This window comes from Paenibacillus sp. MAH-35 (assembly GCF_058135425.1).
This window is the reverse complement of the sequence record NZ_JBYUPU010000012.1, coordinates 57,672-115,342: the sequence shown is the minus strand read 5'-3', so window position 1 is coordinate 115,342 and position 57,671 is coordinate 57,672. Positions and strand designations below refer to the sequence as shown.

Here is a 57,671-nt window from a genome sequence, read left to right as displayed (position 1 = left end):
ATGATTATAGCCCACACGGTAGCAAATATCGCTTACCGCATGCTCGCAGGCATGCTCGTGCAGCAGCCACTTCGCTTGTTCGATGCGTTTATGGCACAAATATTCGAATATGCTTAAGCCCGTCACTTCCCGGAAAATACGGCTTAAATGATATTTGCTCGTATAAAAATCGGCCTCCATATTTTCCAGACGCAAATCATCGGCAAAATGCCGCTCAATAAATTCAATCACTTCTCGGGCCAGACGCTCCTTCTCCTTCGAGGGGGACGACCGTTCCAGCTCCGCTACTCCGCACTGCGCCCCGATAAACAGCAGCAGATCAAAAAAAGCGACCAGCATCCGGTTGAACTGCGTCTGATCTTGACGATGCAGCCGGTGAAACCGGTCGATTTGCGCCAATATCCGTTCAAACTCTTCCCGGTCCTCAGCACCGAGCCGAATCCGGGCGTTGTTGACGGTTTTGAAAGGCTCCAGCGGGCTATAGCTCAGCAGGGATGAACTAAAAATTTGCGCCAGCTGCGCGTCGAACACGAACTTGCTGCCGATCATGTCGTGCACCCTGGCATGTACGCCATGTATGGTCAAGCCGCTCAATAAAATCAAATCGCCGCTTTCTATATCTATTTTGCGTCCACCCATCATGTAGCTGAATGATCCGGAGTGGATGTAACCGATCTCATATTGCGGGTGGGCATGAATGACAGGGGATTCATTGCAGCTGTCTTGACGGTAACTATAACGGGTAAACGAAAACATAGCGCTCCTCGCTTTCATTATCGGTCTCCCTAGTGCAACCTGCTGCCATGGCGTCATGACATCTGGCCGCCGCTTTGTACTCTCGGTTCTGCACAATAAATCACATGTGATTTCCTTTATTATTGAATAATTATTTTAGGAATGGAATCCCTTCCGTTGCTTCGGAGGCAATACTTTGTTTGATGAATTCCCTCTTCACTCGGCAAAAGGTACAAGTTCTTGTCATTCGACACAAACGAACAGGCGAATGTCGGTGGACAAGAACTTGATGTCATAAATGACAAGATGATCCCATTCCCGGCCGTTTTGTTGATTATATAGTGAAGAAGTTGAAGTGACTATAAAAAAAATAGAAGCAATGGTTAGCCCATTGTCTCCTAAAGGTTCAATCCCAACTGTTATTTTATGTTTGGGAGGGTCGGTCTGAAATTCGTCAAATTTTGAAAAAGTGTCAATAAGCTGCCAGCCGCTTACGGAAAGGTTCTCCACAAACGGAGGAGGACGACTGCCGCTTCCGCTCTTGTCGCTTCTCCATAAGGCATATACCGATCCCCTTCTCGTCCTTCGACCAATCCGCGCTGGTAAGCGACTTGTATGGACCCTTTCGCCCAATCCGGAATATCGGCATCATCGGCAAATGCGGTTGTCTGCGTACGGTCCATACCCCACTTCATGAGCCTGGCCATCATGACAGCCATCTCTGATCGGCTCACCGTCTGGTTCGGCCGGATCGTACCGTCCGGGTAGCCTTCCAGCAGGCCGAGCCCCCCTGCATCTCTTACCGTCTCAAGTGCCCACGTAGGGACCGTATCCAGATCCGTAAAAGAAAGCTTGTCCGCTTCCCACCCTGAAGGGGACCCTGCCGTGCGCAGCAGCATAGCTGCAAATTCCACTCGTGTAACGAGTCCTTGTGGACGGAATACCGTCGCGGAATCACCTTCTACAATGCCTTTTGCCGCCGCTTCACATATTTGGGGTTCAGCCCAATGGCCTTGGATGTCACGAAACGCGCATGACGGGCTTCCGGTTGTACCGGGCTGCGTGACTTTTCCTGCTTGGCGGTGCACCGTCAGGCTGTAGGTCTTGATTGCGCCGTTCTCTGCTTTAACGATAATTTCAAATTTATTATCCCCTTGGGTGAGAACAAATGTTTCTACTCCGTTAAGATGAGCTTCACCCAGGGTCACCACAGCTTTGGCATCGGATGAGAGGACCTGGATATCCACCCGTTCCGCTGTCGTTTCGACCTTGTAGCTTGTAGTTTCCGCAGCAAATGCCGGGGATAAGGTCAGTTCGATTCCCCCAGCCAGCACTTTGAGCTGCTTGATATCCGCATTTCCTGATGGATATACACTGCCGGAACTAGTCGGGGAGGAAGTATTTGCGGCTTCCACACGGACGGTCCGCGTCACTTCCGCGGCCGCATTACCAGAGCTATCCTGCGAGTTGTATCGTAGTTGATAAGTTCCCGGGGTCTGATGATCTACACTTCCTGTCACCACAACCGGTACATTCCCCTCAAATTGATCGGCGGCCGTCGCGCCAGGATCAATGTAGCTATCGCCTTCTGTGAGGACAATGGAGGCGCCGCCCAGCAGCGTAATAACCGGAGGCTGCGTATCAACAACGTAGACGGAACGGATTACGGTCGGTGCCGGAATACCCTGCTGATTCGAAACGCGGTACTCCAGGTTGTACGTTCCCAATTGATAAACGTACACCATTCCGATTACGCTCATTCGTGACGTAATATCACCCTCGACACGATCGGTGGCTGTCGCACCCGGATCGGTAAAGCTGCTGCCCGCTTCGACCTGCATCATGGAGCTGCCGAGCAGTGTAATTTGTGGAGCTGTCGTATCTACCGTAAACGTATGGAGAACCGACTCAGCGCTTATATTGCCCGCTCCGTCGGCGGCCCGCGCCTTCACCGTATGCACCCCGTCCGCCAGCCCAGAGCTGAACGTCCACGTCCAGCTTCCATCTCCTTCTGCCGTAGTCGCTCCCGCTGCGCTGTCGTCCAGCACGATCGTCACCGTAGCGCCCGGTTCCGCCGTACCGCTAACCGTCGGCGTCGCATCGTTCGTCAGTTGGTCGTCACCCGGGATCATGAGGACAGGCGCTGCCGGAGCCGTCCGATCCACTACATCGAACGTTAAGGTTTGCAACTGCTCGGGACGCGCTACCGTATGTTTCACGGTTACGGAGATGGAGTAAGTGCCCAGCGGATAACGGCTCTCATCCAATACCGTTGATAGGCTGAACGTCTGGTTATGCGCAGTGGCGATACCCGCATAAACACCCTGGGTTACGGTATGATTCGAAGCGTCCTTGATCGTATAGCTGACTTCCCAAGGTTCGCCCAAGCTGCCGTCCCGGACAAAACCGGTGATCGCAAGCTGGTTATACCCCAGTTCAGTCGCATAGATCGATGCGGCCGGAAGCGGATTAACCCTTAATACGGGAGCCAAAGTTTTCAAGTAGGGGTAGCTCGACCCTGGTTGAATTCCCCAAATGGCCGGGTCCCAGCCCACACCGGCAATGTCGATTTGTTTCAGATCTTCCCGGCTCATCGCTCCGGCGGTTCCTGACTCCCAGCCCTTGGTTTGGAGGCCGGAATTATCAACGTCGCTATTCCAGTAGGAGTTTGTGATCGTGATGTTCCCAAAGCCGACCAAATTGCCAACCAAGCCTCCTATTTTGGTGCTCGTCTGGTTGCCTGAGCCCTTTCTCACCATTCCTGCAGCATAACTGTTCACAATGGATTGATCGTACCCCGTAACACCTGCTAACCCTCCGATATTAACCGAGGTATCATCAGCACCCGTCACATTACCGGTTGCATAGTTATTAAGATGACTACTGTTTTGGTTCCAGCCAACCAATCCGCCTGCATCCCTGCGGCCGTACACATCTCCTGTCGCATAGCTTTGTTCGATATTGCCATTGGAGTTAATACCGGCTGCTCCCCCGGCATAAGTATAACCTGCGTCGATCCGAACATGCGCATCGCTGTTTGTCAAATTGGCAATTGATAAATTACCGACTATGCCGCCAGCTGAGTAACCAATATCGGCGCGTATTTCACCGGTCACTGAAATACGGTCTAAGGCTGAGTAAGGAGTAGAAGAAGAAATAAGTCCAACAAGTCCCCCAACGTTGGCACCGGAAGTATTAGATGTAATATCTACATTCTCCAGTCGTACATGTGTAATCGTTGCAGGCTGTCTCATCACACCAAATAAACCGATATTGTTGGCTGACGAATTGATTTTCATTCCGCTAATGGTATAATCGGCTCCTTCAAAATGGCCTTTGAACCAATCGCTAGCCGTACCGATCGGCTGCCAGTTGCTATAGGCTGATAAATCAATGTCTGCCTGAAGTTTGTAGCTTGCCGACAAGTTATCCCGGACATGGTCCAAATCTTCTGCTGTTGTAAGGATATAAGGATTTCCCGGGATACCGCCTCCCCCGCCGCTGAACGTATACGCCTGAGCCTTCGACGGCCACAGTCCCGTCAAAGGCCCTAGTATAAGCAAAGTAATTAAAAAAATCGTCAACCTCTGTTTCATTCCAAATCCTCCATTCCTGCTCCTGTAGCGTCTAATCCTCCGCATGTTCACCATAGATTCAACCATAATGTATAGCAGAGTTTGTCTACTGAGAAGTGTAGCAGAACCCTATGAAAGAATTCTGAAAGAATGGATTTCGGTGATGCCGGACTGCGTTAAACTGTCCGTTAAAATAGCGAAGCTGCCGATCCAAGTCAGCAGCCTCGCTATAGGTGAATATTCAGCTGTCGTACCCGTCCCTCGGAATGTGCCGCCGGGAAAAAAGGAATTCGTCCTTTATCCTTCATCGTTCAGTATATTTTCTAAAATCAAATCCGCACACTCTTCGGAAGTGTTTAAATGTGTGTTAACGGTACAATTATACTGGATATCTTTTGCCATGATTTGGTTTTGCCAGTCCGATTGGTTTTCGGTTCTATTTCCCCGTGCTATATTTCTTTGACGGCAAATGTCTAACGGGCAAAATACTTCAACCATGTATAAGGGGTACCCAGAAAATAAATTCTTCACTTTTTCATAATGTGGTCTTAATTCAGGTCTTTCCACCAGAATACCGTCAATAAGCACATTTTTACCATGGTCAGAAAATAATTTGGCAGTGTGGTACATCATCATAATTGCTTCACTTAAATACTTCCAATAATCTTCACGAAGATAACGTTCACCTATCATTTCTTCAAATAGGTCATTGGCAACAACATAATAAAATTCGTGCGATTTTAACTGTAAAGCATCTACTATTGAGGTTTTTCCAGAACTCGTAACTCCGTTTAAAAAAACGATTCTGCCTTTACTCATTTTCTTAATACCCCTTATTCGTTCAGTTCCTTCAATTTTACCAGCGAAACTGTAATTCTGGAAATAAAAAACAACTATAATTAAACTAAACTCCCGTAACTTCAAAAAAGGGCCGCACGTCTCTCGACAGCCCTTGAACAATTCAAATCATCCCCGCATCCCTCTAAACCAATTGTCCCGGTGCGAACCGCTCCATCATAGCGGCGATTTCCGTGCGTATTTGTTCCAGCTCCGCGTCGTTATCGGCCCCGCGGGTGGCACGTACGATCCAATCGCCAATTTGCCGCATTTCGGCTTCTTTCATTCCCAGCGTCGTTACGGCCGGCGTGCCTAACCGGATGCCGGACGGGTACCAAGGCTTCCGATCGCCGGGTACGGCGTTTTTGTTAGCAATAATGCCGGCCCGCTCCCAGCGAATCGAAAGCCAATGCCCATCCTTGGCAGCCAGCCCGTTAGCGGAATGAACGATATCGAGCAGCAGCAGGTGATTCTCCGTTCGTCCGCCCATCAGACGAAAGCCCTCCGCCTGCAAATGTTCGGCCAGCGTCTTCGCATTGCGGACAATCTGCCCGGCGTATTGCTTGTATTCCCCGCTCATCGCTTCCCGAAAGGCGACTGCCATAGCTGCGACCGTATTCATGTGCGGGCCTCCCTGAAGTCCCGGAAACACCGCTTGGTCAATGGCGGGGCCTAGCTCTTTTTTGCATAGGATGAGTCCGGCTCTCGGTCCGCGCAGCATTTTGTGCGTGGTCGTGGTGACGAGATCGGCATGGGGGAACGGATGAGGGTGATACCCGGTCACGCACAGTCCGCAAATGTGAGCGATATCGGCCACAAGCAACGCGCCGGCCTCTTTGGCGATTTCCCCCAAGCGCTGAAAATCGATCCGCAGCGGATAAGCAGTCGCCCCGCAGATGATCAGCTTGGGCGAATGACGGCGGGCCAGCTCGCGGATTTCGTCATAGTCCAGCTCATAATCGGCGTTCAGTCGGTATAAAACGGCTCGATAGGATACGCCCGTCACGTTCACGTGGTGCCCGTGGGTCAAATGTCCGCCGTAGTCCAACGAAAGCCCGAGAAACGTTTCTCCCGGTTTCAAAAACGCATGCAGCACCGCAAGATTGGCCGGCGAACCGCTCAAGGGCTGCACATTGGCATGATACGCCTCCGGATTCGGCGTAAACAGCTTCAGCGCCCTTTCGATGGTCAAGCGCTCCAAGGCGTTTGTGTTCGCCTGTCCGCGATAATACCTCCCGTTTTTCTGCATGCTTCGTTCGCCGTTTTCCCAAAAATACGGATAACCTTCGGCGTACTTGTTGGTGAATGAGGAGGCCAGCGCCAGCCGGACGGCCATGGAGGAATAGTTTTCAGACGGGATGAGCGCAAGCGTGCTTTTTTGACGAACGCTTTCCGCCTCCGTCATGGCTGCAACCTCGGGGTCATGCTGGTCCAAATACGTCTGAATCGTTTCCACTTCGATCAACTCTCCTTTGCGGGATTGGATGGGGAAAACAAAAAAAGAGCGCTTAATCCGAAGATTAATCACTCTCGCCCAGGCGTACGGCACATACCCCGCGTGCTTCCTCATGGTTCCCCATGCTCCGCCAGTCACACGCAGTACCTTTTAATTAGTCATATAATATCAAATATTCTGACAGTTAACAATCATTCTTTGCGAGATGATTCTACTTTATCCGGGAATGGCTGCGTTTACGCTAATCCCCCTTATACGTATCTGCTTGGAGATTGACGGTCCCCTAGCCTCCTCCCAGCCTCTGCTAACTCTCCAGACCAAGGATCAGCTCCGCAATGTAGCTTTTCTGCTCAAGCGAAGCCGCAGGGGCAATCAGCCCCTGTTGGAGCACCGACGGATCACTGATGTAGGCGGAAAAGTCTGCCAAATAAGCCGCGGCTGTCTGCACGGCCCCTTGTTCGAGCAGAAGGCCGACGATATCGATCCGGTACTGAAGCTGCGCAGCCAAGATACCCTGTATGGCCTCGGACGTAGCTGCGTCCAAGGCGATTTGTTCCAGTCCGGACAACGTATAGGCGATTGCAGCCGGATGCAGTGTTATCAACGACTGCCTCGCATTGCCTGCCTGATCGGCAGCTACGATCCGCAGCGACAGAGGCTCGGAGCGTCCGCCGATCGCAATCGGCGTCCCCGGTTCATGCTCCGTCCCGTCGAGCCACACCTGAATGCGGCCGGGGCCCGACAGCGTGTCTGCCGCATAGACGGACAAGACGACCGAAGCCGTATCATCCGGCAAGCCGGAGCCGTCCTCCACGGTAACGCCGTTAATTGCCGCAGTTATGGCCGGCGCGGTTCGGTCGATGCGCACAAGGAACGCTTTCTCGGCTTCCGCGGTTCCGTTCGCGTATACGGAACGGTAGGTGAAGCGATATTCGCCCTCGGCGGTCAGCGTGACCGGTCCGTTGTACACCCGCCATTCTCCTGTAGCTCCCGCATGTCCGGAACTGCCGCCACTGCCGGGCGCGACCGGGCCTCCGTCCGGACCGCGTTCTGCCTCCACCCGGTATTCCGTACGCTGAACCGCTGCTGCGTTTCCGTATACGTGCAGTTCTACTGTAGCGTCTCCGGTATGCCAGCCGCTCCCGCTTCCTCCCTGCACACTCGCTTCGGTGATCGGAAACGTGTCTTCCGCGACGGTCTCGGAGACAAGCGGAATCGCAAACGCTCGTCCGACGGCGACATCATACTGGTAGCCTTGGTTGAAGTTCGCGTTGTTGAGATAGCCGCGCACAACCGTCTTCTCGCCGATCGACAGCCGCAGCAGACCGCCCGCAAGCGGCACAGCGCTTTTGATTTCATAAGCCGCATTGCGCACGCCGTCATTATCGACGAAGATCCAGCGGCCGGTCAATTCGCTTGGGCCGATGCCTTGCAGATCGGTCTGCACATCAATATAGTTGTCGTCGGTCAGCGTGCGGGTGAAGTCCGCCACCGTGCCGGTCAGCCGAGCGACAGCGGCAACCGGTGTCTCGCCGATCGGGACGAAATACGAACCGTCATGGACCTTGACATAAGTCTGTACGCCGTCCTGTTCCGAATAAACCCCGAAAAACCCGCGAAACCGCAGCTTGCCGTCGATTTCGTATTCCGTGTCCGAGTCCGGCGCGTAGACGATGTAATCGGTACGGCCGTTAGCCAGCTCAACCTTGACGGCGCGCGCCTCGTTCGTCTGCACGATGCTGCCGTTCCGGCGCACTTCGGCCTGACTAATCGACTGAATATAGCGATCCCCTTTGTACGGCTCGATGACCGCCGTAAACAAGCTGTCCAGATTCGTCCCTGACCGTTTGCCGACAAAATAGCGGATCTGCTCCGGGTTGCCCGGCTTGTTGTCCGGCGGCAAACCGTCGGCCAGCGCTGCCTCGTCCAGCTCGCCCAGCATCGTCAGACGCAAGTGGGCGTCGGTCGGAGCGCTCGCCCCGTTGCCGTACATGTTCCATGTATCCCGCACGTTCCAATCGACGCTGAACTGTGCAGGCGGTGCGGCGTCGCGGTCTACATTTTTCAGCCAATGAAACCCGCTGCCCGCATAGCCCGATCCCTGCGTTATGCCGGATTCGGTGCCAAACGGCACGCCTGGACTAGCGTACGAGCCGACGTACTGTCCGCTGCCGTCCTGCTGCGGAACGAGATTCAGTCCCTCCGCGCTCACCGTCCCTTCCATCGCATGGAAGCTGTAGCGATGGTCGCTTCCGCCTTGCACGCGGAAAAAGTCCACGGCGTAGGAATGGTCCTCGTCCACCTGAATCATCGTTGTCGTCCGGCGGTAGAGCGAGGTTTGCGGATATACTTTGGGCGCTTGCGCGTCGATCAGCATCACCCGTCCGTCCCCGTCGAAATGCAGCGGCTGCGCCACATCCTGCACGTTTTGCTTCGCCTGATCGACGACAACCGTATTGTGGCTGATCGTATTGTTCATCCACTGGTGCCGGTGCGGATCGACTGCATCGGCGAATTTCGGGTAGCCGAGATCAGGCGCCAGATCGAGGCCGTAGGCGTGGATGCCCAGATTCAGCGTATCGCGATGACCGTGGATGCGCGAGGTGCCGTAATACATCCATAAGCCGCGAAGCGTATCGAGAGCGGTCTGGTCGTCCGGTTCCGGCGCGTTGTCCACATCCCACAGGCGAAGCTCGGTTACGCCCATTTTGTAATTGGAGGACTGCGGGGATTTGCCGGCGTTACGGAACGAGAGCGTATGCTCGCCCTCCGTCAGCGCAAGCTCAGCCAGCGGCTCCAGCTCCTTCGCGGAACCGAAGAAATCGATCGTTTTCACATACGCGTTGTCGATGTACACATCATAGATGCCGTAGGTGGACGCCCGGAACGGTCGCAGATCGACCCGGTACGTGCCCGCCGTCTCCACCGGAAACGCAAACGTAATCGAATGATTCGGCTCGTTCGCCTCCAGCTGGATCGTGGCGGACGCTTCGAACAGCCGGTATACCGCGCTGCTCTGTACAACATCCAGCTCGGGAAACAGCATATGGATGCCGCCGCCGGTCTGCGATTGCCGGGAAATGCCGTCGCGCAGCGCGGCAAAGCCGAAGCCGGACAAATGGCTGCTCTCCGGCTGGAACGTGCCGTAAGTGTCGATAATCTGCTCGATGTCTTCACCGATCGCGCCGGGATTGTCTGAGAAAATATCTCCATGTACAGCCGACAAGCGGTTGTTGTTCAGGAAATAGACAAGCTGCGCAAAAACCGGATCGCCATACACCTCGAACGCCCGCAGCAGCTGGTCCTTGTTCATCGTCAGCCGCGGATTGCCAGTGTACGTGGAATCGCCGATCGACGGCGTATACCGGTTCAGCATCATCAGATCATGCACCGAGCTGAACATACTGCCGAATTTCACATTCGCGTACAGATCCGCCTCAGGGTACAAATCGTAACCTCGCAGCAGATCGGCGACGACCAGATAGGTCTGAAGCCAGCCCGCATTGTACGTCGGCGAGCCTTCGTTGCCGAAGCCGTCGCGGTCCACGGTATTGACGAGACTCGCCAATATGTTGCCGCCGGTCAGACGGATCGGATCGCGCAGCAGCTCGCCCGACTGGAAATTGAAATCCAGCCACTGCCTCGTTTCCGGCAGCGAGTCCAGCACAACCGCAGCCATGGCCAGCGCGCTCTGATGAAAACCGTTATTGCCGTATATGTTCGCCTGCTGCACCGCCGGGTACACCTGCCGCACGATGCCGTCCTCGATATTTTTGCGCATGCCGACCGCCGAGTTTTTGAACGACAGCTTGAACTGCTGTCCTTTGGCCGCCAGAAACGCCAGTACGTCCTGCATGACGGCCGCATCCTGCGTCGCGGGATAAAAAGCGTCATAGGCGCTAAGCAGCACTTTCGACAGGTCCGTCTCCCAAATTGCGCCGACGGCTTTGCCTGTGCCCAAATGTCCGTCGGAGTTCCAGAAAACGCTGCGGTCCTGCTGGCGCAAATCCAGGTCCGGATACAGATCGGCGATCCGGTCCAGCATCACCAGACCAGCCTTGGCATACTGCGCGTCTCCCGTATACAGGTAAGCGTCCCGCAGCGCGGTCAAGCCGTTGAACACAATCGCTTTGCCTGCATACCAGAGATACCAATGTGCATAGTACGCAATAAACGTATAGCGGTTGCCTTGCTCATCGACCCATCCGTAGCCGTCGTCGACTCCCCAATTCGGGCCGCGTTCGGGGTACAGCTCATTGACCAGCAGATCGCGGTCGGCCAGCTCCGGACGGAAGACGCCCTGCTCATCGAGACCGCTGTTATAGTAAGCGCCGAAATCGTTGGTCGGAAACACGTAGCCGCTGCTCGGGTCTACAATTTTCCAGGGTGTGCTGAGCGGATCGCCCTCATACGGATAATTGCCGTAAGCGTCGATCGCTCTGCCCGTAACGGGACTTCCGAGCGGCTGGTTAACCGCGTAGCTGCGCGGAATCGTTTGCGGGGGGATGCTGTTCCACAGGTATTCCCAGCCTTTGTCCACATACGGCTGCGCTTTGGCGACCGCCTGGTCCCGCATGCTTTTGGCCCAATCGTACTCCAGCGCATTGGCGCGGGCGTTGGCCGTCTTTTGCGCCGTGTAGATCGTGCTTCGTGTCTTGTCGCTTGTCAGATGCAGTGGACCGACCGTGAACGTGCGGCTGTCGCTTGCCGATACTCCGTCCAGCGTAACGGTCGCGGTCAGCGTGGCGCTTCCCTGTCCGACCGCTTCAAACAGCCCGTTCGGCGATACCGGGCTCAGCACCTGCATGTTATCGCTTTCATAAATGACCGCCGCATTCGACAGATCGACCCCCGCCGTTACTCCGGCGCGCACATACTGGCTTTCCATAATCGAATCGCTGTCGATCGTCAATCGGACATTGTGCAGCCAGGCCGGATGAAGCTCCAGCCGATTCAAATATAAGTACAAATAATAGCTGTTCACCGACGGCAGCAGCACACTTTGCGTGCCGGCAAACTCCAGCGTATGCGGCCCTTTGCTCAAATGCAGCTTCTCGGCAAGCACGGTCTCCACATTATTGACCCGCTCGGGCGCATAAAAACTGAAATCCTCGGCGATCGGCTGGCTGTCGATCCGGATGTCCGCATAACCTCCGGCGTAGTTTTTAAATGACGACATCCGGATGTCGTACGGCCCCGTCTCCGGCACATAAAACGAAAGGCGGATGAACGCTCCGTTCGGATCGGCGGTCGGCGCGCCGCGAATCATCTGGTACACGCCCGTTCCCATCGTCATCGGCGTCGGATTCGTCTCCTCCACCCGCCAGTCGAGACGGTTCAAGCCGGTGTGCAGATCGTTGAACGGGTACACCGTCGCCGGCCCGCCCTCCTCCGCCGGAAGCGGGATCAGCCGGAAGCTGTCCAGATACAGGTACAAGTAGTACGTGCCGACGCTGTCCAGCAGCACAGACTTGACGCCGGCAAACTCCAGCGTATGTTCACCCGCTTCCAGGCGCATCCGTTTCACGACAATGCTTTCCGTGCCGTTCACCCGCGCCGGTGCGTAAAAGCTGTAGCCGGACGCGGCCAACTCGCCGTCGATGCGGATATCCGCGTAACCCCCGGCATAGTTTTTCATCGAATCCTTCAGCCGGACTTCGTAATATCCCGTTTCCGGCACACGGAACTTCACCCGAATCATCTCGCCGTTCGGCTGGTCAGTCGGAGCGCCGCGAATCAGTTGGAAAATCGCGGAATCCATGCGCATTGGACTGGGCAGCGTGGCGTCCAGACGCCAATCCGGATTGTTCGGATCGTTGACCAGATCCATAAACCGGTACAGCGTGTCCGAAGCCGCGCTCTGCACGACTGGCGGCTCCGTCCCGGGTTCCGCCTTGGCCGTACCCGGCTGAGGCGGCAGCAGCCCGCCGGTTGCCAGCGCCAGCACTAGCAGCCAGATGAACGGAAGCAGCCGCCTCCGGCGATCGCTTGTTATTCTCATCCTTTCCTCTCTCCTTCGCAACTGGTTTTCTTGAGCAGAGCAGCAATACGTATCCTAGCGGATTCGGCGCAGCGCTGCTTGCCAAGCTTTGTGGAAAAAAGCGGCGGCGACGGAACAGGCCCCTATATCCTTGGTGGTCCTTTTCCCTTCTGCCGCCGCTGTTCCTAATCGAATTGCCGTCTGCGGTCTCAGCGCAAAATTAGCCTTTCCTAACGGTTACTGGCCTTGTGCGTCCCGAATCGCCTTGTTCAACTGCTCGTCGGCATCGCGCAGCGCCGTATTCATATCTTTTTTGTTCGAAACAATATCGTTGAAGGCTTTCTGAAACTCCGTGCCGGCAAGATGATTATAAGATGTCATATTCATCGGAGCGGCCGGCTTCGGGAACATCGCCTGGATGTTTTTACCCCGGAATTTGTCCAGATCCTGACCGTATTCCTTGCGCAGCTCCGGATTGTTCAGGACGGTCGCCCAGCCTTTGCGGTTATGGGCGCGCTGGAACTCCTCGGACAGCAGGAAGGCGATCACGTCGAAGGCCGCCTGCTGATGCTTGCTGAGCGAGGTGACATACCAGTAGTTCGTAAGCGCCTGCGGACCTGCGCCGACGGCCCCTTCATAATACGGGACAGTAGCCACATCCCAGTTCATCGTTTCCGGCGGCGTACCGCCGCTAAAATTCGTATACATCGCGACGCGCTTCTCCTTCTCGAACAGCGCGCGCTGTCTGGAGGACGCCATCGTCGCCGTTTCCACATCGTAGCCAGGCACCATATACAAGTCCACAATGCTTTGCATAATCTGCTTCCAGCCGTCAGAGCTAAAGTTCGATTTCAGCGTTTTCGGATCGATCGGGTCCAGCGACAGCTGGTTCGAGTTGACCTGGGTGGACGGCGAGGTAATGTAGCCATAGTAGTTGTTCCCGTCCTCGCTCCGCGTCAGCCGCCGCGCCAGTGCGGCTAGCTCGCTCCATAACATGCCGTCCTTCGGATAACGAACGGAAAATTTGTCGAACAGGTCTTTATTGTAGTACAGTCCGGACGTCGCAACCCACACCGGCAAGCCGTAAATGGCTCCGTTTCCGAACTTACGCTGCGTTTCGATCAGACTGGGCTCCACCTTGTCCAGATCGAGCTTGCCAAGCCGGATCATCTCGGTCAGATCGACTTGAAGCCCGAATTCCTGCATCGTCGATAAGTAAATCCCTGTCGAGCCGAACAGCAGATCGATCGGCGTTTTTGCCGTAACGACGTCACGCAGCGACGACCCTTCCCCCGGTATGATAAAATCAAGGGTAAGGTGGGGAAATTTCTGACGGATCGGCTCTCCGTATTGGGCCTGAAGCGCTGCAGCGTCACCGCCGCTGGCGCTGAAAATGGTCAGCTTGATCGGCTCGGGCGGCTGTTGCTTTTCGGCCGCCTGCGGCTTGCCGCCGCCGTCCGTACCGGTCTGCGGGAGCTGCGCCTGGCCTCCCCCGCAAGCGCTTAGTGTCATCACCGCCGCTAGCGCACAGGCAATTCCTGCTCGTCCCCGTATGTTCCGTCTCTGTCTTCTGGTCATGAAATGAACCCCTTCCCCGACTGTTGTTCGCAGGGGCTTGACAGGCACCCCCGCGCGTTGTCATGCTTTACATGAACAATCGTAATACGGGACGGGTCGGAAGATAATGTCCGGATTTGACGGCTTTATATCCGAATTTGACCTTTAAGGGGCGTTGGCTATGACTTTTCCGCAATACGACGAACGCACGCCGTATCAGGACCCGTATTTGGGCATGTTCATTTACCGCCACTGGAAACCGTATTATCCGCGGCCGATCGGAAATTTGTGGCATTACCATAAACAATTGGAGCTGCTGTGTATTTTGGAAGGCCGCATGGAGATGCGGATCGAGGAGGAAAAACATCGGCTGGAGCAGGGCGACGTGCTGCTGATCGGCTCCTCTCAGCCTCACTGCACCTGGAGCGTGGATACGGAGCGGGTTGTTTACACGATTCTTCATTTCGAACCGGTGCCTTATCTGGATCCCGCGATGCTCGTCTATTACCGGTTTTTCGCCGAAATCGACGCGCCGCTCAGCCGGATCAATAGGCGCTTCAAAGAATCGCCCGAGCTGCGGGAGCAAGTCGGACGGATGATGCTGCAGCTGCTGGCTGAAGTGGAGCAAAAGCCGATCGGCTATGAAATCTCCGCCAGTCTGACGATCAAGCAACTGCTGCTGCTGACTCTCCGCCACGGCTCTCCGAAGGATCTGGGGGAGTTGTCGACGCATACGTATAACCTGCGTCCGGTGCTGGAATACGTGGACCGAAACCTGACTGAGAAAATCGACATGGAGCTGGTCAGCGCGATGATGGGGATGAGCTATCATTACTTCTCCCGCTACTTCAAAAGCGTGATCGGCATGACGTTTGTCGAGTATGTGCATATGCGGCGGATCAAAGAGGCGGAACGTCTGCTGCTGACCGAATCGTGCAGCATCGCCAATGTCGCCGCCCGGGTCGGCATTACGAATATGACCTACTTTTACAAATTATTCAAGCGCTTTCACCAATGCTCGCCCAAAGAATACGTACAGCGTGTTCAGGCGGGACGCACCGCCATCCCTAGTTCCGGAGAGAACGCCCCTGAGTTGGAAGGCGGCCAGGCATAATACCTCGCCGCCGGCTGAGCCGGCTTCCCCTGCAAGCCGGCTCTGGACCAGAAGCCTCCGCAATGACATCCCCGGCCTTCCAGTTACTTTGCCATAGATGTTTTAACCTTTTCCTTTTGGAACTTTACATACAAAAAGACCTGCATCCTTCGTGACTGGAATGAATCCTCTTCTATCCTTTTTACTGTTTAGATACTGCGTAAACTCAACGAGCGCCCCCTTTTCCATTAATGCGGCTTTGAATGAAGGGCTAATTGAGAAGATGAAATCGGCTAATTCCTTGGCGACGGGAATCTCCAAGCGAGAATAAATACGAAAAACTCGTTGCTGTTGGTTTTCATGGGAGACCTCCTCCTTGTTCGGAGCCGGGGGCAAAAAAACAATAGCTTTAAAATAAAAATCCGCAATAGATGCGGATTCATCAGCATGTTTGTTCCTCGCCCTCGAACGACTTTTTTGTACAGCGGCTGTGATGGCTTTAGCAGCCGGTCAATTCGTATAATCCGAGACCGGCCGGGTCGTTCCGCGGACGGTCAATTGAGAAGCCACTTTTACATGACGATACCCGCCTTCCGCCGAATGCTCATTGCCTGTCAAAATGTCCAATACCGCGTTCGCCAAATGCTCGACGTTCGGTCCAACCGTCGTCACCGCTATGTCCATCATCTCCTCAAGTTCCGGAACATCGTCGTAGGCGATGAGCGAGAGATCTTCCGGAATCCTTACATCGCACATTCTGCACAGCTTCAGCAGCTTGAACATCGCGACATAGCTGTCGACGATGAGCGCCGTCGGCCGCTGCGCTTTCGTTTTGCGGAGCATATCCGTTACCCGGTTCCACGATTCCGGAGCGTTTCTCGGAGTAAAGAGGAGGCGGTCGGGATGATCTTCCAGTTGAAAAAGCTGCGCCGCCCGGTCAAAGCCGGTGATCTTCTCCGTATTGTAGCCGATAAAACTGATTCTACGGTGGCCGAGCCCGGCAAGATGATCCACAGCTTGTTGAACCGCCTCTTGCCTGTCGATGGATACCGTATGGTAGTAAGGGCTTGGAGCACTGTTGAACATCAGCATCGTTCCCTGAAACGATTCTCTAGCCCGGATAAACTCCGGGGACGTATTCTCTCCAGTCGGCCATATCACAATGGTATCGACAAAATGTTTGACGAATGTTCGAATCGCCGCCGTCGGATTTCCCATCGCGACCATCACCGAGTATCCTGCCTTTTCGGCCTGGATTTGAAATTGCTCGAACAAGTGATAAAGGAACAGACCGGATTTGTTCGGCCAAATCAAGCCGATGCTGTCCGATTTGCGGTCGACCAGGCGACGGGCGGCAAGATTCGGAACATAATTCAATTTATTGGCGATGGCTATGATTTTGTTTCTTGTTTCCGCGCGGACTCCCGGTTCTCCGTTAAGCGCTTTAGACACCGTCGTGAAGCTGACACCCGCCATTTGAGCAATATCTTTAATCGTAACCACGGATTCACCCGATTCATGAAAGATCTGGTCTATGTTTCCATTATAAAGGAGAATCGGGGTCATTGCTATCCATGACGGCTACGGGAATAGGATCTGCACGCTTATTGTCAATGTTACAGAAATCGATTTCCACTCCACCATACCTGCATGTCTAATGAAATCAATCCAACAAATCTTGAATGAATATACGCTTTCCTTCTACAATGGAACGATTCGCGGCCACTCCGATCAAGAGGGACATGGCACCCGACATGGAACCGGCGCGCTGCCGCAGTTCGTCCCTCGATTGCGTGCAGATCATCTGTTGAAGACGGTAGTCACCGCCTCCGTGCGGGCCCGTCGCTTTTTTGGTCTGGCGGCTGATCACCTCCCCGGCGCGGTTATAGATTTGAATACGGTGCATGGGCTCATCGGCTCGCGGTCCTCTCAAATATTCGCCCGCTTCCATTCTCCCCTCCGTTCCGTTGAACGTGGCGGTCCAATTTTTATAAGGACTGTGCGCTACCAAGGTGTAGTTCAACAGAGCGCCTCTTTGGTACTGGACCTGAACAGACATCGTGTCATAGATGTCGATATCGTCGCCAAACACGCATCGGTCCCGGATATAGCCGTCTTCCTTCTCGTTCTCGTAATAATGCTCGCGGATATATTTGTTGGCTTGAATATCGATATAATGCTCGCACGATGGTTTGAAGTTGCACGTCAAGCAGCGTTGCCCTCTTTGTTCTCTTACAGGCCCGAAATATTGTCTGGTTCCCATCGCATTAACTTGCACCGGCTGATCGTCCAGCCACCAATTGACCAAGTCGAAATGATGGGTCGATTTATGAACGAGCAGCCCGCCGCTTTGGTTCATATGCCGGTGCCAACGGCGGAAATATTGCGCGCCATGAATCGTATCGACATACCAGTTAAAATCGATGCTGATGAGCCGGCCGATCGTTCCTTCCTCGATGATTGTTTTCAATTGTGCCATATAGGGCATAAACCTGCAGTTGAAGGCGACCGTCACTTGCCGCCCCGTTCGCCGTTCCGCCTCTAATATCGCTTTGCACTTCTCGCTGTCTGTCGTCATCGGCTTTTCGGTAACGACGTCAATACCTGCCTCCAGTGTCCGGATAATGTATTCGTGATGGGAATAGTCCGGCGTAGCAATGATATACAGCTCGGCGCCGCTCTGAGCCAGCAATGTATCGAAATCGGCATAAACGGGAACCCCGCCATGCTCCTGTGCGAACTTATTGGCTCGCAGTAGATTGATATCGAACACGCCTGCTAACTCGACCTCGTTCGGGAAAGCGTCCGCCATCGGTTTGCCGAATGCAGCCGCCCTGTCCCCTGTTCCGACAATTACGTACCTTTTCATTCCAGCACCTACTTTAACGTTTTCTATGAATAATTCTCCATTCAATTAAACACCTTATAATAAAGGATTTATTCTTGTTTTTATAATAGCAAACGTTTTCCATATCAACAATACCATTTTTCTCCTTTTAGAAAAACTTCTATGGTTTCCTCAGATTCACCAACATGGTGGAGTACCCGCTCAGCTGACTCCCCCGCAAATATGTGGATAAAAAAAAGAACCCTCCGCTTCCGGAGAGTTCCTTTCTATGAGCGGTCAGCTGCCGCCTGTCGGATCGCCTACTGCACCTTATTGCCCGGCTTGCCCAATAGCATTACTTCTCCAAAAGCTCGATCAGTCGACCTTCGGGATCTTCAATCCAAATAAACGTTCCAAATTCACTGCTCTCTTTGTTCTTCGCAAGAGGGACACCCATTTGTTCAAGGTGCTGGATAGTCTCGTCCAGATTATGGACTTGGAAATTTAACATCACTTGTTGTTCGGTTGGAAAATAACGGTCATCCTCGATAAAGAAAGAGAAAATAGTCTCGTTTCCTTGTTGGGGTTTGATCACGGTCCCGTTCCAACTTTCGATTTCAAGCTTTAACACTTCGCTGTACCATTTTTTCACAACTTCGGGGTTTTTCGATCTCCATAAAATTCCTCCGAAACCTTTTATCATCGTAGCTAACTCCTGAAGAAGCACAAATCGGATCACTTGTCCCTTGAAGTAGAAGGACAGCTGCATCAAGATCATCAAACTCAAACAGGGGCGAATTGGCAATATAGCGGTTATAATTGTCCCAGATCGTTTCTTGGAGTGCCAGCTGCCCCCCTTCACGATCACAGGAACAAGCTCCCCGCTATGTCCCGCTGGCAGCATCAAAATGCCTTTCCGTTTTCGATCTCCAAACTTCCACACAACTGTTCTGACTGATCCCAAGCTTTCCGGACAGATCTCGGGATTGAGATCCCCAATTTTTTGTACCTCTTTGGTATGCAAGTCCAGGCTGTATAATGTCGGGGGTTCGTTCTCGGATTCAGCTGCGTAAATAATCTTCTCTTTATACGCTGTCTTGGAATAGGCGGTCCCTCCCATATACCACGGAAAATGTTTGCGGGGCTCCTCGTGCAACAGCTCTTTCAGACCTTTTGAAAGATCTAACCGGTAGAAGCCATTCCTCTCTTTCTTAGGTTCGCGCGTTTGAACAATCACGTTGGGATGTTCGTGATTCTCTATGCCGGATCGGTCCATAGGAAGTATAGCTATGATTTGACGATCCCAGTCTTGAATTACATGAACCAGCTCACCGGTTTCTCGAATCATTCTCCATAATCCTCCCTTCGCCACCAATAAAACATCACCGTTAGCAAGAATCATTGGAGGATCTAAATACCTGTTGAACTTTACTTGTTCTGATAAAGCTATAGGATATGGCGCAGATTTTCCGTCTATGTGAACGGCCCACAGTGCTCCATCTGCTAGTGCGCCAGCTGTTGTATACGCAATGGTCCTCTCATCGTACCAAGTAAATGTCGGTCCTTCCAAATAGACGTTCTTAGCGATACATCGCGGAGTTCCATCAGATGCTGTTTGGATAGGCGCCACCCATAAGTCATAGGCCATCTGTTGATGTGCTGCGTTTTTTTGGAGACCCGCCGCATTTGCGAAAACAAGAAGTGTACCGTCTTGTGAAACCGCAACCCCTAATGGATGAAACCCTTCAGCAATGATTTGTGACTCCTCCGTTACAGAATCAATTCTGGCGAGTTCTGCACGGTATCTGCTTAACCATGTCTCAGAAGGCTGCCCGCTGCTTGAGCCATCAGCTTTGAAGGTTTTATAAACTGAAATGGGGGCCTTGACGCAAAAATTATCACCTGCAGGGAAGCCGAACCCGGAATCATCGATGCCTTCCAATGGCATTACTTTGACAATGAGGTATCGTCCATCACTTGACCAGACCGGTGATTCGAAACCGAAAAAGGGTCGCACCACGTGCCTGGTAAGCCGCATTATATCTCTATTTTCTCTCCATAACCATAATCCGGCTTCCCCGCCCAGATCGCAATAAAACGCCAATGTATCTTCTACTGGCGACCATATTCCAGACCAGCTGCTTCGTCCCGGCTCAGTGACGATCGGGATTCCTCGGTTGTTAGTTAAATCAAACAGCCACTGAACGCTTCCGGCGACGTCGGATGAAACGCCCGGGGATAATCCTGTCGGCCTGACAGCGGGAAGAGTACAGGCCATCCATCGCCCACTCGGTGAAACGGTGAACGGAAAACGGAAAGCAGGTCTTCTTAGATTCGTAATGGTTTCAAAAGCCAATTTCAAATGTTACACCTCCACAGGTAAAAGGACGCCAGATCAATCGCTTGATCTTGGCGTCCTATAAAATAAAAAGGATGGCAGGGGTTACCTGTCATTCTACTTCAAGTGTAACATATGAATTCATACTGTCAACCGTCCTCATTGCTTCATTCCGTCGTTGTTTATTTTTTCATTTGCTTGGCTTCGTCTTGGATATTTGCGGCTACAAAACCGCTCTTATTCGGTTCTTCTCTCCCCGGCCGAGCTCTTGTATCCGTTTGCTGAAGGAACTGCTCGATTCATGTATAAGATTTTTTTCATACCCTTTCGATTTGGATGATTCGTCTAAGGGAGTTAAGGCGGGTTGCCGTCCTCCAACAATCAAGTTTAATAGAACACCTCCCGCCGCCAGTTCAAGTCTGCTTATACTGGTTTACGTCTATAAGCCCTCACTGCGAAAACATACGCAACAATAAGAATCCCCAGGCACCATACGAGCGCGATCCAAATGTCATGGCCGACAGGCTGATCCGACAGCAGCGCGCGGATGGCTTCCACGATCGAGGTTACTGGCTGGTTTTCGGCGAAAGCGCGAACGACGTCCGGCATCGTTTCGGTCGGCACGAAGGCCGAGCTGATAAACGGAAGGAAGATAAGCGGATAGGAAAATGCGCTTGCACCTTCCACCGATTTGGCGGACAGTCCGGCAATCGCCGCAATCCAAGTCAGAGCCAGCCTGAACAGTACAAGTATACCGGCTACGGCAAGCCAAGACAGTACCCCCACTGACGAGCGAAAACCGATGATGAGCGCTACGAGAATGATGATGATAACAGAAACGGCGTTGGGTACCACCGAGGTCAGCACGTGGCCCCACAACACGGCGGAACGCGCAATCGGCATCGTATGGAACCGCTCAATGATGCCCCGTTGCTTATCCAAAAACAGACGGTAAGCGGTATAAGAGATTGCGCTGGCAATCGCAATCAGCAGGATGCCGGGCAACAGGTAATTCACATAGTTCTCCGCACCGGTTTGGATTGCGCCGCCAAACACATAAACAAACAGCATAAAAAGCTACATACCCACAATTGGAACAAACGGCTGCTTTCGTTTTTGCAGCGTTACAATCTTGTATCATTTCATTTTGACATTGAATACATTTCATCCTTATACCTCCATTGGTTTTTAGATACGGTACTTGCGGATCAGGGTGCAACGCACTCGGGAGACAAAAGAAATTTAACAGTTTCCATATCGCTGGAACACCGTCTAATCATATAATTTGAGTATCCGAATCCTGTCGGAATATATTTACATTGGAGGAAATCCATGAACAAGTTACGACGAAGCAGGGTTGCATTAATGTTTCTAATTGGGTCACTCGCCATCTCGCCATTGACCGCTTCGGCAGCGGAGCCGATGATTAAGCCGACGCTCCCGTCTATCCCCTCTGTACCGATCATATTGATCGATCCCGATGACGATTTCCCTGCGGGGTCCTTGGCGAACGCTCCGTTGATCGAGCGCCGTTGGGAGTTTTCCCAGCTCAAGGGAGCGTACTATGCTCCGAGCCTGGCAGCCGACGGCACCTTATACGTCGGAAGCTGGAACAAATACTCCGACGGTGACGGACTGACCGCCATCGCGCCTAACGGCAAGCTGTTGTGGAGCCTCCTCTCCGACAACGGCTATTACGACACGACCATTGGACCGGATGGCACCTTGTACGCTGCAAGAGGGGGAGGCGGACTGCAGCAAATATTCAAAGACGGACGGGTCGGATGGACGTACTCCGGTTTGATCACGGGGAAGATTTCTTTCCTGCCGGACGGAACGATTGTGCTCGCAGTATCGGATAATATCGTATGGATCGACCCCGATGACGGTTCGGTTATCCGGTCGGTCGATGTGCCTTCGGTGCTTCCGCATTCGCTCAGCGTCGCCGCCGACGGCACGGTGTACGCCGTATCCGGCAAGTCGAGTCTCTACTCGGTCAAGCCGGACGGCAGCTTGAAATGGTCACGCGACATGACCGGCGGCAGCGGCTCCAGTTACGCTAACTTTTTCGGCACCGCTCTCGGCTCCGACGGAACCGTGTACGCCGTAGCCAATAAAAACACTGTCGTCGCCTACAAGCCGGACGGGAGCGTTAAAGATCAGTATACGGCGTCCGCGGACATTTCGACGACCCCGGTTATCGGCAAAGCCGGCGAATTGTACGTCGGACTCGTCAATGGCAAGCTGATCGGATTAAACACTGCCATGGACGTAAAATGGATCACCAAATTTACCAATTCCATCACGCGAATCGTCGCCGGCCCGGGAGAGCTTGCGTATGTCTACAGCAGCGATGGTCAATATTTGTACGCGATTGCCGCCGTCGACGGCAATGCCAAGTGGAAAGCCGAAGTGCCTCATAACAGCGGCGGCGGCCATGGGAATATCGTTTTCTCCTCCGACGGCACCCTGTTTGCCAGCGGCTTCGGGCTGTTCGCACTCGGAACGCCGCCAGTTGCCAGCGTGACGCTGGATAAGCCGGCGATCGAGCTGCAAGCCGGACAGAGCACGGCGCTAACCGCTACCGTCGCTCCCTCCGTAGCGGTCAATCGCAAAGTCAATTGGAAGAGCGATAACCCAAACGTCGCCCACGTCAACGGCTCGGGTATCGTAACGGCTGTGTCGGCGGGCAAAACCAAGGTGATCGCATCGACGGACGAAGGCGGTTACATGGCGATCAGCGAAGTGAACGTCAGCGCTTCGCCGCCCCCCCTCCCCGTGTTGACGGATATCGAGGGCCATTGGGCTAAGCCTGAGATAACGAAAGCGGTCGAACTGGGAATCGTTTTCGGATACGAAGACGGGACGTTTAAACCGGAAAAGGGCGTGACAAGAGCGGAGTTCGCGGTGATGCTCATGCGTGCTTTGAAGCCGGATGTCGAAGGCATAACTCTGCCGTTTACGGACCAAAACGATATCCCCTCGTGGGCGGCCAAGGCCGTCGCTCAAGCGGCTCAGCTTAATATCGTAAGGGGCAATTCCGACGGAACGTTTCTTCCGTCGAACCACATCACGCATGAGGAAATGCTGGCGATGGTCGTACGCGCATCGGGCATAACCGCTCCGGACCCCGCGCCGGCCAGCGGTTACGCGGACGACGCCGATCTTTCGGACTGGGCCAGAGGGTCGGCGTACATCGCTTCTCGGCATTCGCTTCTCGGCGGCATGAACGATAACAAGGTTCGCCCGAAGACCTCGACTACTCGCGCGGAATCGGCTGCGGCCATCGTCCGCATGCTGGATCTATAAGTCAACTAGCCGGGGACCCTAGGGTCCCCGTGTTTGCGTGAAAGAAAAATTGCAACTTGTGCTTTGAGGCAACAGGAGTACTCACCAAGGACTTGTATAGGCTGCTGATCTATGGAAGCATCCCCGGCGCGATCGGTTTAGCCTAAAGAGTTACCGTCGTGGTCGCACTTCATTTTACCAAGAATCGGTTTCTTTTTCTTATACAGAATGAAGAAGGGGCGTACCTGATTGAAGAATACAAAAAGAGCAGGTTCACCTGGCGCCTGCTCCAAAATAACCATTTCGTTATCATGCCTTTTAACTAGATGCATTACAAATTGATTAATAAGGACGCGTGGGATCTATTATGGAATGCTGCAGCTTTTCTGTATAAGCATCAAAAGCATCTATGCCTTCTTCTAAAATTAGACGTGCTTCTTTATCACTAATGGGTATAACCCACAAGACACTAATTATTTCTTCACCTATTTGTATTTCTTCCAAATCCTCACTTTCTCCCCTTAGTTCATCAATCAACAGGGCTTTTGCAGTCCAGTTCTCTGGGGCGAGTGCGCTCTCAGTCATTACTCGTGGGACTTCCGAAGATTTTACATTTTCAATAGTATGGGCAAGTAGGTCGCAGAAATACGAGAATATGCGATCGACGCTCTCTTGTCCCAAATCGGGTGTTAAAGCTAGCATCCATTCCGTCTCGGTTGGTTTTCCAGTTTTTCGAACGGAATTCGATAGGCCGACAGTTGCGAATCTTGCAGGATTGTTTTCATTCGTTGACGGAAAATAATAGATCTCGATATATACGCCAATCTCCGGTTTTGTCATTATGACTCTGTATTCCGGCATAGACCATTCTTTCATATACAAATTAAGAATAATGGTTCGTTTGATGTCAAGCTTCAGCAGTTTTTCTTGACTCGATTCTCTGTTGATTTGCACACCCATCACCTTTCTGGTTGGTTAGCTAACAATACGCAATGGCTGCTTAGCAGCGGACGGAGTGGACAAGTGCCGTTGATGTTTATTGGCCAGATCGAGTAAAGCCGCAACGATTCCCCACCTGGACGGTTCGGGTGACCTGTCAACGATCGTCATCCTCCAGTTCGCCGCCGGAGGCTGGCCGCCGACGTTCCGATTGCTTCCGTTGCTCGTATCGCTCACGAATCTTCGTTAATGCTTCCTCACGAGCCTTCTCGACTTTTTCTCCCGCCTGGCGTTCGAGCACTTCCTTCCGGTCCGGACTGGTCTTGTACACATTCACCGTAATGATCTCGTTTGTCTCTCTAATGTTCTCGCCCTCTTTACTCACAATCCCCCGCTCTTCGTTATTTACTTGATTCAGCACAAATTTTTCAAGTGCTGCTGCAACACCATCGTTATCGTTGGATTCAGTAACGTACTTTGCACAATTTTTCAGTTCCGTTATCCCGTTCCCCATGGCAATGGGAAATCCGCACTTATGGAAAAGTCCCAAATCGTTAAAATCGTCTCCAAATACCATTACATGGTCCGGGCTCATCCCGATCTCATTTAAGACCCACTGCACGGCATCCTCTTTTGAAGCGGATTTATGCATAATTTGAACCAATACTCCTTCATCCGTTGCGATTACGTTGACTTGGTTACCGAATTGCCGGGCAAGCTCGTTCCATGAGCTGTAACCCACAACCAGAATTTTAGTCGGAGATAGGGAACAGATAAAATTAGAGTCGACTACCTCTGGTCTAGATTCACCCGAACGGGCGTCAAACTTAGCGGACTCGGAGTCGGGAATCGGTGTGCACGTATACCAGGAGTCATTAACTTCATAGTAGATGGTAGAGTGGGGTTCGCTTAGCTCAATGAGTTTAATAATCTGCTGGCTAATCTCTGTGGGGATACAAATGTGCCGCTGAACTTGTTTAGATTCGTTTGTCACTAAGGCACCATTGTAGAAAACAAGGTACTCTGCAAACGGAAGATCTTTTATAAAATGTTTAGCGACTCTAGGCGGTCGTGCTGTAGCGACAATAATATGAATTCCGGCTTCAAAACACTGCTTAACCGCACGATAATTCCGTGGAGATATGGATTTGCTGCTATCGAGCAAGGTTCCATCCAAGTCTAGCACAATTGCTTGTATTCCTGACATCGCATCCCCACACTCCTTAGTTAAATTCCTCCAATTATATCTGAATAGAGGTGCTGATGGTAGCCCCATTATTGGATTTTTGATCAGTTTGTTTACAATAAAAAAGCGTCCGGCAAAGGCGTCCGGACGGTCATTTGACGTGCAAACCCATGCGTTGGTGCGTGAGAGGGAAGGAGTGCCTTAGCTACAGCCGCCCGCCCTCAATCGGGTTGTCTAGCAAAACAACCGCCGCAGCATCAATGCCGCGGCGGTTGTTTTTGGGCTCAATCGGTTCAACAGAACCGACGCAGGTCGGTCGTTAAACCGAAATCACCTTTGTCTGCATGTTCAATTCCATCACGCTCCCTTCCTGCAGGATACTTTTAGTATACTGGACGATGTCGTTTCCCGCCATGGACCGTTTTGTTATAACGATTTTGGACCAACTCTGGGCGGGCGGATGGAATCGTTACTTGCGCGTTGCTTTCGAGAGTAAACGCTTACTTTTTCGATGCTTTGATCGTCTCTATGTCTTTATCCGCTTCTTCTGCCGCTTTCCTCAGCAGTGTATTGATATCATCGTTTCCGGTTCCTGTGATCAATTGGTTCATGTGGGTCACCCATTTTGTTTTAGCTTGAGCATCATAAGTTGTCATCGCCATAGGTTCGGCCAGCTTCTCCGGAAGCCGTGCTTTAATATTTTTACCTTTCAAGTGCTCCACTTCTTGCCCGAAAGCGTTGCGTACGGCTTGACTCTTATGAACAGGCACGTCTCCGCGCTTCGCCAGCTTCAACTGGAACTCTTCCGACGTTAAGAATGCGATCGCTTCAAACGCTTCATCTTTATGCTTGCTCATCGAAGTAATGTCGAAATAGGTCGGATAAGGTTGCGAGCCAACACCGGGAAGCTCTTTAAATTCCGGGAGTTTGACCATGTCCCAATTTTTTATGGCATCATTTTTATCAGGGATCGCCAGATGAGCCATCATAGCTACAGTCAAGTCTTTTCGGAATGCATCCACCTGCGCGAGTAGGACGCCAGTCTTGGAATCGACCTCATTTCCTGGTATTTTATAGAAACGAGAGAGATTGTCCGCGATTTTTTTCCAGTTTTCATTCGTCGCGAACAAAGACTTATCCGTTTTAGGATCCACATAACCTGCAGAGAACTGGTTCGTCTGAGCAATGTGTTCCACCGAGGCTACCAATCCGCGATAATTAACGCCACCTTCTGTCCTTGTCATCCTCTTGGCTAATTCGTAGGTGTCGTCCCATGTCATTCCATCTTTCGGATAGCTGACACCAAATTTGTCGAACAAATCTTTATTATAGGATAGTACACTTACTGTATTCGTAACCGGCAGTCCGTACATTCCGCCATTTGCGATCTTTTTCATAAGCTCAACCGTTGAAGGCTCTAATTGGTTTAAATCATAATTGTTCTTTTTGATCAGCTCGGTCATATCGTACTGCATGTTATTGGCAATCAGATGCGCATGAATATGTCCGACTGATGAAAACAATACGTCAATAGTCGTTCCGCTTGCAATCAAATCGGTCGTCTTCGCGCTTGGAATAAATTTAATATTCATGTGGGGGAATTTTGTTTTTATCGCGTCCCCATACTGTTCCATAAACATGGCTTCCGTCCAACCGCTTGAGGTTTGGAAGAAGACAAGATCGACCGGCTCTTTCTTTTTCACTTCCGGGACTTTGCCGCTATCAGTCGTCCCAGCAGCCGTCCCTGCAGTCGTACTCCCTCCGGTGTTGGCGCCAGAGCAAGCTGACGCTACTGCGGCGAGCAGTCCGAATATTGCAGCGTTTTTGGCGAACTTTGCTAATTTAACACCTGTGCGCCTATTGTTGTTTTTTGTTGCGCGACTCTCCGCAAGTTCGATTTTAGTTCTCTTGTTAACCATTCTCGACGCCTCCCTTTTTGTTTGAGCGCATATGTTGGAGTTGTAAGCGCTCTATCCATAAATCGATTATAACCCTACAACCTGAGAATATCATAAATGCGGTATATCAAAGTTGCAATTTCTTATGGTAAAATGCTAATAAAATACGTCGAATGTTATCGGAGGAATTATGTTGATTTTTGAACATTGCCCGTTTCTGATTGACGCCCCGGTTAAGCTCGATATGTTTTTTGACAACTCCCGGTATTTCAAGCAGCTATTTCATTTCCATCCCGGTATTGAAATGATATTTGTACATGAAGGTTCAGGTCAGCTCATTCTGGAGCAGAGCATATATGAAGTGAAGCCCGGTACATTGATTTTCCTCAAACCGTACCAGCCGCATTATCTGCAAATGCAGATCGGCCCCGGAAAACCTTATATCCGATCGCTGATGAAGTATGAGCATAGCTATCTCGCGGAGAATTTGAAAGCGTTTCCGCAACTGCGCGAATTTCATGACTACATATGCAGCGATACATCGACCTCCCAAGTGCAATATGTGCCGGATTGGAAAAACTTTGAGCAGTTTCTCCGGGAAAATTACGAACGGCTGCAGCGGTATCCTTTCTACAACCAGATGGAGGGCAATTCGCTGTTTCTCGTAAACGTATTTCACTACTTGTATCCGTTATGGAAAACAGGAATGGTATCGAAGCAGAAAAAACAGGCCGCCGAACCGACTGTAGCGAAAATGATCCGGTGGATTAACGAAAATTATGAGCAGGAATTTCAGCTTGAAGCGTTAGCCCAGGCGGTGCATATCTCTCCGAATTATGCGTCCTATATATTCCGCCAGACGACGGGCAAGACAATTATGGAGTTTTTGACGGACCGGCGTATCAAACAAGCGTGCATTCTGCTGAAAACGACGGCCGCATCGGTGCAGGAAATCGGTGAAAAATCGGGCTGGGTGAACTTTAACTATTTTTGCAGCATATTCAAAAAACGGTTGGGCATGACACCGAAACAATACCGTCATCATTAACTGCTTGATCCGGCAAAGGATATATGTTTTGCCCTTAGTCAAGGACAAGAACATATATCCTTCGAAATGAAAGAAACGCCCGATCGTTCCAGGTTTGCTGCTTTATTCAATCTAAAGAGCTGCCGTCTCCAAAAGCGTTACGAATACACCGCTCGAACAACGGTTTTTCAAATTCCAGTTTGTTTTTGGAAGCTTTTGTTTCTACGATCGAACCTGCTTCCAGCAGATAGTCCCGTAATAAGGTGCGAAATGTGCTCGTGTCCTCCTCGTGGTCTCCGCTCCATTCTGATGCATCGAAGCATATTGTAGTTATGAATTTTTGTTTTGCTTTATAAAAGAGCGGCTGGTATATACCCGATTTATCATAATACGTCGAAACATCTCCGTTAAAACATAAGCATACATCCATTTCCTGCAAGCAGGAAAACACGGCATCCTGCATAGAAGCTTTTATGCGTTGTCGTATGTCGCGCACCGATTGGACGACGCCGGGCGTGACCCTCTCCGCACCGCCATAAATCGTTCGTATCGTGAGCTCCAAATTCGCGATCCCCTCCCGTTGTGTACATATATCCGTGCCGGACGAGTACCCGGTTTCAGCCGGTCCTGCCCCATTAGCCAAATAATATCATAGATGACTATCGTCTGCTATTACGCATAACTGCCCATGCAAGCAGTTCCTTATCCTTGAAGGTATCCAACATGCAAAAGAAAGCAAAAACCGCATCCTCTGCGAATACAGGGGAGATGCGGTTCTTTGAGAAGTTCCTCGGTTTATCTTATTTGCCTGTTTTGGCTGCTTCCTCTTCGATTGCTTTGTTGATCGTTTCTTCCGCATAACGCAGCGCCGTATTGACGTCCTTATGGCCTTGAATGACGGCATCGAACTCCTTGCTGAGCAAGTTCGCGCCATTGGTAGCCAGCTCGGGCGCCTGCGGACTCGGGGCGACCTTGTTGTGGAAGGCGGCGCTCGTGTTTTTACCCTTTAGCAGCTCCAGGTCTGCGCCGAACGCTTTGGCGATCGTTTCATTTTGCAAGCTTGTCGTCTTACCGGACTTGCTGTTCGCCAGCTCGACCTCGTCGGAAAGCACGTGCAGCAGCACCTGGAATGCCTGTTCCTTCGACTTGCTCGTATTGGAAATGAACCAGGCTCTCGGCTCCACCTGCAGCCCCATATTTTGCTGCGCGGACGAGACCGGTACGGACACCATATCCCATGCGATATCGTTCATACCCGCTCGCGTATAAGCGGAAAGCGGTGAAATAACGGCCGCTATGTTTTTGTCCGTATAAAAGGCCGTCAGCTCTGCTGCGCCGTCGCCCGGCTTGTAGCCGGTCAGCATGCCGTTCACCTCGTAGAAGCGTTTGGCATTATCGAATATAGTTTTCCAAGGCGCCGTATTGACAGCCGCCCGTCCGGTTTTGGCGTCGATGATCGGCAGCGAAGCCGCGTTGTTGGTCAGCATGGTGCGAAAAAACATCGTGACGCCCCGGTACTGAATCCCGTCCTGGAAGTTGGTCATCTTGCGGCTCATCTCGTACGCTTCATCCCACGTCATGCCGTTTTTGGGGTACGGAACGCCGAACTTGTCGTAAATGTCTTTGTTGTAGAACATGACGTGCGGATTGGTGCTCTCCGGCAGACCGAACAGCTTGCCGTCGCCCGATACGTCGCGGAACGTCTGCAGCAGGCCCGGTTCGAATCGGTTCAGATTGACCTTGTACTTGGCGATCAGCTCGGTCAGGTCGTACTGCAAGCCGTTAGGCAGCAAATTCTTTTGCATTTCGGGTAGGGCGAACAGGAAAATGTCTGGCACGTTGTGGGTAGCGATCATATCCGGCACAGTCATACTGCCGGGCTTGACATAGTTCAGCTTGTAGTTTGGAAACTTGCTGCGGACATACCGCTCGACTCTCGACTTGAAGATGTCCTCGGTAAATGAGGAACTGCTGGCGTAGATCGTCAGCTCCGCCGCTTCATTATAATCGACTGCCGCTGGAGCCGCTTGGTCGGAAGGCGCAGCCTTCGGCTTGCTGCCGCCGCTCTCTCCCCCGCCGCAACCGGACACCATTGCTACGACTGCAACAGCAGGTCCCACAAGCTTCCAATTCATCCTTCTCATCATGGTTCGGAACTCCCCCATCGGTTCAATCTGTCCATTTCTGTATAACTGCTCATTCCCGGTTCGCCTTGTCCGGCTTTCGGCTAGAGTATCGGCTCCCGTTAAGCTGCATCTTACCTAGAGCTAGAGCGTGCCAGCAAACCCGCAATCGCCTTCATCCTTTGCGGTATGCCTTCGGGGCAAACCCCGTGTACTGCGCAAACACTCTGGAAAAATACAACGGGTCCGTATAGCCGACCTCGGCGGCAATCTCGCCGATGCTTTTGCGGCTGTCGCGAAGCAGCTCCTTTGCTTTGTCCATACGGATTTTGATCAGATATTGCACCGGCGACCAGCCGGTATACTTTTTGAACAGCAGCGACAAGTAGCTTTGCGATAACGAGACGTAATCGGCCATCGCTTTGCGGTCCAGCTTCTCGGGATACCGCACGTTAATGTAGCCGATCACTTTATTGACCAGCGCAAGCGCCGCTTCCTCGTCGCCCTTGGAACGGATTTGCTGGTTGAGCAGTTCGGACAGGAGGTTTTTGAAGGCCAGATTCACCTTCCATTCGTAACCGACCTTTTTGCTGTTCCAGCTGGCATGCATGTGCTGCAAAATGACAGTGGCTGCATTGGCGTGACGAAGCTTCGAGAACGGCTGGAGCGGCAGCTTATGCCCGCTATTCCCCGCTTCCAGCGACGGGCGGTTCCACCCTTCCCAGCGGACGAGCGCATAATGAAACATAACCGAGTAAAATTGAAGCGGGTCTTGCCTGGAGCTTATAAAATGAATGTCGTTGCCGGGAGACGAATACACGACCATGCCCGGCTGCAACGCCGTTTCCTCGCTGTTGTACACCAGACGGCCGGAACCGCCGCAAACGATCGACAATTTATGGATTTTGCAATATTCCCCGAACGCGTAATTCATTTCTTCCCAAAACGGGGTTTCCCGCTTCGTAATCAACCACACCTGGGGATGAAGCTGGTTCCAAAAGTCGTACTGATGCTGCATCGCGTCCCCACCTCCGCAAATAGGCTTCGCGGCTGTCCGCCGCTTGCCGTTGACTTACGCGCTAGGGTATTTCCGCGTGTCCGGCCGCCTTGCGTACATTTTACCACGAGGCTAGCTGCTCGCGTGTGAGCCGTTGCAACTGTGCGGTTGCGAGGTGAGGCAGCTCGTATTCCGGTACGCTGTTCAAGTAAAACCGCGCCTGAAACGACTCGTCCAGCACCTCGCGCCGAACGAAGGCGGCGATGCGCTCACGGACGGAAGCGTGCCGGCTGCCGATGCGCAGCAGCGCCAGCAGCGCGTACGATACATACTGAAACCGGTAATCGTCGGCGCTCACGATAAACTTGTTGCGAATCCAGCTCTCCTCCGGCTCCCGGCTGCCCGGCTCCGCAACGATCCGTTCCAGCTCGGGCACGATCTTCGCGTCCCCGAGCTTGCCCAGCAAATAAATGGCCGCATGCGCCCGGAACTGGCTGTACATATGGCTCGTGCCGGACAGAAACGCGTCGCGCTCCAGCACCATTTCGCGCAGCGCCGGGATCGCTCCCGCATCGCCGAGCAGTGCCAGCGCCAATGCGCTGTGCTTGCGCAGATGGCCGTCCTGCTTTTGCGCACACCATTCGCGCAGCGGTCCGATCATCGAGCCGCCTTGCCGCCTTGCCGACCAGATCGCGATGCCGGGTGTCTCGGAGCCAAGTCCGCTGCGGATGGCGTCTGGTTCGGTTAACCATTCGACCGTATCCGGCGCTTCTGACGCACAGCCGGTCTCATCCAGCAGCCGGCGCAGCTCGGCATAGGACACTTCGCGGACGGGTATGTTGTCGCGCACCGCCAGATAAGCGGCCTTGGCGGCGATCTCGCCGCACTTCTGCATGTCCCGCTTCATCCGGATGCAGGAAGCGAGATCGTGATCGACCGCCAGACTGCGTCCCGCCACCAGCAAATTAGTCGTTCCTTGCGGGATCAGCGCCTCCAACGGAACCGGTACGGCGATCCGCAGGCTCCACAATCCGCTGACGACCGACCATTCCTGCTGCAGATCGCTTTCCAGCGCCAGATCCTTGGCATGGTTGTCGAGATTGGCATAGGCGTAAAACAGCGGTTCGCTGGTCCATTCCCCCCGGACAAATCGTTCGAAGGTAAGCGTTGGATCTCCGTTAATAAGCCGTCCTTCGCGAATGCCCAGCTGCGGCGCCACCTTGAGCAGCCTGTCGCCTTCGCCGTAGGTGTGCTTCAAATGCGTCGGCAGCGTCGCGGAAGCGAGCAGCGCCTCCGTCAGTTCGGCGGTGTCGGTATGATCGACATATCCCGAGTCTGTATAAAACGACTTGACCCTCCCGTTGCGAAGCAGGGAGACGACGTTGGAATAAGCGTGCGTCGTCCCGTCGCTGTCGCGGCCGAAGCGGGCGGCGCAGCCGGCCATGACGGCAATCTCGGCGTCTCCGGAGCAGTCGATCACGACGCGGCAGCCCGCTTCCTGTACGCCGTCGGGACCGATCCACCGGATACCGGCAATCGTCCCGCCTTTCATGTAGAGGCCGATCGCCGTACATTCGTAGCGGATCGTGACGCCCGCTTGCAGCGCCGCTTCCTCCAGCGCCAGCTTTTTCGCTTCGACGCCGGCCCCGTCGGTGAAGCAGCCTTCCTTCTCGAGCAACGCCGCCCGCTCATCCAACTGCTCGTACAATCCGCCTTTGGCGCCGAAATAGTAATACGCGACATGACCGTTGGTGCCTGTGCCGCCCATGCTCGTCTGCCGCTCGATGCCCAGCGTGGACAATCCCGAGCGCGCGGCTGCGATGGCGGCTACCGCTCCGGCTGTACCCAGTCCAACTACGATCGCGTCATACGTTCGATCGAATCGCGGTTGGTCGACCGCGGTCGCCACGCTTTGCTTGTTGATCCATTGCAGCAGCTTCATAGGTCACCTCCTTCCTCGCCGTCAGCACGCCTTCCTCCAGCGCTTCCAGCAGATTCGCATATGCGCAGGATGGCAGCCGGGTCCAATTCGGACGGAGGACCGCCGGCCCTTTCCCGACGCGCTGATCGAACGTATCCGCGATGGCCGCGATCGTCCAGGGCTGCCAGGCTGCGGGACGACCGAGCCACGCCGTATACAGCTTCCGTCTGGCTGTCGGCCAGTCATCATGCGCCGCAAGCTCTAAGCTTGCGATCGCCTCGGACGCGAAGGGTCCGCGGTAAACCGACAAGCGTTCGTCGTACGATTCCGGCAGCGGAACCGACGCGTCCGCTTCCAGGTTCGCACAGTGCAGCAGCGCATTGATCCGCTTGTGGACGATTGCGGTCTCCTTCTCACCCGTCAGCGGCAAGCCGCCTGACGTCGTATCGACGATTCGCCCGGCTACGAGCCTCTCCATCCCGGATGCATGAGCCAATGTCACTTCATAGCCGTCCGGATGCGGGGCGATTCGCACAATTTGCGTCATCAGCAGCAGTTGAAGCCGTTGTTCCCGAATCCAGCGGCAGATGATCGGCAGAACAGCAGGAACATGCAGCCGGCGATCTGCGGTCAGCACTCCCCTGCGTTCCAGTTCCTCCAACAAGCGCCCGCCGGCCTCTGTCCGGGCTGTACGCGGCCACTGCTCGCCCGGGCGGTAGCTGCTAATAAATTCATGGCCGGGCTGCGAGAACGGCTCGACGACCAGTGCTTCCGGTCCCGACTCGCTCGAATATCCCAGTCCGGCAAACGTCGCGCCGACAATAAGCAGCGGGATGTGTTTCAATGGTAACGGCCCCCTTTCCAAACGACGAATCGTTTGCCCTAACTATACGGAAGGCGCCCGGAATTGAGAATGAAGAAAGCAATCGAAAACATGGAGATTCGTCTTCTTTACCGAAACTACACAATCACCCCCCGGTATTGGACTGTTGGATTACGGCTGCGGCGGCAGACGAAAAAAGCGCCCTTGGCGGACATCCACCACAAGGCGCTTCATCAGAATAACCATCAACTTATAGTTGGGAAACGGCGGATACTCCGTCCCCGAATTCGAACGGGAATTACACCGCCTATGAAACTTAACACGGCATTCCGACGTTGTCGTCGTGGTGTACTCCCTCTCATTCACAGAGCTGCTTATGTTCAAGTAAGCTTCCTAGTCTATCCGAAGCTGCTATGGAACGTGTAGCCGCTCGCCTTGGCCAACTGTTGGATTTCTTCGACTTCTTCCTCCCGAACGACGATAAGCACATAACTGTCGCTATTGATATCCAAATTGCCTAAAACGATGCCGTGAGGTCGAAGCGATTCATGCAATTTACACAAATGGTCGTAGGTGTGACTACCCGATCGGACGGCCTGTTCCAATTGCCGATCTGCCGCCGGCTGATGCCATCCTCTGCGATCCAGCAACGAATGGACGGCGAACAGGATGTCCTCTACGTCCGCTTTCCAATCGATTTCCCATACTAATCCTTGCTCGTCCAATGCATCCACAAGTGCAATCCAGGCCAATTCCGGTATCGGCTCCTCGATTCCCCGGTTCACCAACCGGTCTGCCCACTGCTCCACGTACAACTCCGGATGATCCAAGGCCAGAACGACTTCGCTCGCCACACTTTCGCCGTCAGCCGAAAGTTGTTCGCTTAAAGTGAGTAACGCAGTCCGTTTGACGACCGACGACTCCTGATCCACCGTTTCAACATCAGCGTTCGTTTCTGCTTTGCGTGATCTGCCCCACCATCGGAGCCAGCCCATCTCATATCCCCCTTTGAGAGAAACTATTACTAGTCATATTGCGAGTATAGCTCAAGCATATCATCAGCACAGCCGGCTATAATCGTATTTGCTTGTTCAGCATGATGTACGGCCTCAGCGTAAAGTTGCAGATTGAAACTAACGGAAGCCATTATTAAATGCCAATCTGCGTCCGAACTTCCCTTATCCGCGACCGTTTGCAGCAGCACATAGGCTTGCTCGAACGGGTCGGTCTGGTCAGAATAGTCTTGCAGAAAATTCAGTGCCCTTGCATATACCAAAATCATTTCATAGGACCACTGTTCCTGGGGGCTCTGCTGCAGGAGTGATTTGATTTTCATATAATTATCTGATACTTTCATTACATCCTGCTCTGCCTCAAGCTCGTATATATACTGCAAGTCAATCATTCAGCTGCACCTCACAGTCATTCTCATTTACTAAACTGCACGTTCCCTTTTCTGGATCTATGTGTCCGTTTACCACATAATTAAAGCCCTCCTTCCCACGGTAAATCCTTCTTTCGTTGCGCTTATTTTAGCAAGTATATCATCCACTATAACTTTCGTCTGCGTCTTATTATATCAAATTTCCATTAAACGGGTATTGTGCGGCGTGGCTTCCGTTGGAGCAGGTTTGTCTACTTCCCTCTCGAAGAAACACACTGATTTCCGGCCATCATCCATCAGGATATTAAAAAAGGACGCAACGAAAAGTTACGCCCCTGCAAGGAGTCACACGCCGTATCCTTATGTGTACTACAACTTCCCGTGCGTATTCGATCCGATCAGCGAAAGTCTGGTCGCGCGGATGACCGCTTCGTAGCTTACGGCGCTTTGTTCTGCTCCGATCGGACCTGCTGCGGGAAGCGCTACGGATTTGTCCTGAACGATGAACGCATCAAGATAAGCATCCGTACCTGCGCCAGCTCCCGAAGAGAACAGGAAGTGGGTGACGACGGTTCCCGGATGGGCGGCCGGGATTCGCCCTTTATGAGCGCCGTTCACATACACATCGGCCCCGGCATCCGACAGATCGAAATCAAGGCGAATATCGGACCATTGATTTAAGGGCAGCGTCGTCCGGACCGGCAAATCATGAAAGATGCCCGAAACAGCCGGGACGGTTTTGACGGTCATCATATTTTGCAGCTCGTAACTGAACGTATACGCCGTATCCGTGTAACGCTGATGCACCTTTACGTAACGCGCATCCGCGGACAAGCCGCCCAGTGTAATGGTGCCGCCGGAGTTGCTGAACGTCCAGCCCGTTAGTTCCGTCCAATCGCCCATATTCGTATCGCTTGTATACACGGACAGATCGCCTGCGGCCAACCGGTTCGATCCGTCGCTATCCCGAAGCCGGATTTCCTTGATCGTCTCCACGCGGCCCAGATCGACCCCGACGCTGCGGCTCCCGTAATCGAGGGCAACGGGCCCGGTATAAGTAAAATTGCCTAAATTCCCGGCGAGCGGATTCGTATCTCCCGTCAAATACCCTGTCAAAGGATGATGCTCCGCCGTCTGGACCGTCAATATGTCCTGCAAGCCGTTTACGAATGTAAAGCCGGTGTCCGGGTAACTTTGATGAACCTTGATGTATCTCGCTTGAACCGATAACCCGCCAAGCACAATGTTCCCATTCGTTTTGGCAAATGTCCACCCGTTCACCGGCACCCAGTCGCTGGCGTTCGTATGGCTCGAGTAGACGGACAAGTCGCTTGCGGTCAGCCGATTGACGCCGTCATTGTCCCACAGCTTGATCGACTGAACCGTCTCCACCGCGCCAAGGTCGATTCCGATGCTGCGGCTGCTGTAATCCAATCCGAACGAACCGCTAAAGCCAAAATTGCTTATATTACCGCTATCCGGATTGGTGTCTCCATTCTTAAAGCCGATTTGACGGGACGCCTCGCCGGTTTTTACCTCGATCATATCCTGAAGCGTGTTGACGAATGTAAAGCTGGCGTCGCCGAAGCTCTGGGCAACTTTGAGATAACGCGTTTGAACCGACAATCCGCCGATCGTAATCGTTCCGTTCGTCTTGGCGAACGTCCATCCCGTCACAAGCGTCCAATCGCCTTCATTCGTATCGCTGACATAAACAGACAGATTGCCCGCTTGCAGCCGGCTGCTGGCGTCGTTATCGTACAGCTTGACCTCCGTGACGCGCTCCACCCGGCCCAGGTCTACGCCGATGCTGCGGTTTTTATAATCTAGGGCGAACGAGCCGGGAAAACCGAAGTGGCCCAAATTGCCCGCGGCCGGATTCGTATCCGAATCCAAAAATCCCGTTTTTCGCGTATTTTCGGATTCCTGCACATCCGAATACTTCAACGTTCCGTCCGGCGCAGCCTGCAGCAGATATGCCGTTCCCGCCGAGTTCCAATGCTGAGAGTAACCTTCCTGCAATGACATGTACAGACCGTTGCCGAAGCTAGCGCCGTAAACCGAAAATGAGACGCTGCCTTTAACGGTTGCAGGGAATAATCGGGATGCGGACGTAATCGCCAGATTGTCGATATTATCATATAAGCGGAGGGACTTTTCCCCTTGCCTGGCCTGATTGCCGCTTACCGCTACGACGCCCGGTCTGGTCGACTGCCACCAGTAATCGTTGGATAAGCTCTTTCTGTCATTCGGAGCCGCTCCTCCCCTTACATATTCGAAATCATCCATCGCGCCGTGACTGCGGCGTAAAAACCTGGAGAAATCTTCAACGAGCAAACTCGTTGCTTTCGTCCCGGACCATGCGAATAAATAAGCATCCTCTCCGGCGGGAACCTTATCCGACTCGGTAACCCAGCTATCCGTATACCAGCCGGGCGAAGACAGCCGCGTCCGTCCGAGCAGATCCCGGTACCCCTTCCAGGTAAGGGCCTCGTCGTTGCTATAAGCGACTGTCAAATTATTGCGATAATTGCTCGTCATCCCCATTGCGTTATGCCCGGACCAGTTGAACAAAAGGGTGCCGTCGGCATCGCGGCTCATCGCAGGCAGCGTATTCGAGCTCAAAATATCGCTGTCCGCCACCGCCGACCATGTCTCGCCCTGATCGGTGGATACGGACATGCCGAAAACCGTTTTATCCGCCCTCTGTTGGCGCAAATACATAAGCAGCGTCCCGTCGGTTCGTTCAATGATCGCCGACTCCGATACGCCCCCTTCTCCTCCGCTTGCGGGAATCGTCAGGTCGCTCGCGCTTTTCGTCCAGGAAACGCCGCCGTTATCCGAATAAACGACGCTGGCGGCGAACGCTCCGTCATTGCTGTAGACGAACGCGAACGGTATGACTAGACGTCCCGTGCTGAGCCGAATCGGATTGGTATACGTAAGCGCATAATGAATCGGGTTTCCGAGCGCAGACTGCATGCCCGTCATTTGCAGCGGTGTGCCAAAGACCGGTTTGCCATCGGCAAACCCCGTAGATTTGACCACAAAGAGATCGGTGCGGCAAACCGACGGGTCCAGACAGTTGCTCATGCCCTCCCATACCCCATAGTAGTGATAAGAGTAAAAGGCGATAAAAACTTCGCCTGAAGCCGGATCAACGTACGCTCCGCCCGGGCTGTCCGTCGAAACGCCTGAACGGCTTCCCGGATCGATCAGCGGCTCGGCGGCCGTCCACGTTCTTCCTCCGTCGAACGAAAATTTGGCGTGAATCCCCTTCACGGCGTTCGTTTGGGCGATCAGCATCAAGGTGCCGTCCTTCAGCCGCACCGGTTTGATATTGCCCCCGAAGCCGGGATCGTTATGCACCGTAAGCGTCTTATTGCCATACTCCACTTGCAGCACCTCTTGACCCCCGCCGACGAAAGAGGCTGCCGGATTGCCGTAATACATATAGATGTCCAGCGACGCCAGAGCCGTCATAGCCGGGATGCGAACGTAAAAACCGCCATCGTCCATGTAAAAAGGCATTTCCTTCCCATCGGCTCCCGCAAAACGCACATCGCGGAAATCGGGCTGCATGCTGCCGGCCGAAATAAGCGCCTCGACCCCTAGCGCGCTCTTCTCCACGTAAACGGCCCGGTCGTAAATCGCCACGTTATTCGGATTGGCAACCGTTATCGGCTTGCGATACAGCCAGTCCCCTCCCCCGCTTGCGGTCCAGCGTCCCGGAGGCACATCGAATACGCTCATCATGTCCTGCACGTTCGAAACGGCAAACTCCGGATCGGCGTCGTCGAAATGATTATGTATTTTGACGTACCGGGCCGTCTCGGAGAAATTGTACAGAACGATTATCGGGCCAAGCTTCAGGAAATTCCAATCTGTCACTTTAGAATAGCTGCTGTTATCCTGGCTGATGTAGAGAGACAAATCGCTCTTCTCCAACCGGCTTGCGCGTTCTCCGGCGCGAAGCTCGATCGTGTTGAACGCCGTGACGCTCCCCAAATCCGTTCCGATGCTGTTTAAGCCGCTGTCGAGCGCAAAGGCTCCGCTTGCGCCGAACGACGTCAACGACCCGGTTTGCGGGTTCACATCGCCAAGAACGACTCCGGCAACCCCGGCCCGCTGTCCCGAAACGGAGACCGTCCGTTCAGGCAAGGGCGTAGCACTGGCAACCGTCACGAAGGTAAGCGTTTCCAAACCAAACGAAGCAAAAACGAGAACCACGCACAGCAAAACCCGCAAACCCATCATCAAACATTTCATCGGTTACCTCCTGTTATTATGGGCCAGCCTTTCGCGTTATGCGAAGGGCCGGCCGCTCGCTATATCCGGCAAGCTTGTATTGCGGCAAAACCTCTCAGGATCACCCCCGCTCCGACTCCACCCAAACCTCCGTCACCCGCGGGCTGTTGCCGCCATTGACGGCACCGAGCGCCAAACGGTACTGCACCCAGCGGCCGGCTTGCCGCACATCGGCTGCAGACTGGCCGTTCTCGAACCATGCTTCCGCGGCGCCCCCCGGACCTTGCCACACGGCTTGCTCCAGTTCCTCGCGGCTGTCCGCGAATCGGAGCTGCGCCTTCACCCACGTTTTCGGCTGAAGCTCCGCCTCCCAGCCGATACGGGCGGCCCGCTCTCCTTCGGGAAGCTCGTGCGCGCTCGATATGTAGAACTCCTCCGGGCCGCGATCGACGATATTGCCCGGATCTACGGACATCATGCCGTGCGGCCCCATAGTCGGCAGCTTCGTCGTCCGCTTCGGCGAAAAGCCTTCCGGACCGTTCCACATGACATAGGAGTATCCGACATGATCGCCGTACGTTTTATGATTCGCGATCGCGAGATCGGTCCAGCCGTCCTCGTCAAAATCGATCGCCATCGCGCCGCACGACGAATGAGCGGGCAGCTGCAGCCGATTTTCCGCCGAATAGCGGCCGCCTGGCTGTCCCCAATACAAGTATGCGTCGATATCGCGTTCCCGGCCGCTGTTATAGGAGGTGGCAAAAATATCGAGAATACCGTCCCGGTTGAAATCCGCAATCGTCAGCGCATTCGCGGTATGGGCCGGCAGCTGAGCGCGGCGTTCCTCGCGATACCCTTCGGGTCCGCCCCAATAAATGTAAATATACGATTCGTACTTCGCGTTTTTACCCATGACCAGATGACCGCCGACGATCAGATCAAGCCAGCCGTTGCCGGTCAGATCGGCCGCCTGTGCACAAATGCCGCCATCGCAGTTGAGACGGGTCGAACGCTCCATCGAATAACCATCAGGCCCGCCCCAAAGAATATAGCTGCAGCCGAATATTTGCGAGACGAACAAATCCAGCCAGCCGTCGTTATTAAAATCCGCCGACAGCATCCATCTGGGCTCCCGGTAAGCGAGGCCGACAGGGTCCCCGTACGAATGCAGCGCTTTAACCGGAATGTACTCCTTCATATTCGGGTCCATCAAGATGCGCTGCGGATTCGCCGTATCAAAGCCGTCCGGTCCGCCTTTGAAGATGAGCAGCTCCGGGTTGCTGACGCCGACGACCGCCAGGTCCAAATAACCGCTGTGGCGGAAGTCGCCGACCGCGGTGCCATGCGCGCGCAGCGTTGGAAAAATCTGTTTATGGTCCGGATCGAAGCCCTCCGGCCCGCCCCAATAAAGGAACGATCCCGGGTCGAGATGCGGGGCGTTCTCCGCGCAGTTGGCGATAAACACATCGCCCCAGCCGTTATCGTTGAAGTCGCAGCAGATCGAATCGACGGCCGCCCAGCCCGGAAATTCGATGCGGCGGCTTTCATCGAAGCCGTTAGGGCCGCCGAGATAGGCGTAAGCCGACACATCCCCTCTCACCCGTCCCGACACATGGTTGATAAAAATGATCTGCGGACGCTCGGCGTCGGAAGTCCGTCCAATCAGTGCCGTCGCGGCGTCATGCGTAACCAGCCGAATCGGGTCGGCGAGTCGGGCCTCTTCGCTGCACTCAACCTGCTGATGAACTTTATAAATCAGCGACTCCGTCGTATTCATCACGTTCGTCCGGCCTTGGCAGAGGACAATCTCCGGCACGCCGTCGCCGTCCAGATCGCCGATGCTGACATCGCGAGCGCTGATCGTCGGCAAGGCCGTCCGCCTGTCATCCCCGAAGCCTGCCCCGCCGCCCCAATAGATCCAGGACAGCTCGCTTGCATCCCGATCGGCGCAGACGGCGAGTACGATTTCTTCACAGCCGTCGCCGTTCAAGTCCGCCGCTCCTGCGGAAACAACGTTACGGCATCCGATCACAAGCGGCTCGCCGATCGTCCGGTCGCGGCCGCAAGGATAAAACGCCGCCGCATCGTTCTCCTGACGGAACAAGAACGGATTCCCGCCAAGCTCGACGATTTTCGGCGTCCAGCCTTCTACGAAGGTCATCCAGCCTGCTGTCGTGCTAGCCAGCTGCCGGGAGCTGGGGTCTTCCCCGCCAATCAGCGTGCTGGCCGACAGCTGCAGCCCTGCGGGGCCTCCCCACAGTACAAGCGGCGGCCGCCCCTTCGTCCGCACATATAGATCGGCGAAGCCGTCGCGGTCGATATCGCCTGCGGTCATATGCGTCACTTCCATGTCCAGCGTCACGCTGTCCGTATGGCGGAAGCCGTCAGCCGTCTGATGGTAGACGACGATCTTTCCGTTGCTAGCAAAAGCGATATCCGGCAAGCCGTCCCCGTTAAAGTCACCGATTGCAACCGCGCGGCAATTCGGAACGGGCAGCTCCGTTTTGTAACGTTCGCTAAGACCTTCCGGCGAGCCGTAATAGATGTACGCCGTCACATCGGCATGCGTGCCGTTGTGCTGGTTGGCGATGACAAGATCCTCATAGCCGTCGCCGTTCAAATCGCCGATCGCTCCATAATAGGAGCCGGCCGAAGGCAATTCGAGCCGCTCCTCCTGACAGAACGGATGAGGATAAACATAAACCGGAGGCCGCTCGCCCATGTCCTGGCTGTTAACGAACATTACGTCCGCATACCCGTCCCGGTTGATATCGAATCGAAAAATGCGTTGCAGTACGCCTTTGCGGGACACGTACAAATTTTGCCCGCCATTACCGAAGGTTCCGTCCGCAAAATCCTCAAAACCCCGTTCTCTCCAAACGCTGCCCATGTGTTTCCCTCCATCAGCTAATCCGTTGTACCGGCAACTGAGATACTGCCGCACAATATATTCGCGGCGACCTTCCGCCTCTTAGTCATCCTGTGTTCGCAGTCGGTGTTACCGCCACTCGTCATTCTCCAGGATCGGAACTCGTACAGCTTGACATCGTTGACGACGACCGGCTTCAGCGGACGATGTGTTAATCAGATGTGTTGATCAGATGTGTTGATCAGAAGTGTTAATCAGGTGTGTTAATTAGACGTGTTGATCGATTCTGTTGATCGCTCGTCTCTCTGTTGCCGCGCACCTTTAACTTCACGAGTGATGACGCTTTCATTTCCCGGATTGCACATCGACTACCTTTCAGGAATATCGGACAGCCCCAAAACCTCCTCTATCAATAAGTGATATGGTCATACCATACTACTACAAATAGTATACTTGCCATTTTTATAAGTCAATCCCCTTATGCTTTCATCCGTTTCATCAACTATACGTGGAGTCCGTTGCAGGCTGAGCCCGACGGCACCAGAACGGTGAAACCACCGCGCCCCAACAAAATAGAAGTCTTTCCCATCTTCTATTTATGGCCTTTTCGCCAAACGGAGACAGTTAGAGGCGGTTTGTACCCCTTATTTCAACCAACTCATCGCCTCTGCACCCTTTTCGCGGATATTAGTAGTTTCAAACCGCTCTTATTCTATGTTCATACCGGTTTTCGGACAAAATAAAGCGTACAAACCGCTCTTATTCGCATTCCCTCCTCCTCCCCCCTTTGAAGCTGGGCTGAAAGCCCGCACGGCCACCCGCCCACACCCCACAATAAACGACTTGCGGCACTTGCCGGCTCGACAAGGAAGGGGCCGGGCCCCTTTGTCTCCTTTAGCGCGGGGAAGAACATAGACATTCTGGCGATCCATAAACTAAAACAGGCCGCACATAGGCGACCTGTTCCTCGATGGTTCTACTTATTTGATTACCTCGACGATCATAACGTCGCTCGATGTGGCTCCTGCCGCATTCACGAGCTCGCCGCGGTATTCGTAGCGGCCGATCGGCTTGCCGTTCAACGCGACCGTCGCTTTTTGCGCATTGGGCGAAGAGGCGCTCAACGTCTGCGACTCGATCAAATGTCCATTTTCGTACAAACGGTATTCGGCGGCGTTCGTCCCCCACCACAGGTTCATCGCGATGGCATAAGTTCCGTCTCCATCCCAATTGTCATGAGACATGGCGGGCTTGCCGGGAGCGGCATCGGTAATGTGAACGACATGCGGTTGGCACATCGTCGCGCCGTAGGCATTGCGGAGCTCGCAAGTATAGGTATACGTCCCGTTCGGTTTACCGCGAATGTCGATGGCAGCGTTCTGCGCCTGGGGCGAAGCTTCGATCAGCGTCTTCTCTCCGATCAGGGAGCCGTTCTCATACAGTCTAAATGCGGTACCGTTGTTTCCCCACCACATATTCATCGAAACCGTGTAGTTGCCGTCCCGAAGACCGTTCGCTTGACCGGAGTTATCGGATAATACCGGCATGCCGGGCCGGCCGGAGCTCGTTGAGGAACTTACCGTCACGTCAACGTGCCCGGTTTCCAGCGGCACTCCGTCCACGACGATCTGCGCCCGGATTTGGGCGGTCCCCGCTTGATGGGCCGTCAGCTTGCCGTTTTCCACGGAGGCAACCGAAGGGTTGCTGCTGAACCATACCGGATTCCTTCTCTCCAGCTTTTGCACAATTCCCCCCTGCTCCAGCAGTCCGGTGATGGACACTTCCGACGATTCGCCCGGTGCGAGCGTCGTATTGGCTATATCCAGCCGGGCTCCAATCGGCGAGACCCGCAAGTCGGGGATCGTAATTTTGAGCAGATTCGTATCCTCGGTTATATAGAAATTCCCGAAATCGTCCTGAGCCAGCCAATTCGTTTTGCCCGACTTGCGGATGATCTGCTTTTGCTTGGTCGCCGCATCGATTCTCATAAACTGCCCCGCCTGGGTGACGTACACGTTGCCGTCATGTCCGGTGAGGAACCGTGCGTCGCGCCATACAGCGCTGCTATAGGAGCGGGTCACCAGATTTTGCCGATGAACGACCTGTCTGGTTGCCGGATCAAAGATGAACAAGTCGCCCTCCGCCGAGCCCCAGATCATGCCGTCCGGGCCGACCATCAGCTCGGTGATCCCTTTTTTGCCGGGAACGGGTACCGTTTCGAACACCTTCTGCTTATTCGCCACATCCCAGATGAACAGCTTCGCTTCCGATTCGGTCGGATCGATGCCGAGTCCGCCCCATACGTTCGATCCGCCGTACACGAGACCGTCCTTGTACGTGACGGCCGTGACGCTTTGCTGATTGACCACATTGGCGTACACTTCGCGTTCCTTCGTCTCCAGATCGAAGATGACGAGCGCTCCGCCCAAAAAACCGTACTTCGGCACGGTGCCGATCACGAGCTTCCCTTCGTCCGGCATCACCGTCCCCGTAAGTCCGCGGTCTTGATGGGCGACATCGGATGCGGTGAACAGGAAGGACGGATTCGGATGAATCGGGTCCTGCCGATTCCACGGCAGCGATTGGTCGTATTCGTATACCCTCATGCCGGTATATGTGACGAAGTAAATTTTATCTTTGTAAGCGAATACCCGGTCCGTCTGATTGCCGGGAACCGTCTGCGCGGCGCCGACGGATTGCTTCGAATACTCGATCCGGGTTCCGTCCACGGGATCGTAAATCGCGTTGCCTCCCACCACGTAACCGCTCGTATGGATGCGTCCGTCATTGCCCTTGAATACCGTATGGAGGGTGCTCGGTTCCCCGCTGACCGGAATAAGCACGCTGCGCCGGACACCGTTGGTCAAGTTGTATTTGAAGATGCTCCCCTCCGTAATGCCGACCAGCGTATCGCCGGGAAATTCCGCGCCGGAGAGCTTCGCAAACGTTAGACCATTGGCATCCGCAGGCGTCCGGATGTCCAGCATATTGTACTGTTTCGTAGTGAAATCGTAATAGCCGAGCTCTGACGAAACGGTAAAGTAAACTTTGCCGCCGTCCGGGGACAAAGGAGAGACGAGTCTGGACGTTACGGGCGCGCTCGTCGTTTCAAATTCGCCTGTCGTCAGATCCATGGCAAGAGTCGCCCCTGGAGACAATCTCATAAACAGCTTATTTTGGACGACGCTCATATCCCATACGAATTGAGCCGAGCTATACTGGGCGGGAAGTGAAATTTCCGTTTTTACGCCCGTATCCCGGTCATAACGAATCAAATGGGCATGTGAACCGATTCCGAAGTAATAGTCGTTCCTCGCCTCGTCGTAGGCAACCGAGTACAAGTAGTATTCGTCCGCCGTCGCCCGGCCCAGATTGATCATTTCGCCAGTGACGGTATTGTATTCAAACGCCTCGTTCCGGTTGTACGATCCCCCGATGAGGACGCCGTCCGGCCCGTTTTTCAAATCGTACACAGCCGAGCCCGGCATTTTTTTCACGAAATGCACCTGATTCTCACCCGGCACGTATTTGAACAAATTCGTCGGCGTGCCCGCCATGTATACGGTTCCATCCGGCTGAACGGTCAAACCTCTTACATACTCGCCCTTGTAGTAGGTGCCGGAGATCGTATCCTCGATCGGGATTTGCTTTAATACGGTTTCCGCTTCCACATCGATCACGAGCAGCTTGGCCGGCACTCCCGACAACGTGGCGTAAGCGATCGTTTTGCCCGTAGCGTCCTGATGGAATACGGCGCGTGAAATATCGACATTATGTACAAACGGTCCCAGATTCGTAAGTTCGTACGGAACCGTCCCTTCATCGACGAGATGGAGTTGAAGATCGTCCACGGTGGTGGAACCCCTCCCCGCATTTTGGGTATAAATGAGTACTCTCGCGTAGACGGCGCCGGTCGGGGCGTCCGCTTCGACAGAAAATTCGGTCCAAACACTCGACGGCGGCAGCGTCACGAATTTGTTGCTAAGGTTGCCGCTCACTACGTCGTCCCCTGTCTGCTTGTACGTACGAACGCCGACGTATACCGTGCCGGTCGTGCCGGTAGCCTGGAATCGAAGCCGCAAACTGTCGCCGGCCGATATTTCGATCGGGTCGCTGAATACGACTGCGGCAACCGAGGTCGAATCGTCCGTTACCTTCAAGGCGTTCGATCCTTCGTAACCGACGCCATCGGTCACTTCCATCGATATTCCGGCCGGATTGTTGCCGCGCAAATGCCATCCCGGTACGGGCTGGTTTTCGTCTCCGGGTACCTCGAAGCCCGGGTTGGTCAGCAGGTTAGGCGTTTGCGTATCGGCATGTGCGCGAATGGAGCCCATCATCAAAGTTGAAACCAACAGGCAGATTACGACTGCAAAACTTGCGATGTTCTTGTGCAACTTGCACCTCATCATTCATCCCTCCGATCGAATGGTAGGGGGAGGCGGGTTCCGCTCCCCGGTTTGCTGCCTTCATCTTCGTCCAGAGCCGTGCTTTCGATTTTATTGTTCGGAATTTCGTAAAACCGTTTCAGATTGTTGAACAGCGTCATCCATCGGTCCGGATTCGAGAGCTTATCTGCGTTCGGATCGAGAATCGGCAAGGAATACGGGTTGTCTCGAAGCAGATTCGTCGGATGCGAGCTGAATCCGCGATAAACGACGCCACCGTCGACACGCGTCATTTTTTTTGCCAACTCGTACACTTCATCCCAGGTCATGCCGTTTTTCGGATAAGCCACCCCGAACTTGTCGAATATGTCTTTGTTGTAATAGAGCGCTTGGGGAAAATACGGAGGCACCGGCAACCCGTACAACGCTCCATCCCGTCCGACGTCGACGATTTCGTCGATAAACACGTTGTTGAACCGCTTCAGGTCGTATTTGTGCTTCTTGACGAGCTCGTTCAAATCGTAGCCTAACCCCAAATCGAGATAACCGCTTACAAGCGTCGGCACATCGGTCCGGATGATGTCCGGGATGCTGCCCGAGGCGATCCTATCATTGATCGTCGCTCCTTTGCCCCCGGCGAGTACTCGACCGTCACGTGCGGGAATTTCTGCTTCAACAGTTCCCGGAACCGTTCGTCAAACTCCTCGGTTTTAACCCCGTTCGCGAGAATTTTCATCGTGTACGGTTCTTTCGGTTTTTCCGCCTCCGCCTTGCCGCCTTCTCCGCTAGCTGAACCTTGATGATTCGCACCGCACGCAGTCGTCGTCAGCATCACGATCAGCACGGCGGCGAGCCCCAGCCTCGCCGTTTTCATGTCGTCCGTCTCTCCTTACTTCCCCTATAATAGGTCAGCAATTTATTGACCCCAAATTGACCCTATAAATAGCATAAAACGTTTTGAAAGCGCAGTCAATCGTTTCAAAAACGTTCAGCCCCGTCTATAAATTGTCTTTTATTCGAGCGGAGACGATCCTCCTTTACACTTCGCACGATGAGAAGGAGCATCCTATTTGCGCATAAAAAAAAGCATTTGGGACTTTTTTCCCAAACGCCGCAATCCTGCGAATTTATTCGATTGCCTGGCTGCTGTTCATATCTTGCAGCACTTGTTCCATTCGCCTGCTCATCGTGACGCCGTCCTGCAGCCCGGTTAAAAACAGCTCGAACTCTTTCTGGATCGCCGACAGCTGCTTGGAGGTGAGCGACATATGCTCAAGCAGCCGGTATGTAGGCACCATGCTGTCAAAAATGCGAAAATGCGCCGGATGCCGAACGTCCGTCTCCCCTTCCCACTCGGCTGCTTCCCGGTGCGCCGGAATGCTTAGCGTTTTGCTGCGGATCACCACCTGCGCCTCGTACGAACCGAAAAATTCGACTAGCCGTTTTGCGGCTTCCTTGCTCTTCGATTTACGGCTTACGATCGCGCCGATGACGGATAGCAGATTGCCCTTTTCCCTAACGTAGGGAAGCGGAGCGACATCGTAAGCCATATCCGAATGCTTCAACTGGTTAAGCGAAAAGTAGGTCGTCATGATCATGGACACTTTGCCGTCCTTGAACCATTCGACCGCCGCGCTGTCAAGTCCGGACAGCATAGTGGGAAACACGTTCGGCTGCTCCACCAGCTCCCGGCATACGCCCAGACATTCCGTCAAAACCTCGTCCGGCAAACGGTAAAAGCCTTCCTCATCCGGGGTGAAGTCGATCCCGCTTTGCAGCAAAAAAACCGGCCAGCGGTTGCGCGACAGCAGATGGAAGCAAAAGCCGAATCTCTCATTCTCGATCGCCGATCTTCGGGCAAGCTCCATCAGCTCGTTCCACGTCCAGTCCCCTTCCGGCTCGGACAAGTCGCGATCTTTCAGATGGCTGCGGTTGTAACAGACGACGAGCGGCGAAAAAATTAACGGCTGCACGAGCAGCTTTCCCTGATCCGCAAACGGCCCGGTCGTAAACGGATAATAGCCGGACGTCTGCTCCAGCGGCTGAAGCGGTTCCAGCAAGTCCGCCTTCTGCCTGCTCGAAAATTGCCGAAACGTATGATGGTTAATAATCGCCGCATCCAGCGTGCCGTCCGCCATATGCTGCTTGATATATCCCGCATACTCGTTAGTCGGAATCATTACAGTCTGAACGCGGATGTTCGGATGCCGCTTCTGAAAGTGCTCCAGCAAGCCGGTCAATTCCATCTCCCGGTCGGTCGTGTTATAGACCCCGAGCCGGACGATTGGTTGTTCCTCGGACGGTTGTCCGACCACGATGTTGCCGACCCGCGGAATTTTCCGGATAATTCCTTCCCGGACAAGCTGCTCCAGCCCTTTGCGAACCGAAGTGTTGCCGAGCCGAAACCGCTTCTCCAGATCGCTCTCGGAAGGCAAATAAGTCCCGACGGCCTGCATGTTCGTTATGATTTCGTTTCGAATCGTATGAACCATTTCATCGATCCGCGCCTGCGAATGTTTTCGAATCACTTTTTTTTGCATTGCACAACCTCGCCCACCCGTTAGCCGCTGACTCCCTTGTCGCTTTTGGTCAAGAGGGTCTGGCCGTTCTTTTCCAACCTATAGTCTAGCACCAACTATCCTTTTCTCGCAACATGGCTCATTTGCATCGGACTGCCGCATCATGGGGATTCTTACGGGCGAAAGAGTCTATCTGCAGTTACAAAGGTTCAATCCGATAATCGGCAGGCGGGATGTGTATCCGTATAATCGAATCCCGAACAAGACTTCCCCGGAATAAGACATCTTCGTCATCCCTCCTTTTGTCCCGCACGACTATCACGTCATCGGCCACACCCCGCTGGACGTGTACAGTATTTTTATTTCTTCCGGGAAACCGGTACCTTCGCTCCAGCCGGTCGTTCGGGAGGTTGTGCCGGAACAACTTGACTCCGAAGGAATCGTGTGGCAAGAACTCACGATCGTAACCGTCAACGTTCATGGTTTAACTTAGTGAAATACAGGTTTAGATCGTCATCCGCACAAACCATGCTGCCAGGTGTAACTCAAATATTAAGCCCCAGGCATAGCCTGGGGCTTAATATTTGAGTTAATTAGTCGTATAGATGTCTTCCGGCGGCTTCAGTCAACTTGGATGACATACTGAAAAAACCAAGGAGCTAAGCGGTCTTTCTTACTTAGCTCCTTGGTTTTTGGCATCCACAGCGGCCTTCGTGAACAGATTGCGGTTTAGTGAAAGCCGCTCGACCTCTTCACTTTTCCCATAGCAGTTGTAGCCGTTCTTATACCCGGCTTGTCTGTTACAAGAATTTGTCCAATTGAAAACAAAAACCCGCAAGTTATGCAAGTTTGAATCGGGCTAAGTTCTTTTCGTCTGACAGTCATCGGACGAAAAGAACTTGACCCATGATGCAAGGTCGCAGAAGCGCCCCGACTCCTGTTCACCATTTTGCCAGTACGGCCCCCAAATCTGTTATCATCAAATCTGTCCGGTATGGCGACTTTTTCTTCTTCAGCTTCTCTTCTAAAACTGAAATGATCTCCATCAGATCCTGCTTAAACATCTCTTTCTGCGTCTCAAGCGGAAGTTCTCCCTCCTGCCGGGTAAAATGCCGAGTGATTTCCAGCTTGAGCTGTCCGCGGCGTTTTGCCAGCTTGCCGACCTGCAGACGGGGACGGATATAGTAACCGGCAGCGAAGTCCGGCGGAACGTCTTGCTCCGTATGAAAATACTCATAGCGTACACTCGGCGAAGGATCGTCATGATGACTAAACCAGCAATATATGCCGAGATAGCCAAAATCGTCTCCGTATAACTCCTGCCGCATATCGCGGTCAAGCTGCTCTCTAAGTTCCTCCAAGCTGTCTACGAATGGTTGCGCAGAGCGCTGGTAATTGCCCGAACCGACCAGGCGAATCGGATTTTTGGGCAATGGATTGCGCTGGGTAGCCAAAGCGGAAATCCCGTAGTTAGCCAAGTCGTGACCTCCGTCAATGACAAAGCTGTTTCCGCGCTTGCTCCATCCCTTGGATGTCCCTTCAATCGTGGTAAAGGTTCGGGTACGCAGACCGGAATAATAAGAACCGTTGATCCATTTTTCGGCAATTGCCTCCACTGGCTCACGCCCCGCCCATCCGACAACACGCAGCGCTTCGCAAACGCGAACCAGCTTGTTCCATTGTTCGATGTTCGCATAATGGAAGTAGCGGTCGTACTCCGCAAACAGCGCTTGACGCTGCGAATCCAGCAACGGCTCTTCCTGAATACGTGCTGTCAATTGCTCTAGTGTTTCGAATTGGTACAGATCGTTCAGCATCAGGATTCTCCTATATCATCATCGAGTGGTTTTTCGGAATACGAATATTAATCCTCTGGCATTTGCCAACCCGTTTCCTCATCCCAAATGGCATCCGTATCATCTAGATGCACATGCCAATCCCCATTAGAAATACTTTTTCTAATATCCGTCAAACAGGCCAACCAATAGAACAGCGCCTGCAATGTATCTTCAAAATCGTCTGATAAGGGCAGCTTTGTTGAACCAGCAAAGATCACGGTTGGTTCATCCTGATCATAGTCATAAACACAAAATGTTTCTCCAATATCTTTCATTTCAAAACCAGTATTGTATTTATCCACGATGGCCGTTATCTCTTGCTCCTCACTGTTAGTAAGGTTATGGTCTCTCATACAAGTATAATAAACAGAAACTCCCATTTGCTATATTTCTCCTTTTCCTTTTCTTCGATCCCGTCCTATTCTACTTACATTTTAGTGCTAATTAAAGTATCGTATTACCTATATTTCATTCTAATCATCCCCTTCTTTACTCTTAACTTTCAGAATATAAAATGATCAACAAGAACTACAAGAACTTACGTTCTCATTATTATGCCAGATTAATCCATTGTAAGTAAATATTCATTGTAATACATTGAGCGCCATCTGGCCTTTCGCGACTTTCTTCGCCATCATCCAGAAATTGCGTATGCATACGGTGAATTAAAACGTGAACTGGCCCAAAAATATCCTAATGTCATCGAGAGTTATGGTGACGGAAAAGATGATTTTGTCAAAAAAGTCGAAAAACAAGCATTGATGTGGCATTGGATGAGCCGCTAATTTATAAGAAAACTTTCTAAGCCGTTTCAGATGAATCGAGACAAATAGAGGCGGTTTGTACCCCTTATTTCCGCCACCTGAAGGGGTCTGCGCCATTTTCTTAGATATTAACAGCTGCAAACCACTCTTATCCGACTGCTTCCCCAGCCTAATACAGGATATGACAAGAACTCACGATCGTATCCGTCAACGTTCATCGTTTAACTTTAGTGAAATACAGGTTTAGATCGTCATCCGCACAAACCATGCTGCCAGGTGTAACTGATTGTTGCTGATACATGAGTCCTCTGCCGTCAGGCAGATAACCTCTTTTTGAGTATAAACGCTGTGCACTGCCATAACTTTGATAAAGTCCAACACCAATTCCCACAATACTGTACTTCTCGAATGCAATTGCCTCGACAGCTTCCATTAATGCATTTCCAATTCCAAGCTTTCGAAATGGAGGGATAACATTAAAATCGTTAATCTCCGGTATGCCATTTTCAACAAAATGAGGATAGTGAGATGTAGTAAGAAGATGCAGGCTTCCAACAAACTGCCTCTGGTAAAAGCCTAGCAACGTTATTTGTTCACCTGTTTCGTTTTGTTCCCAACACCTCAAGATGTAATCCCTAGGTTTTCCAATATGATGTTCGGTGAATACCCGATACACAAGTTCCACGTCTGCTTCCGTCATTTGGCGAATTTCAATCGAATTACTCATACTTTCCGCTCCTTCCAATGCACTACTTGCATTTAAACTTATTTTAGCAGTTGGTCTCATGTTAGGTAGGTCATTTATAACTTAAACGAAATTATCCTGTCCGATAGTCCAACGGCATCCTGACAAAGTAAAAGAAGCGAGAACTTCACACATTAAACATTTCCTGATATCGAAAGAGATGCTATCATTAGGTAAATTATACTAAAAGAAGCCGATTCAAGGCATCCCTGAGAACGGCTTCGGAAGTTAAGGAGACATGTTGATGTGGAAAAAAGCTTTAGTTTTCTCGATAGTTGTCCTGATCCTGTTCTCTTTTGCCCCTTCAACCAGCTTAGCGCAAGTCGAAAATCCGGTCTGGTTCGAAGATCAAGCACTGGAACTGTTGGTCAGAGAAACGTTGAATGTCCCCTCCGATAGATCCATTACGCGAGGAGATATGGCGAGTCTCACAACATTGGGAAGTATGGGGAAAGGCAGCTGGTATGGAATTCAGAGTCTGATCGGCTTGGAGCATGCAGTTAATCTGAGATCCTTGACTCTAACCCATAACAAAGTAAAGGATTTGCAACCATTGCAAGGGTTGCTCTCGTTACAACGTCTCGACCTGAATAACAATACCATTGCAGATATCGGTCCATTGCGAGAGTTAGTCAACCTGAAATCGCTTACCTTGTATTTCAATGAAATCAAGGATATAAGCGCAGTGGCATCTCTAAAAAAATTGACTCAAATCGAATTAAGTTCCAATCGAATTACAGATATTACGCCCATTGACAGTTTGACCGAATTGGAGTGGTTCAGCGCTCCATTCAATCAGATCGAGTCGATTCCCCATCTCGGCAATTTGAATCGGCTGATCTACCTTGGCTTGCTTCGAAACTCGATCAGCGACATAAGCGGGCTTTCATCTTTACCGAGTCTACGCTATTTAACGCTTGGTTCGAATCGGATCACAAATATTCAGCCCATCCAAACCCTTCGCTCGTTGGAGAGTCTCGATCTGAGTGACAATGCTGTCCATGATCCGAGTCCGATCTACTCGCTTAAATCTATCCAGAGCCTTAACGTCTCGAGCTTAGGAATTAAGGACATTTCATTTCTGAGTGGATACGATTAGCTCACTGAGTTCGAAGCGGCAAACAATGAGATTCGTGACATTTCCCCGCTTGGCCGGCATGATGGCCTCACTAAAGTCGATTTGAGTCAAAATTGGATCGACGACGTCTCGATCTTATCCAAGCTCTCCCGGTTAGAAACGTTAAAATTGGCCGGCAATCGCATTGACAACGTGAATAGTCTTAAAGACTTGTCCGTACTGCGATCGTTAAATTTGACCGACAATCGGATTTCGAATGTAAAGCCCATATCCGGCCTGAAAAGTCTCTATTGGTTAGATATCGGCGGAAATCCTGTATCGGACTATACAACACTTCGCGGTTTGCGTCAGTTGACTTCGTTGTCTGTGCCGAATGCGGGTTTGAAAGATATCGGTTTTGTATCTGGACTTACCCGACTGAACTCACTTTGGCTCAGCGGCAATCAAATTGAGGATTTAAGCCCGATCCAGGAACTGAAGGGCCTCATGGATTTACACATAACGGATAACCGGATTCAAGATCTGACGCCTGTCGCATCTCTCCGGAATTTGCAAAAAGTCTGGGTCGACTATAATCAGATTGCCGATCTTCAGCCGATCCAGTCCTTATCCAAGCTCGCCGTGCTATCCGCCAACAATAACCGGATTACCGATGTTTCGCCGCTGGCCTCCATGCCCGCTCTATGGGAAATCTATCTGACGAGTAATCCGTTATCTGGCGAATCAATCGAAGTATTGGAGCAAAAGAAGGCAAACGGCTCGACCGTTTCTTATGGCGAGCGAATCCAAGTGTCGATTAACGGGAATTTGCAAAACTACTCGCTGGAAGAATCACCTCAAATCATTCAGGATATCGCTTTCGTACCATTAAGGAAAATTTTCGCTGCTTTAGGCGCCGTAGTTCGATGGGACGAGGAAACGCGATCGATTGTAGCCACCAACGGCCAGACCGAAATCAAACTTTCGATCGACTCCAAGATCGCGTCAGTTAATGGTGCCAAAGTAGAGCTCGAGGAAGCACCCCGAATCGTAAACCATATAACGATCGTTCCTCTACGGTTTGTGACGGAAGCTTTCGAAGGACCGTGCGCTGGAACGAAGAGAAGCAGCGGATTGAAATCGGCAAGTAAAAGCTAGCTTTTGTGTAAGTTGATCCTCTAAAAATACGTACAGCGGAAGTCCAAAACAAGTCTTGGATTTCCGCTGCCTCTAGATACCACAATTCAGAGCTTTTTGTTGGAAAAAGGGATAGATTAGAACTCTATCGGTGCAAACCTGTTATTTTGCCTTCTCCGAAGCAATTGCTTTGTTGATCACTTCTTCGGCGCTCCTCAGTACCGAATTCAGATCCTTATCTTCCACAACAGCTTTCTGAAGTTCCTTCATGAACAGGTTCTGGCCGGTGACATTCGTTAATCCCGGCTCTCGGCCAGGCATGCCCGGCCCGACCTTGTTGAAGAAGAAAGCCTCGGTATGTTTGCCCTTATACAAGGGATCGTTTTTCAAATATAAACTTTTGATTTCTTCGCTTTTTAAAATCGGGTATACTCCCAGCTCCGCCGCAAGCTTGCCCTGCAGCTCCTCGGAAGACAGCCATGCGGCGACCTGGAACGCGGCATCTTTATTTTTGCTGCTGCTCGTCAGGTACACGTTGCGGAAATCGGATAATCGGCCAATGCCAGGCAGCTCCTTGTACACCGGCATACTGACGATATCCCACTGGAAGTTCCAGTCCATAAAATTTCTGGACACGAATGTTGTCATCGCGGAACGCCCTTCAATAAACTCTTTCCAATCCAGGTCTTTGTTGATTGTTTTGGAATCAAACTTTAATCCCGAAATGGTATAGAATCGTTTCCAGTTTTCAGCGATTTTTTTCCACCTTTCCGTATTGACAGCAGCCTTGTCCTCCGTGAAGCTCAAAATCGGTTCGCCAAACGGGTTTTGAGTAAAGAAGGTTTCCATCCATCGATCCGAAAATCCCCGATATTGGACGTCTCCTTCGACCCGGGTCATAACTTTAGCGACCTCGTATACATCATCCCACGTCATGCCGTCCGTTGGATAAGGAACGCCAAACTTGTCGAAAAGATCTTTATTGTAATGCATCACCCCGCCATTTGTCCCGCTAAGAGGTATACCCGCGATGATGCCGCCCGTTTCCCTCTTCATTTGTTCAAATGCAAGCGGATCGACCCGCGAAGAATCGAACTTGTACGTTTTCATCAACTCACTGATATCGTACAGCAATCCGTTCTTTTGAAGATCCGGTGTCGCTACGCCTCGCCCGACGAATAAATCCGGCATCGCGCCTGAGGCAAGCATCGTATCGATCGTTCCCCCTCCCGTACCCGTGCTGGGAACCGCTTTCAACGTATAGTGGGGAAACTTGCTCTTGGCTTGCTCGGCTATATAATCAAATTCACTCTGCGACATCGACCACATATAAAAGCTGATTTCTGCTGGCGAATTCACTCCCTGAACGGTGCCGGCTTCTCCCGAAGGGTTGGCCGCTTCCGTCCCGCCTTTGGCACATGCCGAAAGTGCCAGTGAGCCGGCCGCCAGTGCGAAAGCGATCCACATTTTTTTGTTCATCGTACTCCCTTTTCCGGCTACGTTACTATCCTTCATTCAAGATCACCTTCCGCTTTTCGCTTTTCTATTGGAGGAATCTGAAACGGTTTGAAACATTCAGCTAGGAGTCGACATGAGCCAGAACGCCCAGTCGTTAAGCGGCCGTAAAGTCGCCAGATGCTGAGATACTGCAATCAACCTGGGAGATCCATACACTTTTTCGGCTCTACGGGTCAGCAGGACGGCGAGGCCATTGATTTCGTTGTCAATATTTTGCCAAGCCCACGGCTGTTCCTCCGCCAAATACGGGGCCAAAAAGTCGAATCCGAGCTGAATGCCTTTTCCGTCCTCCGTCCGGTAATGCCATAAATCGATACCCAGCACTTCGCCGCACCGCGCCAAAGCTACGAAAGCGCTTAATCCGTACAACGAGTAAAACAGAGCCCGATTGCGTTTCAACTCGCGGTGAAGCCCGCCTTCCGCTGTAAATTGCACGCCGATTTGCCATTTAGCGCGTTCCATCATTTGAACGGCCCGATCCATATTACCGCTGTAGATCGAGAAGGCCGCTACTTGAGCCGCGTACCAAGATCCATGATTGTCGGTTGCGCGGTACTCTTCTTTTCCTGCCGCGCTCTCCAGCAGCCAATCCGTATAGGAAGCA

Annotated in this window: 36 protein-coding genes, 2 pseudogenes and 1 riboswitch (2 of these 39 cut by a window edge); of the genes and pseudogenes, 7 read left to right on the top strand and 31 right to left on the bottom strand. The window is 52.7% G+C overall.

Translation table 11 applies throughout. The features are described 5' to 3' along the window. A protein-coding gene (locus AC3Y2E_RS15555) for an AraC family transcriptional regulator (protein WP_379211785.1) crosses the window boundary here: on the bottom strand, positions 1–774 show its 5' portion. The gene continues 75 nt to the left of window position 1, outside the view; the window shows 774 of its 849 coding nt (coding positions 1–774); the start codon lies at positions 772–774; the stop codon falls past the left edge of the window. A 295-nt stretch (positions 775–1,069) separates the two neighbouring features. Between AC3Y2E_RS15555 and AC3Y2E_RS15550 the strand changes: the two are divergent. After that, positions 1,070–1,211: pseudogene (locus tag AC3Y2E_RS15550) on the top strand (helix-turn-helix transcriptional regulator); the annotation flags it as partial. A gap of 15 nt (positions 1,212–1,226) precedes the next feature. Here AC3Y2E_RS15550 and AC3Y2E_RS15545 read toward each other — a convergent pair. The 5 genes from AC3Y2E_RS15545 to AC3Y2E_RS15525 all read right to left on the bottom strand — a co-directional run bounded on the left by AC3Y2E_RS15545 (position 1,227) and on the right by AC3Y2E_RS15525 (position 14,161). After that, on the bottom strand, positions 1,227–4,331 hold the full coding sequence (locus AC3Y2E_RS15545; RefSeq protein ID WP_379211783.1) for an immunoglobulin-like domain-containing protein: 3,105 nt from the start codon (positions 4,329–4,331) through the stop codon (positions 1,227–1,229). A gap of 276 nt (positions 4,332–4,607) precedes the next feature. After that, positions 4,608–5,129, bottom strand: coding sequence for a phosphotransferase-like protein (locus AC3Y2E_RS15540; protein ID WP_379211781.1), 522 nt, complete (start codon positions 5,127–5,129; stop codon positions 4,608–4,610). A 163-nt stretch (positions 5,130–5,292) separates the two neighbouring features. After that, complete coding sequence (gene glyA, locus AC3Y2E_RS15535) at positions 5,293–6,603, bottom strand: serine hydroxymethyltransferase (protein ID WP_379211779.1); 1,311 nt, start codon at positions 6,601–6,603, stop codon at positions 5,293–5,295. Between the two features lie 69 nt (positions 6,604–6,672). Beyond that, a riboswitch (ZMP/ZTP riboswitch) is annotated at positions 6,673–6,751 on the bottom strand. Positions 6,752–6,907: 156 nt separating this feature from the next. Beyond that, positions 6,908–12,604: a heparinase II/III domain-containing protein gene (locus AC3Y2E_RS15530; protein WP_379211776.1), complete on the bottom strand. Its 5,697-nt coding sequence runs from the start codon at positions 12,602–12,604 to the stop codon at positions 6,908–6,910. 216 nt (positions 12,605–12,820) lie between these two features. Further along, positions 12,821–14,161, bottom strand: a complete 1,341-nt coding sequence (locus AC3Y2E_RS15525) for an ABC transporter substrate-binding protein (RefSeq protein WP_379211774.1) — start codon at positions 14,159–14,161, stop codon at positions 12,821–12,823. Between the two features lie 160 nt (positions 14,162–14,321). On the opposite strand from AC3Y2E_RS15525, the gene AC3Y2E_RS15520 reads away from it, so the two are divergent. Continuing rightward, a complete protein-coding gene (locus tag AC3Y2E_RS15520; RefSeq protein ID WP_379211772.1) occupies positions 14,322–15,254 on the top strand; it encodes a helix-turn-helix domain-containing protein in 933 nt (310 codons plus the stop codon). 489 nt (positions 15,255–15,743) lie between these two features. Here AC3Y2E_RS15520 and AC3Y2E_RS15515 read toward each other — a convergent pair whose 3' ends face one another. The 4 genes and pseudogenes from AC3Y2E_RS15515 to AC3Y2E_RS15500 all read right to left on the bottom strand — a co-directional run. Then, a complete protein-coding gene (locus AC3Y2E_RS15515) occupies positions 15,744–16,736 on the bottom strand; it encodes a LacI family DNA-binding transcriptional regulator (protein ID WP_379211770.1) in 993 nt (330 codons plus the stop codon). Positions 16,737–16,896: 160 nt separating this feature from the next. Beyond that, entirely contained in the window at positions 16,897–18,102 is a 1,206-nt protein-coding gene (locus AC3Y2E_RS15510) for a Gfo/Idh/MocA family protein (RefSeq protein ID WP_379211768.1), read from the bottom strand. Between the two features lie 313 nt (positions 18,103–18,415). Further along, positions 18,416–18,763, bottom strand: a complete 348-nt coding sequence (locus tag AC3Y2E_RS15505) for a VOC family protein (protein WP_379211954.1) — start codon at positions 18,761–18,763, stop codon at positions 18,416–18,418. 2,058 nt (positions 18,764–20,821) lie between these two features. Next, positions 20,822–21,475: pseudogene (locus AC3Y2E_RS15500) on the bottom strand (ABC transporter permease); the annotation flags it as partial. 255 nt (positions 21,476–21,730) lie between these two features. On the opposite strand from AC3Y2E_RS15500, the gene AC3Y2E_RS15495 reads away from it, so the two are divergent. Beyond that, a complete protein-coding gene (locus AC3Y2E_RS15495; protein ID WP_379211765.1) occupies positions 21,731–23,707 on the top strand; it encodes an S-layer homology domain-containing protein in 1,977 nt (658 codons plus the stop codon). Positions 23,708–24,028: 321 nt separating this feature from the next. On the opposite strand, the gene AC3Y2E_RS15490 is transcribed toward AC3Y2E_RS15495, so the two are convergent. From AC3Y2E_RS15490 to AC3Y2E_RS15480, 3 genes are all read right to left on the bottom strand, one after another. Continuing rightward, complete coding sequence (locus tag AC3Y2E_RS15490) at positions 24,029–24,646, bottom strand: suppressor of fused domain protein (protein WP_379211952.1); 618 nt, start codon at positions 24,644–24,646, stop codon at positions 24,029–24,031. Positions 24,647–24,782: 136 nt separating this feature from the next. Beyond that, positions 24,783–25,832 (bottom strand): Cof-type HAD-IIB family hydrolase, encoded by a 1,050-nt coding sequence (locus AC3Y2E_RS15485; RefSeq protein WP_379211763.1) that lies wholly within the window; start codon positions 25,830–25,832, stop codon positions 24,783–24,785. Positions 25,833–26,311: 479 nt separating this feature from the next. Continuing rightward, on the bottom strand, positions 26,312–27,730 hold the full coding sequence (locus tag AC3Y2E_RS15480) for an extracellular solute-binding protein (RefSeq protein WP_379211761.1): 1,419 nt from the start codon (positions 27,728–27,730) through the stop codon (positions 26,312–26,314). A 169-nt stretch (positions 27,731–27,899) separates the two neighbouring features. On the opposite strand from AC3Y2E_RS15480, the gene AC3Y2E_RS15475 reads away from it, so the two are divergent. Further along, positions 27,900–28,757, top strand: coding sequence for an AraC family transcriptional regulator (locus AC3Y2E_RS15475; protein ID WP_379211759.1), 858 nt, complete (start codon positions 27,900–27,902; stop codon positions 28,755–28,757). Positions 28,758–28,863: 106 nt separating this feature from the next. On the opposite strand, the gene AC3Y2E_RS15470 is transcribed toward AC3Y2E_RS15475, so the two are convergent. From AC3Y2E_RS15470 to AC3Y2E_RS15400, 15 genes are all read right to left on the bottom strand, one after another. Beyond that, positions 28,864–29,298 carry an Imm12 family immunity protein gene (locus tag AC3Y2E_RS15470; protein ID WP_379211756.1) on the bottom strand — a complete coding sequence of 145 codons (435 nt, stop codon included), beginning with the start codon at positions 29,296–29,298 and terminating at the stop codon, positions 28,864–28,866. 238 nt (positions 29,299–29,536) lie between these two features. Further along, positions 29,537–30,883: an ABC transporter substrate-binding protein gene (locus AC3Y2E_RS15465; protein WP_379211753.1), complete on the bottom strand. Its 1,347-nt coding sequence runs from the start codon at positions 30,881–30,883 to the stop codon at positions 29,537–29,539. Between the two features lie 151 nt (positions 30,884–31,034). After that, positions 31,035–31,877 carry an AraC family transcriptional regulator gene (locus tag AC3Y2E_RS15460; protein WP_379211751.1) on the bottom strand — a complete coding sequence of 281 codons (843 nt, stop codon included), beginning with the start codon at positions 31,875–31,877 and terminating at the stop codon, positions 31,035–31,037. 100 nt (positions 31,878–31,977) lie between these two features. Further along, the gene (locus tag AC3Y2E_RS15455) at positions 31,978–33,798 is read right to left on the bottom strand and encodes an FAD-dependent oxidoreductase (protein WP_379211749.1); all 1,821 of its coding nucleotides are present in this window, start codon (positions 33,796–33,798) and stop codon (positions 31,978–31,980) included. After that, positions 33,722–34,621, bottom strand: a complete 900-nt coding sequence (locus tag AC3Y2E_RS15450; RefSeq protein ID WP_379211747.1) for a hypothetical protein — start codon at positions 34,619–34,621, stop codon at positions 33,722–33,724. Before AC3Y2E_RS15450 ends, AC3Y2E_RS15455 begins: the two co-directional genes overlap by 77 nt. 377 nt (positions 34,622–34,998) lie before the next feature. Next, complete coding sequence (locus AC3Y2E_RS15445) at positions 34,999–35,595, bottom strand: DUF6630 family protein (protein ID WP_379211745.1); 597 nt, start codon at positions 35,593–35,595, stop codon at positions 34,999–35,001. A gap of 29 nt (positions 35,596–35,624) precedes the next feature. Next, positions 35,625–36,005, bottom strand: coding sequence for a hypothetical protein (locus AC3Y2E_RS15440; protein ID WP_379211743.1), 381 nt, complete (start codon positions 36,003–36,005; stop codon positions 35,625–35,627). A gap of 348 nt (positions 36,006–36,353) precedes the next feature. Next, complete coding sequence (locus AC3Y2E_RS15435) at positions 36,354–40,253, bottom strand: DUF2341 domain-containing protein (protein ID WP_379211741.1); 3,900 nt, start codon at positions 40,251–40,253, stop codon at positions 36,354–36,356. A gap of 100 nt (positions 40,254–40,353) precedes the next feature. Continuing rightward, a complete protein-coding gene (locus AC3Y2E_RS15430; protein WP_379211739.1) occupies positions 40,354–43,122 on the bottom strand; it encodes an FG-GAP repeat domain-containing protein in 2,769 nt (922 codons plus the stop codon). Positions 43,123–44,081: 959 nt separating this feature from the next. After that, positions 44,082–47,513, bottom strand: a complete 3,432-nt coding sequence (locus AC3Y2E_RS15425; protein ID WP_379211737.1) for a hypothetical protein — start codon at positions 47,511–47,513, stop codon at positions 44,082–44,084. Beyond that, the gene (locus tag AC3Y2E_RS15420) at positions 47,510–48,067 is read right to left on the bottom strand and encodes an extracellular solute-binding protein (protein ID WP_379211950.1); all 558 of its coding nucleotides are present in this window, start codon (positions 48,065–48,067) and stop codon (positions 47,510–47,512) included. The genes AC3Y2E_RS15425 and AC3Y2E_RS15420 overlap by 4 nt, the downstream gene beginning before the upstream one ends. After that, entirely contained in the window at positions 48,040–48,363 is a 324-nt protein-coding gene (locus AC3Y2E_RS15415; protein ID WP_379211735.1) for a hypothetical protein, read from the bottom strand. Before AC3Y2E_RS15415 ends, AC3Y2E_RS15420 begins: the two co-directional genes overlap by 28 nt. 253 nt (positions 48,364–48,616) lie before the next feature. Further along, positions 48,617–50,029, bottom strand: coding sequence for an extracellular solute-binding protein (locus AC3Y2E_RS15410; protein WP_379211733.1), 1,413 nt, complete (start codon positions 50,027–50,029; stop codon positions 48,617–48,619). Positions 50,030–50,949: 920 nt separating this feature from the next. Then, on the bottom strand, positions 50,950–51,825 hold the full coding sequence (locus AC3Y2E_RS15405; protein WP_379211731.1) for a hypothetical protein: 876 nt from the start codon (positions 51,823–51,825) through the stop codon (positions 50,950–50,952). A 47-nt stretch (positions 51,826–51,872) separates the two neighbouring features. Further along, entirely contained in the window at positions 51,873–52,226 is a 354-nt protein-coding gene (locus AC3Y2E_RS15400) for a hypothetical protein (protein ID WP_332074033.1), read from the bottom strand. A 216-nt stretch (positions 52,227–52,442) separates the two neighbouring features. Here AC3Y2E_RS15400 and AC3Y2E_RS15395 point away from each other — a divergent pair, with 216 nt between their 5' ends. Continuing rightward, entirely contained in the window at positions 52,443–52,631 is a 189-nt protein-coding gene (locus tag AC3Y2E_RS15395) for a GrpB family protein (protein WP_379211948.1), read from the top strand. A 193-nt stretch (positions 52,632–52,824) separates the two neighbouring features. Here AC3Y2E_RS15395 and AC3Y2E_RS15390 read toward each other — a convergent pair whose 3' ends face one another. Beyond that, positions 52,825–53,337 carry a GNAT family N-acetyltransferase gene (locus AC3Y2E_RS15390; protein ID WP_379211728.1) on the bottom strand — a complete coding sequence of 171 codons (513 nt, stop codon included), beginning with the start codon at positions 53,335–53,337 and terminating at the stop codon, positions 52,825–52,827. A gap of 262 nt (positions 53,338–53,599) precedes the next feature. On the opposite strand from AC3Y2E_RS15390, the gene AC3Y2E_RS15385 reads away from it, so the two are divergent. Then, a complete protein-coding gene (locus tag AC3Y2E_RS15385) occupies positions 53,600–54,454 on the top strand; it encodes a leucine-rich repeat domain-containing protein (protein ID WP_379211726.1) in 855 nt (284 codons plus the stop codon). A 30-nt stretch (positions 54,455–54,484) separates the two neighbouring features. Next, positions 54,485–55,570, top strand: coding sequence for a leucine-rich repeat domain-containing protein (locus tag AC3Y2E_RS15380; protein ID WP_379211945.1), 1,086 nt, complete (start codon positions 54,485–54,487; stop codon positions 55,568–55,570). Positions 55,571–55,711: 141 nt separating this feature from the next. Here the strand turns inward: AC3Y2E_RS15380 and AC3Y2E_RS15375 are convergent, their stop codons facing one another. Continuing rightward, the gene (locus tag AC3Y2E_RS15375; protein ID WP_379211724.1) at positions 55,712–57,064 is read right to left on the bottom strand and encodes an ABC transporter substrate-binding protein; all 1,353 of its coding nucleotides are present in this window, start codon (positions 57,062–57,064) and stop codon (positions 55,712–55,714) included. Between the two features lie 60 nt (positions 57,065–57,124). Then, positions 57,125–57,671, bottom strand: the final stretch of a protein-coding gene (locus AC3Y2E_RS15370; protein WP_379211722.1) for an alginate lyase family protein. 611 nt of this gene lie beyond the right edge of the window; 547 of the gene's 1,158 nt are visible here — the last part of the coding sequence; the start codon falls outside the window, past its right edge; it ends in the stop codon at positions 57,125–57,127.

What these genes read in the sequence shown, in the direction of transcription:
- AC3Y2E_RS15545 (WP_379211783.1), bottom strand. Translation starts at nt 4,331, where the DNA reads ATGAAACAGAGGTTGACGATTTTTTTAATTACTTTGCTTATACTAGGG.
- AC3Y2E_RS15540 (WP_379211781.1), bottom strand. Translation starts at nt 5,129, where the DNA reads ATGAGTAAAGGCAGAATCGTTTTTTTAAACGGAGTTACGAGTTCTGGA.
- AC3Y2E_RS15530 (WP_379211776.1), bottom strand. Translation starts at nt 12,604, where the DNA reads ATGAGAATAACAAGCGATCGCCGGAGGCGGCTGCTTCCGTTCATCTGG.
- AC3Y2E_RS15525 (WP_379211774.1), bottom strand. Translation starts at nt 14,161, where the DNA reads ATGACCAGAAGACAGAGACGGAACATACGGGGACGAGCAGGAATTGCC.
- AC3Y2E_RS15520 (WP_379211772.1), top strand. Translation starts at nt 14,322, where the DNA reads ATGACTTTTCCGCAATACGACGAACGCACGCCGTATCAGGACCCGTAT.
- AC3Y2E_RS15510 (WP_379211768.1), bottom strand. Translation starts at nt 18,102, where the DNA reads ATGAAAAGGTACGTAATTGTCGGAACAGGGGACAGGGCGGCTGCATTC.
- AC3Y2E_RS15505 (WP_379211954.1), bottom strand. Translation starts at nt 18,763, where the DNA reads ATGATAAAAGGTTTCGGAGGAATTTTATGGAGATCGAAAAACCCCGAA.
- AC3Y2E_RS15495 (WP_379211765.1), top strand. Translation starts at nt 21,731, where the DNA reads ATGAACAAGTTACGACGAAGCAGGGTTGCATTAATGTTTCTAATTGGG.
- AC3Y2E_RS15490 (WP_379211952.1), bottom strand. Translation starts at nt 24,646, where the DNA reads ATGGGTGTGCAAATCAACAGAGAATCGAGTCAAGAAAAACTGCTGAAG.
- AC3Y2E_RS15485 (WP_379211763.1), bottom strand. Translation starts at nt 25,832, where the DNA reads ATGTCAGGAATACAAGCAATTGTGCTAGACTTGGATGGAACCTTGCTC.
- AC3Y2E_RS15480 (WP_379211761.1), bottom strand. Translation starts at nt 27,730, where the DNA reads ATGGTTAACAAGAGAACTAAAATCGAACTTGCGGAGAGTCGCGCAACA.
- AC3Y2E_RS15475 (WP_379211759.1), top strand. Translation starts at nt 27,900, where the DNA reads ATGTTGATTTTTGAACATTGCCCGTTTCTGATTGACGCCCCGGTTAAG.
- AC3Y2E_RS15465 (WP_379211753.1), bottom strand. Translation starts at nt 30,883, where the DNA reads ATGATGAGAAGGATGAATTGGAAGCTTGTGGGACCTGCTGTTGCAGTC.
- AC3Y2E_RS15460 (WP_379211751.1), bottom strand. Translation starts at nt 31,877, where the DNA reads ATGCAGCATCAGTACGACTTTTGGAACCAGCTTCATCCCCAGGTGTGG.
- AC3Y2E_RS15455 (WP_379211749.1), bottom strand. Translation starts at nt 33,798, where the DNA reads ATGAAGCTGCTGCAATGGATCAACAAGCAAAGCGTGGCGACCGCGGTC.
- AC3Y2E_RS15445 (WP_379211745.1), bottom strand. Translation starts at nt 35,595, where the DNA reads ATGGGCTGGCTCCGATGGTGGGGCAGATCACGCAAAGCAGAAACGAAC.
- AC3Y2E_RS15440 (WP_379211743.1), bottom strand. Translation starts at nt 36,005, where the DNA reads ATGATTGACTTGCAGTATATATACGAGCTTGAGGCAGAGCAGGATGTA.
- AC3Y2E_RS15435 (WP_379211741.1), bottom strand. Translation starts at nt 40,253, where the DNA reads ATGAAATGTTTGATGATGGGTTTGCGGGTTTTGCTGTGCGTGGTTCTC.
- AC3Y2E_RS15430 (WP_379211739.1), bottom strand. Translation starts at nt 43,122, where the DNA reads ATGGGCAGCGTTTGGAGAGAACGGGGTTTTGAGGATTTTGCGGACGGA.
- AC3Y2E_RS15425 (WP_379211737.1), bottom strand. Translation starts at nt 47,513, where the DNA reads ATGATGAGGTGCAAGTTGCACAAGAACATCGCAAGTTTTGCAGTCGTA.
- AC3Y2E_RS15415 (WP_379211735.1), bottom strand. Translation starts at nt 48,363, where the DNA reads ATGAAAACGGCGAGGCTGGGGCTCGCCGCCGTGCTGATCGTGATGCTG.
- AC3Y2E_RS15410 (WP_379211733.1), bottom strand. Translation starts at nt 50,029, where the DNA reads ATGCAAAAAAAAGTGATTCGAAAACATTCGCAGGCGCGGATCGATGAA.
- AC3Y2E_RS15405 (WP_379211731.1), bottom strand. Translation starts at nt 51,825, where the DNA reads ATGCTGAACGATCTGTACCAATTCGAAACACTAGAGCAATTGACAGCA.
- AC3Y2E_RS15400 (WP_332074033.1), bottom strand. Translation starts at nt 52,226, where the DNA reads ATGGGAGTTTCTGTTTATTATACTTGTATGAGAGACCATAACCTTACT.
- AC3Y2E_RS15390 (WP_379211728.1), bottom strand. Translation starts at nt 53,337, where the DNA reads ATGAGTAATTCGATTGAAATTCGCCAAATGACGGAAGCAGACGTGGAA.
- AC3Y2E_RS15385 (WP_379211726.1), top strand. Translation starts at nt 53,600, where the DNA reads ATGTGGAAAAAAGCTTTAGTTTTCTCGATAGTTGTCCTGATCCTGTTC.
- AC3Y2E_RS15375 (WP_379211724.1), bottom strand. Translation starts at nt 57,064, where the DNA reads ATGAAGGATAGTAACGTAGCCGGAAAAGGGAGTACGATGAACAAAAAA.